Consider the following 56,687-nt stretch of genomic DNA (forward strand, 5'->3'; position numbering starts at 1 on the left):
GGATACACCCAACCACCCAAGATGGCCACTGCGATGGTGTTGTTGTCGAATTGCATTTCGGGGAAATGGGCCCCCGCGGCGAGTGAGGCAGCGATGCCCGCAGGGTTGTACACATAAATGGTGAAAGCCGTGGCGACGACCCAGCCAGCGAGGATTGCGCTCATGACCTTGAGTGGCAAGCGCTTGGGCCAGGGAAAGAGAACAGCCGAGCCCGCCACGATGCACGGCAGTGCATCGCGGCCGATAGCGACGATGTCGAACAGGTTCTGAGGGGTCATCGGCAAGAAGCTAGCGCGAACGCCGAATGTCCGCTATGGGTCGAAAGCGGTCATGGTCGAATGTCCGCTATCGGCCAGAAGCGGACATGGGACGGGGGTGCCAACTGCCGACAACATTGATGTTGAGGTCGTAGTTGGGCATGTCGAGTTCGTGGCAATTCGCCACGGCTCGCCAATCCAGTCGACTTAGAAAAATATGCCTACGGTTCCCTCCCAAGGCATCACTTCCCATGCGGGGTGCACTGCGTGAACCGCCTGTTGCGTGGCGCCGTTGGATGATTTCCAGATCACGTTTTCGCCCGTACCAGGGCCGTTGGCGTTACCAAGATTGCGCCAGAGCACATCGGTCTTGCCGTCGCCGTCGAAATCACCGCTGCCGACCACCTGCCAGTGGTGGTCTGGCACAGGTTGCCTGGCTAGCCGCATGGATCGCATTGCCGACGGCCAAACCACATTGGCGCCCGTGCCCCAGTGGTGCCAGAAGATGTCGGCCTTGCCGTCTCCGTCGAAATCACCCGCCGCCACGGGCAGCCAGAGGGGGTCGCGGACAGGGGCCACGGCTTGTGGGGTCAGGTGATTGGCCGATTTCCAGATCACGTTCGCTCCGGTGCTGAACTTGCGCCAGAACACATCCGACCGGCCATCGCCATCGAAGTCACCTGTTCTGACGAGCCACCAGCCTACATTGACCGACACCACCCCCAGTCGCGTCGAATAATTGGCGGACCTCCAGATCGTATTGTCGCCTGTACGTTCATTGCGCCAGAAAACATCGTCTCTGCCGTCTCCGTCGAAATCGCCTATCGCGGCGACTTTCCAGTTCCAGTCGGGGACGCGCACTACCGCCTGCTGAGTCGCAGCATTGCCAGCGTTCCAAATCACGTTGTCCCCTGTTTGGGCATTCCGCCAGAACACATCCGCGCGCCGGTCGCCGTCGAAATCGCCATATCCGGCGATAATCCAATTCAGGTCAGTGACACTCGCCGTGGCTTGCCGAGTCGTGATGTCGGCGGATGTCCAAATCACGTTCGCTCCGTTGCTGTACTTGCGCCAGAACACATCCGACCGGCCGTCGCCATTGAAGTCACCGGCAGGGCCCGCCGCCTGAGCGGGAATCGCCGCCACGGTCAATGCAAGAGCCAACATGCTCAGTACCGTTTTCATCGTGAGCCTCCGGTGCGGGCAAGCGATCAGAGCTCAGCCGCCAATGGCCGCTTCTTCGCTTGCGTTTCCACCTAACGCCCGGCTGGCATTCGAACGGCCATTCACCTAATTCCCGCCAATGATCTGGGCAGTGCGAAGCTTGCTTCGCACCCAATGCGGTTGAAGCCCGCTCTCCCGCGATCAATCCCGCTTCGCGCGAGCAAACGCAGCAGCAAGCGCGTTATTGGCCGGCGCCTGCACGGCCCCCGGAACACGCGCCCCACGCCCATCGTCCCGCTTGCCCCTGTCCGGCGCATCACGCTTCGGCTCGCGCACGGCCGGCGGCGTGTCGTCGAGCCGCCGCGTGAGCGCGATGCGCTTGCGCTGCACATCGACCTCCAACACACGCACCTTGACGATGTCCCCCGACTTGACCACCTCACGCGGATCCTTGACGAACTTGTCCGCCAACGCCGAGATGTGGATCAACCCATCCTGGTGCACGCCGATGTCGACGAACGCACCGAAAGCCGCGACATTGCTGATGACACCCTCGAGGATCATGCCGACCTTGAGATCCTTGATGTCCTCCACCCCGTCGGCGAAACGCGCCGCCTTGAACTCGGGGCGCGGATCGCGGCCCGGCTTCTCCAGCTCCTTGAGAATGTCGCGCACGGTAGGCTCGCCGAATTGCGCGTCGGTGAACTGCGCCGCCTTGAGACCACGCAACAACGCGGCGTCGCCGATCAGCTGCTTCACTTCGCACCCGCACTTTTCGAGGATGCGCGCGACCACCGGGTACGCTTCCGGATGGACGGACGAAGCGTCGAGCGGCTGGTCGCCATCGGCGATGCGCAGGAAGCCCGCGCACTGCTCGAAGGTTTTCTCGCCCAGGCGCGGCACCTTCAGCAGGGCCTTGCGGTTCTGGAAGGCGCCATTCGCGTCGCGATACTCGACGATGTTCTCGGCCACCGTCGACGACAAACCCGACACACGCGTCAGCAGTGCGGCGGACGCCGTATTGACGTCCACGCCCACGGCGTTCACGCAATCCTCCACGCGCGCATCCAGCGCACGCGCGAGGCGATATTGATCGACATCGTGCTGATACTGGCCGACGCCGATCGCCTTGGGTTCGATCTTCACCAGCTCGGCAAGCGGATCCTGCAGGCGCCGCGCGATCGAGACCGCGCCGCGCAGCGTGACGTCGAGGTTCGGAAATTCCCTGGCCGCGAGTTCGGAGGCCGAATACACCGAAGCGCCGGCTTCGCTGACCACGAGCTTCTGCAGTCCGGCCATCGGCGCGCGCTGGATCAGCTCACCGGCGAGTTTGTCGGTCTCGCGCGATGCGGTGCCGTTGCCGATGGCGATCAGCTCGACCCCGTGCCGCGCGCACAGTGCATGCAGCACCGCGAGCGACTGATCCCATTGGCGCCTGGGTTCGTGCGGATAGATCGTCGCCGTCTCGACGACCTTGCCGGTGCGATCCACCACGGCGACTTTCACGCCCGTGCGCAGGCCCGGATCGAGACCGAGCACGGCCTTCGGACCGGCGGGCGCGGAGAGCAACAAATCCTTGAGGTTGTCGCCGAAGACCTGGATCGCCTCGGCTTCGGCCTTCTCGCGTGCCTGCGAGAACAGATCGAGCAGCAAGTGCAAGTGCAGTTTCGCTTTCCATGTCAGCCGGCAGGTGTCCTGCAGCCACTTGTCCGCGGGCCGGCCCTGCGCCTTGACGCCGACATGATGCGCGACACGTCCTTCGGCCAGCAGATGTCCGGCATCCGCATCGGTGCCGGGATCGAGGTCGATGAACAGGATCTCTTCGCGGCGCGCGCGGAACAGCGCAAGCAAACGGTGCGACGGAATGCGGGCGAGCGATTCGCGATGATCGAAGTAATCGCGGTACTTCGCGCCCTCGGTTTCTTTCCCTTCGGCCACGCGCGAGCGGATCACGCCCACCTCGTGCAGCCATGCGCGCAGCTCGCCCACGAGCGCAGCGTCCTCGCCCCAGCGTTCCATCAGGATCCAGCGCGCACCGTCCAGCGCGGCCTTCGCGTCGGCGACGCCCTTGTCGGCATCGACGAAGCGCGCGGCACAGTCCTCCGGCACCTGCGTCGGATCACCGAGGAGCGCATCGGCCAACGGCTCCAGCCCGGCCTCGCGCGCAATCTGTGCCTTGGTCCGCCGCTTGGGCTTGTAGGGCAGGTACAGATCTTCCAGGCGCGACTTGGAGTCCGCGGCCTCGATGTCCGCCCGCAGGGCATCGGTGAGCTGGCCCTGCTCGGCGATGCTGGCGAGCACCGCGGCGCGGCGATCCTCGAGTTCGCGCAGATAGCCCAAGCGAGTTTCGAGATTGCGCAGTTGCGTGTCGTCCAGCCCCCCGGTCACTTCCTTGCGATAGCGCGCGATGAAGGGCACCGTCGCGCCCTCGTCGAGCAGGGCGATGGCGGCCTGCGCCTGGGCGCCCTGGGCACCGATCTCGGCGGCGATGGTGGACGCGATCTGGCGGGCGAGCTGCGGGGACATCTGAGGCATTGCGGCGGTCTGCGTGCGACGGGAGTGCTGGGCCGATTGTGGCAATGCCTTGGGCGTCGCGTAAGGATTGACAGCGCCGCGTATCGCGAGTCCGCTTTCGGCCAGGAGCGGACACTCACGAGTTCGTATTTTTTCTCTCCCCACGAGTGATTGACCATCGCAGCAAGAAATATCCCGTAAAGGCCCCGATCGTGACAAAGGCCGAGATCAAGGCGGCCCACAACAACACGCTCGCAATGGAAAACTGGGGGGCGTGATCTATCAAAAACCGCAGCAAGAAACACACCCATAGGGCGAGAAACACCGCGACTGGTATCAAGCGCCTTTTCCAATGCATCGAGATTTTCAAGGCTGACACTCTGTTCCACAGGCTTGAACCGCGATTGTGCCGCCACTTGTTGCAACTGTCCGCTTTGGGTCGAAAGCGGTCACCACCCTACGTTCTCTCTCAGTCATCGGCATCACTGGATGTCGCGAGTATCGTCTGAAGCATTCACCATTCCAGCGAACGCAATTCACCACGGCTACTGCTAGCGGGAACGCACGTTATGCCAGCGTGCGGATGCATCAGGTCGATCCGCAAATCCGGCAACGTGCATCCAGCGCGGGCGCATGTGCTGTCCGCTGGCACGCAACGGCTGCGTAAGCGATAGGGGCGCAAACCACACGGAGTACGTCATGCATCGTCCCCTTGCCATTGTCACCGGCCTGATCCTGTTGGCCGCCAGCGCCACGTGCGCCGCACAGGTCAGCCGGATCAGTTTCACGCGCTCGACCTACAACGACGATTTCAGCCTGCGCGCCTCGACGATCTATCGCATCAACGCCGACGGTTCGGGATTCATGAACCTGGGGGCCTTGACCACGGGCATCTATCGCTTCTCCCCGATGTGGTCGCCCAACGGTGCGTCGATCGCGTACGTCTACGGCACGAGCGCATCGCCGGCCCTGAATATCTACGTCATGACCAGCACCGGCGGCAGCCGCCACCGCGTCACCCTCGGGTCGGCACGGCACACGCAGCCGGTGTGGAGTCCAGGCGGCACGCGCATCGCTTTCATCGCCGAAGGCACGACCGGTGCGTGCCTGGGCATCGTGGCGCCGGACGGAAGCGGGCAGCGCAATCTGTTTTGCCCGCCGGGCCCGGCCTACATCGACAACACGCCGCAGTGGTCGACCGACGGCACGCGCATCTTCATCTCGACCGGTTTCTACGGCCCGGGCCTGGAGCCGCCGTATCACTCGCGCGCGTGGAGCGTGAACGTGACCACCGGTGCGGCCAGCCTGCTCACCGAGCAAACGCTGGATGACCCGCGTTCGGTGTATTTCAATCCCAATGGCACCTCGGGGTTGTATGCGAGCACGTACCAGAACCGGCCGATCGATGCGGTCAACTTCGCGACCGATGTACTGGTTCCGCGCACGACCGGCTACGGGCCGAAGTGGAACCGCACCGGCACGCGCTTCGCCTATACCAAGTCGGGTTCGACAGGCGCGCCGGATTTCGATTCCTACGACCACGTCTGGGTCATGTCCGCCGACGGCAGCACCGACACCGAAGTCACGATGCCCATCGTGGACAACATCGAGTACGACGCAGTCAAGTGGTCGCGCGACGGCACGCGCATCCTGACGAACCGCACGGTGTTCGCGCCGAGCTCGCCGGGCAGCGGGACGTACACGGGCACGCCGGCGATGCGCATCTTCAACGTCGCAACCAGCGCGTTCACCTCGCTGCCGAACGGGGCGGCATCGGATTGGTATCAGTCGCCCTGATCCGACGCGCTGCCACGTAGCTTCGCCTCGAGGGCGAGCAGGGCCCTGGAACGCTCCTTCAATCGCTTGGCCGGTGAGCCAGCGTAGATCCCCCACGGGTCGAGGGACTTGGTTACGAGCGCCTGGCTCCCGACCGCAGACCCTTCCCCGATCACCGCGCCGGGGAGGATCACGGTGTTTGCGCCGACGATGGCGTGCTTGCCCAGGCGCACCTCGCCTCTCGCCCCGCCGAGGTATTCCGCCGGCACGGTGGGGTTGGTGAGGTGTTCGCCGGAATAGTCGTCGGAGGCGGAGTAGATCCGGACACCCGACGACAACCCCGAGAAGTCCTCCATCACGATCCCGTGGCCGCCATAGAGCCCGCAGTAACCGGCGATGTGGACGTAGGACCCGATGCGGACATGACCCTCGCCCGTGGCCACGATGGTGCAATAGCCGTCGATCCGCACGTTGTCGCCGAAGGAAATGTTCTTCGCGCCGATGATCGTGCAGCTGCCCTCGATGCGGACATTCTCGCCGACCGAGCGGAAGCCCATCTCGCGCAGGTCGGAGGACACGAAGTGCCCGTGGTCGAAGGCGCGACGGGCGATGGCCGGGGCGCTGGGGTTCGGTTCGCTCATGGTGTCCATCCGGGAGTGCCGAGTGGATGCGAGCCTAACTGATCAGGCACGCGCTTTCCGTGTCCTGGTGCGCGGCGCAGTTCTTGAAACGATGGTGCCGGAAGTGGGACTCGAACCCACACGCTTTTAAGGGCGGCGGATTTTGAGTCCGCTGCGTCTACCGATTCCGCCATTCCGGCGCGGGCGGGAAGTATAGCCCGGCTGTTCGCGCTTCAGAACCCGCCGTAGCGCGCCATCGCGGCGGCCAGGACGAAGATCGCGGCCACCAGGGCCAGTTCCATGCGCAGCACGGTGCGCATCTTCGCCAGTTCGCCTGCGTCGGGGACGTAGGCCGGCTGCGTGCGCTGCGCTTTCTTCCAGCGCATGAACTTCACGGTGGGAATGATCGACAGCAGGCCGACCAGCACGAAGGCGCCGATCTTGGCGTGGAAGTAGGGGTTGTGCAGGTAGAAGTCCGGGCCTTTCACGCCGAGGAAGACGCGGCACAGGCCGACGGCGAGCAGCAGGCCGGCGCACATCCCGTAGCCGCCGTCGAGTTTCGCAAGGCGCGGGATGGTATCGGCGGTGAGCGGGCCGCGGAGCAGCACGGCTTCGGCGACGAGCATCGCCACGAGGCCGAAGACGAGGAGATGGTGGAGGGCGGCCAGGCCGAGGTCGGTCGCCATTGCCTCAGGCGGCTTCGTCGGTTTCGAGGATCGCGCTTTCGCGCACGAACCATTCGTCCTTCACGTTCGCGAACTTCGAGCAGCATTCCATCGGCGCCTTGTAGATGTGCAGCGAGATGGCGATGCGGTCGGGGCTGGCGTTGCGGATGGTGTGGTACTCGTGCGGCGGGATCAGGCTGCCGGCGCTGCCGGGGCCGGCGTGCATGCCGCCGGCGGCGCGGAAGCGGAAGCGTTCGCCTTCGCGGCCCAGCAACTCGTACTGCACGATTTCCAGTTGGCCATCCCACACGCCTTCGACGCACCACAGGCCGGAGTGGTCGTGCAGCGGCGTGCCCTGGCCGGGGCCCCAGGTCATGCAGACGATGCTGTAACCGTGCTCGGGGCTGCGATAGAGCTCACGGCGGGCGTAGTGGTCGGTGATCGGTTCGTGCACGCAATCGGGCAGGCGCACGTCGCGGTCGCGGATCAGGCGGCACAGGGCGTCGCGCAACGACGCGGTGACCTTGTGCTCGTCGTCCTGCGCCACCGCTTCGTCGATCGCGGCGATCAGCTTGTCGCGGCCGGGGAAATCGACGTCCGGGCAACAGGCGGTGTCGGTGGCGGCGGGCGACGCGTTCATGGGCTTGTACCGGAAAGGGCGACGAGGGTCGGCAACAGGGCGCAATTGTACTTAGACGCTTGCAAGGAAATCGCTAACCGCGGGCCCAAAACGGGCAATGTCCACGAGGAAGGCGTCGTGGCCCTGCGGGGACGGCAGGGGCAGGAACGCCGACTCGGCACCCGCGGCCCGCAGCCCTTCGGCCACCTGCTGCTGTTGCTGGAGGGGGAAGAGGATGTCGGTTTCCACGCCGATGGCCAACGCGCGATCCACCGTGATCCGGCCCAGCCCGGCGTCGACGTCGCCGTCTCCGTATTCGGCGAGATCGAACCAATCCATCGAACGGCTGAGGTAGAGGTAGCAGTTGGGGTCGAAGCTGCGCACGAAGCGGCGTGCGTGGCCTTCGAGGTAGCTCTCCACCTGGAACTCCAGGCCGAAGGGTTCGTCGTCGTCGCGGCTGTCCGAATCCAGCCGCACGCGGCCGAAGCGCCCGTCCCATTCCAGCGCCGAGCGATAGGTGATCACGCCGAGCTTGCGCGCCATGCGCATGCCGGCTTCGGGGTAAACGTCTTCGGAGTAGTCGCCGTGGTTCCATTTCGGATCCAGGCGAATCGCTTCGCGCTGCAGCGAGCGGATGGCGATCGAGAACGGAAGCGCGCGTGCGCTGCCGGAAATGTTGATGTGCGTGCGCGCGGAATTCGGATGGAGCAGGAGGTAGGCGAGGGCGACCATGCCGCCCATCGAGTTGCCGATCACGCACGCGAGTGCATCGATGCCGAGGCCTTTCACGACTTCATGCGCTGCGTTCGCGCCGTCCTCGATCGAGAGTTCGGGGAATGCGAGTCCATACCGCTCGTTGGTCTCGGGGTTCACCGACGCGGGCCCGGTGGAGCCTTTGCAACTGCCGAGGGAGTTGGTGCAGATGACGAACCATCGGTCGGTGTCGATGGGTTTGCCGGGCCCGACCATGTCCTCCCACCAGCCGGCTTCGGGGTTGGCTGCATTCTTCGCCGCGTGCGCATTCGGGGACAGGCCGGTGAGAATCAGGACGGCGTTGTCGCGTGCAGTGTTGAGCGTGCCCCAGGTTTCGAAGGCCATGCGGGCGTTGCGGAGTTCGCCGCCGCGTTTCATCGGAAAGGGCGAGGGCAGGGGGTGGAAGCGCGTGCCATGCGGGATGAATTCGGTCATGGGGCGCAGTTTACTTTGGAGCGTTCATCTTCGGAGGGACGGCGCGCCGCGCGCCTTTCATGAGAACGATCGGCTTCCTGCAAAGCTTGCTTTGCAGCCCCCAATGAAAGCTCGGGCGAAAGCCCCCTGATCGAAGCGACCCGCAAGGTGATGCCCCAGCGTTGGGAGTTTCAAATTTTTTTCCCAAAAAAATTTGGAACTTCCAACGTTCGGGCGACGCGCCAATGCTGGAGGAACGCCCTTCACATCCGGTCCCGGGGCCAACCAAGCCGCCGAAGTCCCACAACCCACCGCCCATCCGAAAGCCCCTGATATCCGGCGCGCCCCCCGGATAAGGTCCATAGTGCTGATTGCGTTTCCCGATCGATATTTCCCAGGGGGTGGTCCGTGCTTCTGCAACCCAACACCGCGCTGGACCTGGAGATCAAGTCCTTCACCGGCACACTGCGCCGCTGCTTCCGAGGCGCAGGCTGGGAAGCCGTGAGCTACTACGCCGCAGACGCCTGGTCGGCCGCCAACCGCGCCGACGCCAGCTGGCCCGAAGTCGAAGCACGCGTCCGCGCCGAGTGGGACGCGACGGTGGCGGTGACGCGCTTGCGCCAAGTCGAAACATCCCACCTGGTGAAGTCCCCTTCGGCGGGCCCACTCGCCTCGTAACACAGCATCACCCCGCATTCGCACCACGCGTGGCGAGCTAGTCGCTTCGCCGATACGCGTTGCCCGACATGCCGCTGTTGTTACTTCTCCCGATCGCCGTCCTCGCGCTGTTCGCACTCTGGGTCGTGCTGCTCCCGATCTCGCTGTGGGCACGCTACAACGCCGGCAGTGCTCGCCGCCGCGCGCAAAACTGGATCATCCGCGGCAACGCGTGGTTGCTCGCAATCTCCCTTCCCGTATTCCTGCTCACAGCCTGGCTCGCCTCGCACTGGATGCACGCGGCCCTGCGCGACGGCTTGCTGGGCCTGCTACTAGGCGTCCTAGTCGGCATCGTGGCGCTGTGGCTGACAAAGTTCGAACGCGACGCCAAGGGCCTCGTCTATACGCCCAATCGCTGGATCATCGTGGCGCTGACTGCACTCGTCGCACTGCGCATCGCCGCGGGCTTGTGGATGACATGGCGACACGCGACGGGCGACACCATCGACACACTCACCGACTGGATCGATGCAGGCGCATGGAGCGGCGTGGCCGGCGTCTTTCTGGGTTACGCACTGGCCTACACCTGGGGCCTGCGAGCGCGATTGCCGCAACCGAAGTAGCGCACAACGAAAACGATCAGCTCCCTGCAAAGCGCGCTTTGCAGCCCCCAACGAACGCTCGAGCGAAAGCCCCCTGATCGAAGCGACCTGAAAGGTGATGCCCCAGCGTGGGGAGTTTCAAATTTTTTTCCCAAAAAAATTTGGAACTTCACACGTTCGGGCGGCGCGCCAATGATGGAGGAACGCTTCTAACGCGCAGAACCCTCAGGCACCAACATCGAAGGCGCCAACCCAAACACCCGCCGACAAGTCCGCGTCAAATGCGCCGCATCCGAAAACCCCGCCTCATGCGCCGCCTCAGTCAACGAACGCCCCGAAAACGCAGCCTGCACCGCGCGATCCACCCGCGCCCACAACAACCACGCCCGCAACGACGTCCCCGTCTGCTGCACGAACAAATGCCGGAACCGCCCCGGCGACAAATGCACCGCAGCGGCCACGTCTTCCAGCCGAATCCGCGACCCCAGGCGCGCACGCATCCACGCAAGCGCCGCCGTGATCCGCGGATCCTCGCTGGCCGCCAACACCGGATCGCCCGCGATGCGGCAGATCGCGCCCTTCGCGTATTGCGACAACAAGGGATCGTCCGCGCCGCCGATGTACTGCGCCTGCAAGTGCTTCACCGCCGCGTTGGCTTCGGCATCCGACAACAACGCAACATCGAAGCCCGCGAAGCGTTCCCGCAACGCCGCACCGCTGCGTGAATTGGGTTCGACGAACAAAGTGGCGATCGAGGCCCCGCGTCCGTCGAAGCTGTGCGGCCGATCGGGCATGACGACCATGCCGCGCGTCTCACGTGGCGCGGGCCAATCGCCGGCGCGAACCTCGAAGTCGCCATCCATCGCCAACGAGATCTGGATCGCGTGATGCGCATGCGTCTGCACCGCGGAGAGGTGAACGCCGATCCAGAGCGAACCCCCGGGCCAGCCGAGGATCCTGCCGATTCCCGCGACCGGCCGTTTGCTTGAAACCAGCGCGTCGGTACCCATCGTTGCGAACAGCCCCTTCGTTCAAGAGCCCACGGGGGGAGGGGCCCAAGATTACCTCCAGGCCAATCACGGCCTGACCTCGACCCCCGGAGATGACGATCATGAACAACGAAGCCAACAAGGCCGCCTGCACCTGTACCGATTGCATCGGCGCCGCCTGCACCTGTGGTTGCCAGAGCCCCGCCGCCGCCAAGGGCGCCTGCAAGTGCGGTTGCCAGGAAGCGAAGCCCTGCCAGTGCGGGCCGAGCACCTGAGGTTTACTTCGGCAGGTAGTCGTTCGCCTCGACCAGCTCGACGCCCGGCGCCTCGATGACGCACTGACGCAACAGATACGCGTGTCCTTCACCGAAGAACACGACGGCGCGGCCGCCTGCCGGCAGGGCTTGCAGCAACTTGGCGCAGATCGTCAGGTTGCGCGTGTACCAGGCGCCGACAAGTTTGGCGCCTGGCTGCGTGTCGGCGTCGCCGTAGCGCAGCATGTCCATGTAGAAGCCATGGTTTTTCAACGCGCGCGCCGGCTGGTTCATGTAGCGGAGGACCGAGCCGATGCTGCCGGTCGCGACGCGTTGGCTGAGGGTCTGGACTTCTTTTCCGGCATCGGCCAGCGCGGCGTCCAGGCGCGGTTGCATGCCGTGGCCTTTTGCATAGTCCTTGACGGGGTCGAAGGGAAATTCGCCTTGGGCGTCGATGCCGCTGACGTGCTCCAAGTCGCGCAGCGCGGCCAGCCGGAATCCCAGTTGCACGACTTCGTTGCGGGAAGGCGCGAGTTTCCCGGCGCGGTAGCTGGCGTATTGCTCGTTCGTCGTTGCCGCCGGCCATTCGACCATGACTTGCGTCGGGGCGAATTTCGCGAGGGATTTGGCGATGTCTTCGATTTCCGCCTGGCGTTTCTTGGCGAGGACGTCGTCGACCTGGACGTTGAAGATGTCCTTGCCTGGGTTGTCCAGGTGGAAGGTGCCGATGATCATGACTTGCGTCGGCGCGGGTGTTTCCTGGGCCACCGCATCGCCTGCGACGAGCAGCGCGAGAACAAGGGCAAGCAGCCTTGCGAACATGGGAGATCTCCGTCGCCGATGCGCTCCGGATGTTAGCAGAGCGATGAACAGCGTCGCTTCGGGAGGACGGCGCGCCACGTGACGTGGTGTGGTTCCCCTGCCGCTCCTGGAACGCCATCCATGGCCACCAAGTCGCGGGCGCAAGGCCATCCATGGCCTTGCTCTGGTGAACCACACCACACCACGCCACGCGTCACGCCTCATCTGAGGGGTGGTGGCTGCCTCTTCGGTTGGAAAGGCCAAAGCACTCGGCCCGCTTATAGCGAGTCGTCACCCGCTCAGAGTCTCGGCGAGCACCCTCTCGCGGAACTGATCCAAATACTTCCCACCGAGCAAGGGTGCCAAGCGGTCCAACGAATCGAGCGCTGCCAGAACATCGATCGACTCGCCGGCAAGAACGGACAGCGCCTGATTGTGAAGTGCGTATGCGAACTGCGCAGCCGCGCCCGCAGGCGTGTTCTCTCCACCGAGGTGTGGCCAAAGAAGTATCCGCAGTTCATACACGGCCGCGGCAAGCAGCCGCTTCTCCAAATCCTGTCCTGTAGGCATGAGCAATCTCCTGAAGTCCCGTGCTTCCGCGTCACGAAAACGATCAGCTACCTGCAAAGCTCGCTTTGCAGCCCCGAACAAACGCTCGAGCGAAAGCCCCCTGATCGAAGCGACCCGCAAGGTGATGCCCCAGCGTGGGGAGTTTCAAATTTTTTTTCCAAAAAAATTTGGAACTTCACACGTTCGGGCGGCGCGCCAATCGGTTTCGAGCGAGCTTTCCCAACGCCCCACCCAAAAAGAAACCCGCCATTCGGCGGGCTTCTTTTTGACCTCCCCAAGGGGAGGTGGAATCGGCTACTTAACCGACCCGATCGTCAGATCCACCGGCCCACTCGCAGGCAAGGTCACACGCGAAGGCGTTGACTCCAGGTCGCCAGACTGCGGAATCGCATCTCCACTGGCCGACACACGCGCCAACACTTCGATGTCCCGCATCGCCGAAAGCTTCTGCGTCGGCATCGGGCTATCGCCATCGTCGAGCGTGATATCGAGCGGCAACTCCTGCAGCGTGTGCCGCTCGACCGCCACCGGCATCGGCGGCCCGCCCGCGGCGCGCGCAATGACGAACACCGTCGCATCCCCACGCAAACGCACACGCGCAGCCAACTCCGGATCCAGCGCGACGCGAACCCGCAAGCCACCTTGCGACGCAACTGGCGCGGCAGCCGGCAACGGCTTCATCCCCGCCGCCTTGCGCGCCTCGTCGATCTGCACCCGCAACGACGGCGCCGTACTCGCATCGACCATCGCGAGCAACGGCTCCCACGTCTTCGCGGCTTCAGCGTTCTCGCCCGCCTGCCGCTGCGCAATCCCGAGGAACCAACGCGCACGCTGATGCTGCGGCTGCACCTCCATCGCCTGCCGCAGCAGCGTGACGGCGACGGTGTCGAAACGATGCTCCGGATCCGCAAGCGCACGCGACTGCGCGGCTTCGGTCAGCACATCGGCATCGCGGGGCGCGAGTTTTGCGGCGTGCGCCATGGCATCGCGCGATTCGGTGAAACGTTGACTGTTGCCGAGCGCCTGCCCGAGCAAACGCCAGCCTTCGGCCTCGTCCGGATGCTTGGCCAACTCCGCCTGCAATTCCTTGATCGCATCGTCCATCGTCTGCGGCATCGCCACGGCGGGCTGTGCTTCCAGCGCGGCCGGTGTGCCGACGATGCGATACAGCGCCGTGCTGCCCAGGCCGATGAACAGCGCGATGCCGATCACCAGGGCCCGCGAATCGCGCCACAGGGGCCGCAACAACAACGCGGCGACGAACATGACGAGCAAGCCGCCCGCGATGGCGAACGTCAACGTGGGCGACATCACCACTCCTGGTTGGGGTCGTCGGCGAGGGGAGTGGTCGACGCGCGCTTGCGCACGATGCGTGCGATCACGAGGCCGCCGGCGAACAGCAGCAGCGCCGGGCCGAGCCACAGCAGCCACGTCGTGCGTTCCATGCGCGGGCGATACAGCACGAATTCGCCGTAACGCGCGACGAGGAAATCCTTGATCTGCGCATCGGTGCGGCCTTCGCGCATCAGATCGAGCACTTCCTTGCGCAGGTCGAAGGCGATCTGTGCGTTGGAATCGGCCAGCGACTGGTTCTGGCACATCACGCAGCGCAGTTCGGAGACCAGCGCGTGGAAGCGCTTTTCTTCGGCGGCGTCCTGGAAGTGCAGGGGCGCGACGTCGGTGCCGACTTGCGCGGACGCGTGTGGCGCCGCGAACAAGGCCGAGAGTGCGAGCAGCAGCGCGAGGACGAATTTCATCGGAGGACCTTGCCCTGCGGGTCGATGCTGTCGAGCGCGGGGATCAGTTCGCCCTGGATCAGCGCATCGGTGAGCGGGCCGACGTGTTTCCAGCGAATGGTGCCGTCCGCGTCGACGAGAAAGGTTTCCGGCGCGCCGTAGATGCCCCAGTCGATCGCCGACTTGCCTTCGACGTCGGTGATCACGAGCCAGTACGGATTGCCGAATTGGTCGAGCCAGCGCAACGCGTCGTCGCGGTCGTCCTTCCAGTTGAAGCCGACGATGCGCACGCGCTTGGTTTCGGCGAAGCGCGTCAGCACCGGGTGTTCGTCGCGGCAGGACGGGCACCAGCTGCCCCACACGTTGAGCAGGAAGGGCGGGCCTTTGAGATCGGCGAGCGTGACCGTGCGGTCGGGTTCGTGCAGCACGGGCAGGGTGAATTGCGGCGCGGGCTTGTCGATCAGCGGCGAGGGCAGGGCTTCGCGATCGGGATTGCGGCTCAACCAGACACCGGCGGCCAGCAGCAAGGCGAGTGCGGCGAAGACGGCCAGCGGAATGAAGCGCGATGCACGGCCGGTCATGCGCTGGCCTCCGCGCGACGGAAGCGTTTGTCGGTCGCGGCGATGAAGCCACCGATGGCCATCAGCAATGCGCCGAACCAGATCCACCGCACGAAGGGCTTGGCGTGCACGCGCACGGCCCAGGCGTCGCCGCCGAGGGGTTCGCCGAGTGCGACGTACAGATCGCCGCGCACGCCGGGGGCGATCGCCGCTTCGGTCATGACCTGGCCGCCGCTGGCGTATTTGCGCTTTTCCGGATGCAGCGTCGTCAGTTCGCGGTCGCCGTCGTACACGCGCACGGTGCCGCGGTCGGCGACGTAGTTGGGGCCTTCGCGGTGTTCGACGCCTTCGAAGAGGAACTGGCGACCGTCGATGTTCACCGCCTGGCCCGGCGACAGCGCGAGCTCACGTTGCTGCGCGAGGCCTTCGACAAGCAGGGCGCCGACGAGGAACACCGCGATGCCCGCGTGCGCGAAGGTCATGCCGAGCATTTCGGCCGTCATGCGGCGGCCCGAGGCGTTGAAGCGCGTCCACAGGAAACGCAACGTGCCCGTCGCGACCCACGTCGCGCCCGCCAAACCCGCGGCGACTTTCCACGGCCCTTGCCTGGCGAGGAAGAACGACGCGATGCCGATGCCGAGCGCGAGCCCGGCCCAGGGCACGAGCATCGCGATCGGGCGCGAGGCCTGTTCGCGCTGCCACTTCGTCAGCGGGCCGAACGGCAGCAACAGGACGAGCGGCGCCATCAGCAGCGTGAACAGCAACGCGAAGTAGGGCGGGCCGACGGAGATCTTGCCGAGGTCGAGCGCATCGGCGAGCAACGGATACAGCGTGCCGATGAGCACCATCGCGCACGCGGTGGACAACAGCAGGTTGTTGGCGAGCAGCAGGGTTTCGCGCGAGGACGCGGCGAAGGGCGCGCCGTCGTTTTCGCTCGGCGCCTTCATCGCGTAGAGCAGCAGCGAGCCGCCGACGACGGTGCCGAGGAACATCAGGATGAACAGCCCGCGCGTGGGATCGGCCGCGAAGGCATGCACACTGGTCAACACGCCCGAACGCACGAGGAAGGTGCCGAGCAGCGAGAGCGAGAAGGTCGCAATCGCAAGCAGCAAGGTCCAGCCGCGGAAGCTGCCGCGCTTTTCGGTGACCGCTTGCGAATGCAGCAGCGCCGCGCCGGCGAGCCACGGCATGAAGCTCGCGTTCTCCACCGGATCCCAGAACCACCAGCCGCCCCAGCCCAGTTCGTAATACGCCCACCACGAACCCAGCGCGATGCCGCAGGTGAGGAAGCCCCACGCCACGTTCGTCCACGGGCGCGTCCAGCGCAGCCAGCGTGCGTCGACTTCACCGCCGAGCAGCGCGGCGATGGCGAAGGCGAAGGGCACGGAGAAGCCGACGTAGCCCAGGTACAACATCGGCGGATGGATGATCATCCCCGGGTCTTGCAACAACGGATTGAGGTCGCGGCCTTCGACGGCGGCGGGCAGCAGGCGTTCGAAGGGATTGCTGGTGAAGATCAGGAAGGCGAGGAAGCCGACGGCGACCAGGCCCATCACGCCCAGCACGCGCGCGATCACCTCGCTCGGCAAGCGTTGCGAGAAGCGCGCGACCGCGGCCGTCCACAGCGCGAGGATCAGCGCCCAGAGCAGCAGCGAGCCTTCGTGCGCGCCCCACACGGCGGTGTAGCGATAGATCATCGGCAGCAGCGTGTTGCTGTTCTGCGCAACGTAGCGCAGCGAGAAATCCTGCGCGACGAACGCATGCGACAGCAGCCCGAAGGCGAAGAGCACGAGCGCGAACTGCAGGTACGCAGCGGGGCGCGCGACGGCCATCCACGAGGCGCGGCCGTTGTGCGCGCCGGCCAGCGGCAACACCGCCTGCAGCGCGGCGACGAGCAGGGCGAGGACGAGCGCGAGTTGTCCGAGTTCGGGCAGCACTAGTTGCTGCCTTCCGTCGGCATGGCGGTGTCGGACGGATTGGTGTCGACGTCGTGCTTCTTGTGCGCCTTGCCCATCTTGTCGGCGACTTCCTTCGGCATGTAGGCCTCGTCGTGCTTGGCCAGCACTTCCTCGGCGACGAAGGTGCCGTTGCGCATGCGCCCGGTGGCGACCACCGCCTGCTTCTCGCGGAACAGGTCGGGCAGGATGCCGGTGTAGACCACGGGCATCATCGCGTCGCCGTCGTCGACGGAGAAATGCGCTTCCATCGAACCGGGCGCACGCTTGAAGGAATTCGCGGCGACCATGCCGCCGAGGCGGATGCGCGCTTGTCCCGAGGACACCGCATCGCCCGCGCGGCCATCGAGGATTTCCGCCGGCGTGTAGAGGTAGGTGACGTTGCGGCCGAGGGCGGTCACGACGAGGCCGACGGCGATCGCCGCGGCGACCAGCAGCGCGATCACGTACCAGAGGCGGCGCTGGCGGGTGGGGTTCATTGTGTTTCGGTCCTGCTCAAAGTGTCGATGTCGGGGCGCGGCGCCTTGCGCGATGCACGCAGGCGCGCGGCACGCAGCTGGCGCGCGATGTCGATGCGCGGGGCGATGAAATCCCACAGCAGCACGACGAAGAACACGGCGTAGGCGCCGATGACGTAGTTCAGGTAACTCATCGCGCACGCTCCGCGGTGCCGGAGGCCATGCGCACGACCCAATCCTTGCCCGCCTCGCGGCGCAGGTTGTCGGCGCGCGCACGCGACAGCAGCGAGCCGACGAACCACAACTTGGTGGCGATGATCATCGCGAACAACGGCGGCAGCATGCTCGGATCCATCTTCGAACCGCCGAGCAGGCTGATCGTCTGGCCCTGGTGGAGCGAGTTCCACCAGTACACCGAATAGCGGATCACCGGCAGCAGCGCGACGCCGACGATCGCGAGCAAACCCGCGGCGCGCGCGGCCTGGCGACGATCGTCGATCGCGTGGTACAGGCCCATGATTCCCAGATAGAGGAACAGCAACACGAGTTCACTCGTCAGGCGCGGATCCCAATCCCACCACGTGCCCCACATCGGCTTGCCCCAGATCGAACCGGTGGCCAGCGTGATCAAGGTGAATGCAGCGCCCGTCGGCGCGCAGGCCATCGCGAGGATTTCGCACAGCTTGATGCGCCAGATCTGCGCGATCGCGGCGTAGAAGGCCATCAGCCCGAAGACAAACAGACTCATCCACGCGGCGGGCACGTGGATGTAGAGGATGCGGAAGCTGTCGCCCTGCTGGTAATCGGCGGGCACCTGGAACAGCGCGCCCCACAGCCCGTAGGCCATCACGAGCACGGCGAGCACGTACGACACCGGCGACCAGCGCGCGGCGAAGCGATCGAAGTAGGGCGGCGAGCCGAGTTGGTGGAACCAGCGGACGAGCGGATGCATGGGGGTCAGCTCAATGAAATGCGGATCGCGGCCGCCGCGGCGAGCGGCACCAGGACCAGCGCGAGCACCAGGCCCGCGCCGAGGTAAAGCAGTGGCGCGGCGGCATCCAGGCCTTGGCCGGCAAGCGCGACCGCACCGGCGCCGAACACCAGCACCGGCACGTACAGCGGCAGCGCAAGCAGCGCGACAAGGATACCGGAGCGGCGCATGCCGACGGTCAATGCGGCCACCACGGCGCCGATCAGGCTTAACAGCGGCGTGCCCAGCGCGAGCGAGGCCATGAGGACGGGCAATTCGGCGCGGGGCAGGTGGAGCAACTCGCCGAGGATCGGGGTGGCGAGCAGCAGCGGCAGCGCGGTGGAGGCCCAGTGCATGAAGGTGCGCACGAGCACGAGCCACGACAGCGGCACCGGCGCCAACATCCATTGTTCGAGCGAGCCGTCTTCGGCATCGCCGCGGAACAGGGTATCGAGGGCGAGCAGGCCGGCGAGCAACACCGCCAGCCACAGCACCGGCGCGGCCACCCGTGCGAGCGTCTTGCCTTCGGCGCCGAGCGCGAGCGCGAACAACACGACGACCAGCAGCGCGAACAAGGCCGGCTGCAGCGCATCGCCGCGACGGCGCCACAACATCCGCGCATCGCGGGTTAACAAGGCGAAGGCCGCCGAACGCATCATGCGGCGCGCTCCAGGGCGAGCATGCGCGTGCGCACCGGCGGCGCGGCGTAGGCGCCGTGCGTGGTCAGCAGGGACGCGCCGCCTTCGCGCAGATGCGCCTGCACCATCTTGTTGACCAGGTTGATGCCTTCCAGATCCAGGTTGGCGTAGGGCTCGTCCAGCAACCACAGCGGCGCCGGCGAGAGCCACAGGCGCGCGAGCGAAAGGCGCTTCTTCTGCCCGGCGGAAAGTTGCCGCGCGAGCGTGTCTTCATAACCGGACAGACCGACGATGCCCATCGCCGTTTCCGGCACCTGGCCGCGCCGGCGACCATGCAGGCCGCAGAGGAAGCGCAGGTTTTCCATCGCGGTGAGGTCGGCCTTCAAAGCAGGGAGATGGCCGAGATAGGCGATGGCGCGTGCGCGGAGCATTGGGGACGCGGTGCGACCGTCGATGTCGATCTCGCCCTCGTCGGGGCGCAACAGGCCCGCGAGCACGCGCAGCAGCGTGGTCTTGCCCGCGCCGTTGTCGCCCTGCACGAGCAGGGCCTCGCCTGCGTCGACGGAAAACGCGAGGGGACCGAACACCGGTTGTTCATTGCGCGCGAAGCGCAGGCCGCGTGCGGCGAGCAGCGGCGGGACGTCGCTCATTCGGGGTCGGTCGGATGCGGAGCCGGCATTTTAGCGGTTCACTCGCGCGGAAGGGTCCTTAACAGGTCGTCTACAATGCGCCCCTTCCTTCCCGGGTGTGGCCCGATGCAGCGTTGGCGAACCCTGGATGCCTGGATTCTCGCCACGCTCGTGGGCGCCGCCGTGGTCCTGGCGGGGCTGTCGGTCGCGCGGTTCCGATCGCTCACCACGGTGGTGCCCTTCGCCGGGCAGGTCGTGGCGGGGGTGCCGGCCACGGCGCTACTGGGGCGGGTCGAGCGTTGCGCGGTGTCTCCGCGGCGCTTCGAAGTCTCCGGCTGGATGGCGCGACCGGGCGTGGCGCGGGGCCCGCATGTCACGCGCGTGCTCCTGCGCGACGACCGCGACGGCCGCCTCTGGCAGTTGCCGACCGAGTTGCCGCCCCGCAGCGACGTGAACGTGCAGCTGAACCGCGCCGGCTTCGCGGGCGCCGACTACACGACCTCGGGCTACGCCGCCTCGCTGGACCTGCGCCGCGCGAAACCGCGCATCGCCGCGGGCCAGGTGTTCATCGCCTACGACCAGGGCACGGCCGGCCGGCAATACCAACTCGTGCGCGTGGCGTGCCGGATGGACCCGGCATGAGGAATCTGAAAGTTTGGCGGACGCCCGGCGCCGGGCTGCTCCTGGGGATGCTCGCGATCCTCGCGTATCTGCATTTCGCCGTCTTCGACCGCCGCGGCGAATCCGACGACCTGATCTTCTCGCTCGTGCTCGAAAAGGGCTCGCTCTGGTCCTTCATGCGCGAGCGCTATCTGACGTGGACGGGCCGGTGGCCCATGGAGATCGTCGGCTCGCTGTTGGTGCCGAACATCTGGGCATGGCGATTGGCGAACATCGCTGTCGTGTTCGCGTTCTGCGTCAACGTTGCGCGCCTGGGCTTCGGCGAACGCGGTCGCGCGCCGGCGGCGATCGCGGGCGTGTTCGCGCTGTTGTGGTTGTTGCCGGCCACCTTGTTGCAGGACGCGGCGTGGTGGGTCACCGGCTCGTTCTATTACCTGTGGCCGGTGACCTTCGGTTTGTATGCGATGCGCGCGTTGTTCGAACGGCGCGAGCGCAGCGTGTGGGAGTGGGCGTTGATCGTTGCCGCGGGCAGTTACGCCGCCTACAACGAACAGATCGGTCTCGTGCTGCTGGGCGTCGGCCTGCCGCGGTGGATCCAGTTGTATCGCGAAGGTCGGTACACGCGCGGCGATGCCGTGCTCGGTGCCGCGCTGGTGATCAATTCGATCATCAACGCCGCCGCGCCGGGCCCGCGCGCGCGCTTCGCGCAGGAGATCGCGAACTGGTATGCCGATTACGGCACGGTGGGGTTGCTGGACAAGTTGAACATCGGCTTGGGTTCGATCGGTACCACGCTCGCGCGCGCCGACAATCTGCTCGCGATCGCGGCGGAGTTGCTCGCGATGATGCTGGTGTGGACGGCGCCGGCGGCGCGGCGCGTTCGCATTCCGGTGGTTGCGGGGCTTGGCTTCCTGTTGCTGGCATCGATCGCGCCGATGGTCCTGTCGCCGGGCGATGGGCTCGCGCGCCGATTGTCGGTGTGGATGATGACGGCCGCGAATGTGACCTCGTCGCGCATGGTCACGCTCGCGTTGTCGATGTTCGGCGCCACCTGCTTGGTCGTCGCGACATTCATCGCCCTGCGCGATCGCTCGCTGCGCGCCGCGGGCTGGATGGCGTGGACGTTGATGCTCGGATATGCGTCGCTCGCGGCGCTCGCGTTCTCGCCAACGGTCTACGCCTCGGGCGAACGCACGCGCCTGGCGATGTGCGCGGTTCTGATGATCGTGGTGTGTCGCCTGATCGCCGAAGCCCGCGAACGATTCGGCGATGCATGGCTACGCTTCGCCGCGTGGCCCGTCGGCGCCGTCGTGTTGCTGCGGATCCTGCAGACCGCCTAGGGCGTCGGCGTGCGCGGGGTCGAACGGCGCTCGCGCGGCTTCACGTGCAAGGGCGCCCACTCCACGTGCGCGCGGTCTTTCGCCATCAGTGGCTGCGATGCGTACATGCGCAGGCCCACCGGTTCGCCGCGATTCCACACCAGCGTGCCGAGTTGCCCGTAGCGCAGGGCCAGACGGTCGAACTCCTGGTCGGGCATGTCCATCACCACCCAACTCGGCTCGCGCCAGCTGCGGTTGGGCGCGGAGGAAAAGCCGGGGCGGAAGGGCAGTTCACTCGTGAGCAACGCCGCGTGCAGTTCTTCGTCGGCGCGGCGGTTGACGGCCTCGGCGCGCGGGATCGACTGCGGATCCCAGGCCGACAGCAGCCCGAAGCGCCGGCTGTGCGGGAAGAACGCCTCGAGCTCGGGCGCCTTCTGGCCGATGCGGATCTGGCGCCATTCCCCGTCGAGCTCCCAGCGGTATTCGGCCGCGTAGTAGGCGTCGAGGAGGGTGGCGATGCGGAGGTCGGTCTGGAGCGACATTGGACGATCAGATTTAACGCAGGGGCGGGCTTCCGTAAACTCGAATCCCCGCCGCCGGCCTGCCGTTCGTCGGATTCCTCACATTTTCGTCACACGGAAGGCCCATGCAACCCAAGACCAAGCTGCCGAAGGTCGGCACCACCATCTTCACGGTGATGTCCCAGCTCGCCATGGAACACAAGGCGGTGAACCTGGGGCAGGGCTTCCCCGATTTCCCGGTGCCCGATCGGCTGGTCGAAAGCCTGGATCGTGCGATGCGCGCCGGGCACAACCAGTACGCGCCGATGACGGGCATCCCCGCGCTGCGCCAGGCCATCGCGAACAAGACCGAGCGCGTGTACGGCTGGCGCCCGGATGCCGACACCGAAGTCGCCGTCACCTCGGGTGCGACCGAGGCGATCTTCGATGCGATCCATGCGCTCGTGCATGCGGGCGAAGAAGTCGTCGTCCTCGACCCGTGCTACGACTGCTACGAACCGGCCATCGATCTGGCCGAAGCCAAGGCGGTGCACGTCGCGCTCGATCCGCAGACCTTCGCGCCGGACTGGACGAAGGTGCGCGCCGCGATCACCCCGCGCACGCGCATGCTGATGATCAACAGCCCGCACAATCCCTCGGGCGCGATGCTGTCGAAGGCCGACATGGAAGCGGTGGCGGCCATCCTGCGCGACAACCCCGACCTGTATCTGTTGTCGGACGAGGTGTACGAACACATCGTCTTCGACGGCGCGCGCCATGAATCCGCACTGCGTTATCCCGAACTGCGCGCGCGTGCGTTCATCATCTCGAGCTTCGGCAAGACCTATCACTGCACGGGCTGGAAGGTCGGCTACTGCATCGCGCCGCCGGCACTGACGGCCGAATTCCGCAAGGTGCATCAATACAACACCTTCTGCACGTTCGCCCCGGCGCAGCATGCGTTCGCGGAGATGATCGAACAGGATCCTGCGCACTATTTGGAACTGGGTGCGTTCTACCAGGCCAAGCGCGATCGTTTCGCCGCGCAATTGCGGGAGACGCGATTGAAGCCGCTGCCGGTGCCGGGCGGGTATTTCCAATTGGTCGATTACTCGGCCGTCAGCGATCTCGACGACCTCGCGTTCTGCCGCTGGCTCACGACCGAACACGGCGTCGCCGCGATCCCGTTGTCGCCGTTCTACGAAACGCCGCCCGCCGGGCAACGCCTGGCGCGCTTGTGTTTCGCCAAGAACGACGCGACGCTGGATGCGGCGCTCGAACGTCTTCGCAAGCTTTAACGCAAGGGGCTTGTAACGTGACCTCCATGCAAGATCTCCGCGTTTCCCTCGTCCAGGGCGATACCCGCTGGCACGACCCGGCGGCCAATCGCGCGTATTACGGCCACCTGGTCGCGCCGCTGCACGGCACGACCGACCTGGTGTTGCTGCCGGAAACTTTCACCAGTGGTTTCAGCAACGACGCAATCACCCAGGCCGAAACGATGGACGGGCTGACGATCGATTGGCTGCGCGAGCAGGCGGCCAAGATCGGCGCGGCGATCTGCGGCAGCGTCCAGATCCGCGACGGCGACGGCGTCTACAACCGCCTGTGCTTCGTCACGCCCGATGGCGCGTTGTCGACCTACGACAAGCGCCACCTGTTCCGCTATGCGAAGGAGCACGAGCGTTACGCCGCCGGCCACGATCGCATGACGATCGAATTCAAGGGCTGGCGCATCTGTCCGCTGGTTTGTTACGACCTGCGCTTCCCGGTGTTTTCGCGCAATCGCTTCGATGTCGAACGGCCCCAGGGCCTGGATTACGACTTGCTGGTGTACGTGGCGAATTGGCCTGCGGCGCGCAGCTATGCGTGGCGGACCTTGCTGCGGGCACGGGCGATCGAGAATCTGTGCTTCGTCGCGGGCCTCAATCGCGTCGGCGTGGACGGCAACGGGTTGAAGTACGACGGCGAAAGCGCGGTCCTGGATTTCCTCGGGCAGCCCTTGAGTGAAGCGGCGGACGAAGAAGTGGTGGTGACGACGCGTCTGCCTGCGCGTGAATTGCTGGCGCATCGGGAGCGGTTCCCGGCGATGCTGGATGCGGATGCGTTCGCGCTGAAGTAAGGGCATTCGACACATCAGGCAGCGGCAGCGCTGGCCTTCGCGAATCGCGGGAACAACGCTTCGGCGTTGCCGCGTTCGATTGCATGGCTCGTCGCGGCATCGAGGATCGGGCTGGCGTCGAGCAGTTTGTTCTCCGCGATCACCGCCGTCTCCGGCACCATCGGCCAGTCGCTGCCGTACAACACGTGGCCGGGGCCCGCCACGCGCGTGAGCGCCGACAGCGTCGCCGGGTGCGTGGACAGTGCGGTGTCGTAGTACAGCGCACCGAGGTAATGCTCGATCGGCTGCGTGGCGCGCGCGGAAAGACCCGGGAGTTCGACGCGGCTCATCTCCAGGCGGAAGGGCAGGTAGGGGATCGTGCCGCCCGCGTGCGAGAGGATGTACTTGATGTTCGGGTAGCGATCCATCGTGCCGCTGAAGATCAGGTTGGCGACCGCACGCGAAGTGTCGAGCAGGAATTCGACGATGCCCCAGGGCATCGTGAGTTTCGGCACGATCGCGCCGGGCACCACGGTATTCGGGTGGATATGCACGGTGGCCTTGCGTCTGTCGAGTTCCTGGAAGAACTCCTCGAACTCGGGGTTGCCCGGGTACTGGTTGCCGAAGCTGCTGAAGAGCTGCACGCCGTCGAGTTTGAGCACGTCCATCGCGTACTCCAGTTCCTGCAGCGCGGCGTGCGTGTCGGGCAGCGGCATGGTTGCGAAGGCGCCGAACATCCGCGGGTCGTCCTGCACGATGCGCGCCATGAATTCGCTGCAATGGCGCGCCCAATGCACGGCGGCCGCGGCGTCGTAGAGCGATACGCTCGGCACGACGGAGCCGACCGCTTGCGCGATGCCGTTGCGCGCCATCGTGTCCTTCGCGATCTGCACGCTCCAGTCGGGGATCGGCGGACCGCCCGTCCAGTGCGCGCCCTGCTTGGCCAGCCACGCGAGGAACTCCGGCGGCATGAAGTGATGGTGGACGTCGATGCGTTGCTTGTTCATGTGCGTTGCTCCCGTAGTTACCAATCGAATGCGACGCCGAGCGTCGGCCCTTCGAAATCCAGATCGGCGATATGCCGGTCGTTTCCGAAGTCGTAGTCCAGGCGGCGATAGGTCACGAACACCTCGCCCCAGTGCGCGGCGTAACCGATGCCCGCGCTCGCATTCCAGGTCAGGTCGCTCGCGCCGGTGCCGGCGTCGACGTACCAGGGCACGAACCATTGCTTGCGTTCGCCGAAATACATGCGGCCTTTCGCGCCGACGATGCCGTCCCAACTCGAATGGCCGACCTCGCTCGATCCGGTGCGCAGCGTGCCGACGACATCGCTGTTGAAATCCCAGTCGAGCTTCACGGTCGCATCAAGCAGGCGGCCGCCGGCGAGTAGATCGATGTTCGCGTTGTCGCGCTCGAGTACGCGGTAGGTGCCGGCGACGGTAAAGGCGACGGCTTCGATGTCGAGCGACGCATACGCGTACGTGCCCGGCGGCAGCGGCATGCGGCCGGCGAGGAGGCTGCGCGTGCCGTTGGTGTGTTGCCCGAGGTCCATCGCGACGACATCGCCGAATGCACCCCAACGGCCCTTGCGGACTTCGAAGGTCGCCATGCCGGCGGCGTCGGTATGCGAAATCAGGTCATCGGCGCTGAGGTACAACGCGCGTTCGCCGCCGCTGGGCAGGCGCGCATCGCCGCCGACCCTGGGCACGAAGGCGTACAGGCTGGTGCGGAATTGCCAATCATCGGAGGTGTCGTCGAAGCGGTCCTGCGCGAACGCTACGGACGGCAGCAACAACGCAGCGGCCAGGAGGGCGAGGGAATGGGGGCGGGGCACGTCGGCACTCCGTGGGGGAATGCCTGTGTCGACGCACGCGGCGTGCCAACGCGCAAGTCATTGATGTCGCAGGATTCTTGTTTCCGACGTGGCGCGCGATGGTGGCTGCCGATCGCCAATTGGCGATTTCGCGCCAGCGCTCAAGCCAGTCCGTGCTTCTCGATGCGCGAGCGCAGTTGCGCGCGCGTGATGCCGAGCAGGCGCGCGGCCTCCGACTTGTTGCGCCCCGCGCGTTCGAGCGCTTCTTCGATCATCAGGCGCTCGGTATCGCCCAGCGATTGCGACGAGGAGATGCGCACGATGGGCACGACGGGTTTCGCGGCGGCGATGCCGATCGGCAGGTGCTCGGCGGTGATCATCCCGCCTTCGCTGAGAATCACCGCGCGTTCGATCGCGTTGCGCAACTCGCGCACGTTGCCGGGCCAGCCGTAGCCGGTCAGCGCGGCGACGGCTTCATCGCTTACACCCGCCGCGGGGCGACCGATGCTCTGGCCCACTTCGTGCAGGAAGGCTTCGACGAGCAGCGGGATGTCTTCGCGGCGTTCGCGCAAGGGCGGCAGCGCGATGTCGAACACTGCCAGGCGATAGAACAGGTCTTCGCGGAACGTGCCGTTGGCGATCGCCGATTGCAGGTCGCGATGGGTGGCGGCGAGCACGCGCACGTCGGCGCGCATCGTGCGCGTTCCACCGAGGCGTTGATATTCGCGTTCCTGCAAGACGCGCAGGAACTTGGCCTGCACGGTCGGGCTCATCTCGGCCACTTCATCGAGGAACAGCACGCCGCCGGCCGCCTGTTCGAGCTTGCCCGGATGCGCGGACTGCGCGCCGGTGAACGCGCCGCGGTCGTGGCCGAAGAGTTCGGATTCCAGCAGTTGTTCCGGCAGCGCCGCGCAATTGAGCGCGATGAACGGGCCTTTGCGACGTGCCGATCCGCGATGGATGAAACGCGCGATGACTTCCTTGCCCGTGCCCGATTCGCCGGAGAGCAGCACGGTCGTTTCGGTAGGCGCGACTTTCGTGGCGAGTTCGAGCACTTCGCGCCAACGCCGCGAACGCCCCAGCGTGCGATGCGCGCTGCGTGCATCGAGTTCTTCGGCCAGGGCTTGCACGCGACGTTCGAGTTGCGACGCGTGCTCGCGCGCGGCGGCGCTGCGGCGCGTTTCCTCGGCGAGCGTGCGTGCGAGGCCTTCATGCGCGAGGGCGAGCGACGCGAGTTCGGCGATCACCAGCAGTGCTTCACCGTGCGACTGCGTGAATCGCCCGGGCGTGCGCGACACCAGCAGTACCGAGCCGAGGCGCCGATCGCGATGTTGCAGGGGCGCGCGCAGGATCGCGCGATAGCCGCGCTCCAGCGTGAGCCGATCGAGCGGATACGCGAGGTCCAGTTCGGATTGCGCGTCGTGGATGACGACGAGGAAGCGGTCGGCATCGGGCCACAGGGCAGGCGAAAACCCGGCGCGCGGGAACACGGCGCCTTCGAGTTGCTTGACGTCGTCCTCGCCGGCGGCTGCGACGGCGCGCACCGTGCCGCCCGGTTCGAGTTTCACGATGCCCATCGCGTCGAAGGGCACGACCGCGCGGCAGGCATCGGCGACGGCGTCCCACACCGCGCGCACTTCCAGCGAATCGGCGATCGCGCGTGCGATCGCGGCGAGTGCCGAATGCAACTCCGATGGCGCCTGTGCGGCCATGGGCCGGATCATACGCCCGCGATTTTTCAGCGCATCAGCCGAAATACACGCGTTCGGCGGCCCATCGGACGGGCGGCGCGGAGAGCAGCAGGTCGAAGGGCCAGTCGAACGGCAGGCGGTCGTAGGCCCAACGCAAGGCGCGCTTGGTGCGGAAGCGTGGTGCGGCGTCGATCGCGACGGTTTCCGGCGCGGGCCCGCCTTGCCGCAAATGCGCGGCGATCGCGCGGCCGACGGTCCATGCATGTTCCCAGGAGGCGCGGATGCCGCCGGCGGTCACGGGCGACACGATGCCGGCGGCATCGCCGGTCAGGATCGCGCCGTCGCGCGCGAGCGGCCACACCGGACCACTGCACGGAATCAGGCCCGCGCGCGTGGGGCCGGGCGTCAATCGCAAGGGCAGGCCGCCGGCCTGGCCGACGCGCAGCAGGAACGTATCGAGGTCGGGCACGCGCACGTTCGCCGGATCGTGTCGCAAGGCCAGGCCCGCTTGCACGCCGCCGGGGTTCTGCGCGATCCAACCGATGTAACCGGGCGCGTGGCGCTTGCTGATGAAGCAATGCAGCGCATCGGGATCGGCCAGGCGCGCGTGGGGGAATTCGTATTCGATGCCGTAAAGGAAACCGCGCACGCGCCCGAGCCCGCAATGCTCGGCGACGCGCGAACGCGCACCGTCGGCGCCGACGAGGAAGCGCGCACGGCCCGCGCCTTCGACGTGCCATCGATCGCCGACGCGCGTGGCGTCGCGGAACGATGTCGACAGGCGAAGGTCGACGCCGTTGGCGCGCAGTTGGTCGGCGAGCCAGCGCATGACGCCGGGCGTATCGGTGGTAAGGAAGTAACTGCCGGGCGCGGCGAGCGCGACTTGTTTGAGGTTCGGCGCGTACAACTGCACGCGTTCGACGCGTCGCGTGAGATGCGCTGGCAACTCGCCGAGCAGCGTGCGCTCGGCGGCCTCCTTCACGATGATGCCGGTGGTGCGCAGCTTGTCGCCGGGGTCGGCCTTGCGTTCGAGTACGCAGACGCGCAAACCCGATTGCGCGGCCGCGAGCGCGCAGGCCGCGCCGGCGAAACTCGCGCCGACGACGATGAGGTCATGGTCCATGCGCGCAGTGTTGGCGCGCTGCGCGAAGCGACGACGAATCGAATGTGAAGCCAAAACGAAGAAGGGCGCCTGGGCGCCCTTCTTTTTCATTCAACGCGTGGCATCAACCGCCGCTGTGACGACCGCCGCCGGGGCGACCACCACCGCGCGGACCGCCGGGGCGCGGACCGCCGGGACGCGGGCCACCGGGGCGTTGACCGCCGGGACGCGCGCCACCGGGACGCGGACCACCGGGGCCAGCCGGACGCGGGCCACCGGGACGGGGACCGCCCGGACGCGGCGCGCGCGGCTTGTCGCCGTACGGGTTGAAGCTGCCGGGATTGGCGTGATCCGACGGGAACGAGGGCGCATTGCCCGGATGCCCGTAAGGACGCGCACCACCGCCAGCGCCGCGATTCGGACGATTGCCATCGCGCTCGCCGAAGGGACGCGCCGGACCGGCGCGATTGCCGTCGCGATCGCCGAAGGGACGCGGCTGACCACCGCCGCGATTCGCATTCGGACCACCGAACTTGTTGCCGCCACCACCGCCGGGCCTGCCACCGCCACCGGGCTTGCCTGCGCCGCCCGGCTTCGGGCCATACGGCTTGCGCGGACCGCGCGCGCCGTCGGGATTCTTGTGACCGGTCGGACCGGTGTCGACGCCTTCGGGCACGTACCAGGTGCGGAACGCGGCGGGGTTGCCCGCATCGCGCTGTTCGCCCGGACGCATGCGCTGGCCCTGCTGGCGCGGACCCTTCGGCTTGAACGCCTTGTTGCCGGCATTGGCCGCGGCTTCGCCGCTGACCGTCAATCCGCCGTGCGGCTTCTTGCCGCCGCGGCCACCGCGGCGATCTTCGCGCACGTGGTCGAAACGACGCAGTTCGCGACCTTCATCGGCGGTGTTGTGCCCGCTGACGTAACCGGCGGTGCGCGCACCGCCGAAATGCAGCGTCGACTTCGCCGCCTTGCGCTGGCCGATGACCGGCATCAGCGTCAGCGACGAGGGCGTGCCGTCTTCCAGTCCGAGCTTGCCGCGCAGCGTGGCGACCTTGTCGGGCGCCAGTTCCTGCGACTGCCCGCGCAGCAGCGGCTGCGGCAGGGAGACATCGCCGTAGCGGATGCGCTTCAGGCGCGACACCTGGCAGCCCTGCGATTCCCACAGGCGACGCACTTCGCGATTGCGGCCTTCCTTCAGCAGCACGCGGTACCAATCGTGCGACTGGTCTTCGCCGCCGCTGACCTTGGTGATTTCGTCGAACTTCGCCGGGCCGTCTTCCAGCGCGACGCCGCGACGCAGGCGGTCGACCAACTTCTCCGACACTTCCTCTTCGCCTTCCGGCGGACGCACGCGGCAGACGTACTCGCGTTCGATCTCGTAGGAGGGATGCATCATCGCGTTGGCGAGTTCGCCATCGGTGGTGAGCAGCAGCAGGCCGGTGGTGTTGATGTCCAGGCGGCCGATCGCGATCCAGCGCGCGCCCTTGAGCGAGGGCAGCGATTCGAAGATCGTCGGGCGGCCTTCGGGGTCTTCGCGCGTGGTGACTTCGCCTTCGGGCTTGTTGTAGATCAGCACGCGCGCAGGTTCCGTGAGCGCGGTGGCGACGAACGTGCGTCCGTCGATTTCGATCTTGTCGCCGCCGGTGATGCTCATGCCCACCTGGGCGATGGCGCCGTTGACCTTCACCAGGCCGTCGGCGATGCGCTGTTCGAGCGCGCGGCGCGAACCGAGGCCAGCTTGCGCGAGGACCTTGTGCAGGCGTTCCTCGATGCGCGGGGCGTCGGTGGGTTGCTCGGGGGAGGCGCCGCGCTTGAGGGAAAGCTTGCGGCGTTCTTGATCACTCATTGTGTCTGCTCCGACGAGGCCATCTGGGCGTCGTCATCTTCGGTGACGTGTGCGGTGTCTTCTTCAGTTTCCGCTTCGTCGTGGGGGACAGGGGCATCCGGATCGGAAGCAACCTGTTCGGGGGGGAGTGCGGCCTGCGGGCCGGCTTCGGGTTCGAACTGGAATTGCGGTTCGAGCTCGCCGAGGTCCTTGAGTTCGGACAGCGGCGGGAGTTCGTCGAGGCGCTTGAGGCCGAAGTAGTCGAGGAAGCCCTTCGTGGTGCCGAACAAGGCCGGCTTGCCCGGGACGTCGCGATGGCCGACGACGCGGATCCATTCGCGTTCCTCGAGCGCCTTGATGATGTTGCTGTTCACGGCCACGCCGCGGACTTGTTCGATTTCGCCGCGCGTGATCGGCTGGCGATAGGCGATCAGCGCGAGGGTTTCGAGCGTGGCGCGCGTATAGCGGGTCTGGCGTTCGGTCCACAGGCGCGCGACCCACGGATGCACGTCGGCCTTGACCTGGAAGCGGAAGCCGGAGGCGAGTTCGACCAGTTCGACGCCGCGGTCGGCGCAAGCGTCGCGCAAGGTTTCCAGCGCCAGTTCGACCGCGCCGTCGGGTGCGGGATCGTCCAGCGAGAACAGCGCGTGCAACTGCGCGAGCGTCAGCGGCTGGTTGGCTGCCATGAGCGCGGCTTCGACGATGCGGGTGATGAAGCTCTGGTCCATTTGGTTCATGCGCGGGAGTCGTTCGCGGCGGCGGGTTCTTCGTCGAACTCGCTCGTCAGTTGGAGGGCATCGGGCGTGCCTTCGCCCACGGCGAGGGACTTGACGTAGATCGGGGCGAGGGCGCGCGCCGGCGTGTCGGCGTGTGCGTCGCTCGGACGGCTGTTGTCGGTGTATTCCTGGATGATCTCGACCAGTTGTTCCTTCGCAAGCGTGAGCAGCGCGAGGAAGGTGACGACCACCCCGAGCTTGCCTTCCTGCACCGTGAACAGCGATTCGAATCGGTGGAACTGGCCATCGTGCATGCGCTCGAGCAACTCGCCCATGCGTTGGCGCACGCTGAGCGCGTCGCGCTTGATCGCATGTTGCGTGAACAGCTCGGCGCGCTTGAGCACGTCGCCCAGCGCCAGCAGCATTTCGCGCAGGTCCACCGGCGGCGGCAACTTCACCGACGCGCGGTCCGGCACGAAGGCCGCCACCGGCACGGTGTCGCGGTCCTGGCGGGGCAGGGCGTCGAGGTCTTCGGCGGCCTGCTTGAAGCGTTCGTATTCCTGCAGGCGGCGCACGAGGTCGGCGCGCGGGTCGTCTTCCAGGCCTTCTTCGGTCGGCGGCCGCGGGAGCAGCATGCGCGACTTGATCTCGGCCAGGATCGCGGCCATCACCAGGTATTCGGCGGCGAGCTCGAAGCGCATCTCGTGCATCGCCTGGATGTAGTCGACGTACTGGCGCGTGATCGAGGCGACCGGGATGTCGAGGATGTCCAGGTTCTGGCGGCGGATCAGGTACAGCAACAGGTCCAGCGGCCCTTCGAAGGCGTCGAGGATGACCTCGAGCGCATCCGGCGGGATGTACAGGTCCTGCGGGATCTGCAGCACCGGCTGGCCGAGCACCATCGCCAGCGGCATTTCCTGCTGCTGCGGGTGCGTCGGATTGTGTGTTTGCGGGTGAGCGCCGTTGGCGGGTTGGTCGCCTTCGGGCGCGGGCACGCTCGGTTCGTCGGACATGCGTTATGCGGCCCCCTCGAGGCCACCGGGTGGAGCAATGCAGCGCGGACGGCGGGGCCGTGCGCAGCCGCGGAACTCAAAGTCTTGCTGGGGGGACCCCGTCGATTGTCGGTCGATGGCCGGGATCGCGCGGGCCGCGTCACGCGCGGCACCGAATCATTGACCCCAAGGTTACGGGGGCAGGCGAGGGCTGTCCACCACTTACAATCGCCTTTTCACCAAACGCACCAACGGCAGGAGCATCGGGATGTGGTACGCGATCGAAGGACATGACGGCCCCGGCGTGCTGGAACGCCGCCTGAAGGCCCGCCCCGCACATGTGGCGCGGCTGCTGGCGCTGCGGGACGAGGGGCGCCTGCTGCTCGCCGGCCCGTGCCCGGCGATCGACGCCGAAGACCCGGGCCCGGCCGGTTACAGCGGCAGCATCATCGTGGCCGAGTTCGATGCATTGGAAGCCGCCCGGGCCTGGGCCGATGCCGATCCTTATGTGGAAGCCGGCGTCTACCACCGCGTCGACGTGCGCCCCTTCAAGCCCACCTTGCCGTGAGCCGGGTCGAACGCATCCGGGGTTTGCTCGATGCCGCGCTGTCGCCGCAGTCGCTCGAGGTCGTCGACGACAGCGCCCGCCACGCGGGCCATGCCGGCGCGCGCGACGGGCGCGGGCATTTCAATGTCGACATCGTGAGCGAGGCCTTCGCGGGCCTGCTTCCGCTGGCACGCCATAGAAAGGTGTATGCGGCGCTGGGCAACATGATGGAGACCGATATCCACGCGCTGTCGATTCGCGCACGCACGCCGGGCGAAGCGAACGGCTGAGCTTGCTGCAGTGCAGCAAGTCATCGCCTCTTTACACGACGTTTACAGTCCCTTGTGAAAACGTTTACATTCCAGCCACGGACGAATGTGTGGGGCGGCGATGGGAGACGTTGTCACGATTCGCGACGTAGCACGGCTGGCCCAGGTCTCGGTGGCCACCGTCTCGCGCGCGCTCAACGGCCAGCAGAACGTGGCCAGCACCGTGCGCGAGCGCGTCCTGGACGCGGCGAAGGAACTCAAGTACGTCCCGCACCACGCCGCGCGCAGCCTCAGTAGCCGCCGCACGCGCACCATCGGTGTCGTCCTTCCCGACCTGCACGGCGAATTCTTTTCCGAATTGATGCGCGGCATCGACGTCGTCGCGCGCGAGCACGATCTGCATCTGCTCGTTTCCAGTTACCACGGCCATCCCGATGAACAAGGCACCGCATTGCGTGCGATGCGCGGGCGCGTGGATGGATTGCTCGTGCTTTCGCCGTTCCTCGACAGCCAGGCGCTGGCGAGCGAACTGGGCCAGTCGCAGCCCGCGGTGCTGATCAACTCGCATCTCACCGGCGTGGGCCTGGGCACCTTGCGCATCGACAACTACGGCGGCGCGCGCGAGATGGTCGCGCACCTGGTCGACAACGGGTATCGCCGCATCGCCTTCGTCACCGGGCCGAAGGACAACTTCGACGCCGACGAACGCCTGCGCGGCTACACCGATGCATTGGCCGAGCTGCTGCCCGACGCGCAACCGATCGTGTTGCAGGGCGCATTCGACGAATCCTCGGGCCATGCAGCGGGCCATGAAGTCCTCAAGATGGAGCCGCGCCCCGACGCCGTATTCGCAGCCAACGACATGACCGCGCTCGGTGTGTTGTTCGCTTTCCACCAGGCGGGTTTGACCGTGCCGGACGACATCGCCGTCGCCGGCTTCGACGACATCCCGCTCGCGCGCTACGTGCATCCATCGCTGACGACGATCTCGGTCGACATCGCGCAACTCGGCGGCCGCGCGCTGCGCACGCTGCTCGCGGGCCGCGAAATTCCCGCGCAGCCGACCGACGAAGCCACGCTCATTGCCCCGCACCTGACCGCGCGGCAATCCACCCAACGTCGCGGCGCCGCGCATCGCCGCGACAGTTCCTGAGATTGCGCTCCCCCAACGCGTCGCCCCGTTTTCGAATTTCGAACCAACGCATTCCGCAGGGAGAGAATCCAATGAAGCCTCGCATCCAACATCGCCCCACGCCGCGACTGCTCGCATGCGCGCTCGCCGCGGCGCTCGCCGTCGGCGCGCCCGCGGTTTATGCGCAGAGCACCGCGTCCACCGTCCGCGGCATCGCCACGGCATCGCAGCAAGTCACCGCGACCAACGTCGCGACGGGCCTGACGCGCACCGCCACCGCCGATGCCAGCGGCAACTACATTCTCGCCGGCCTCCCGCCGGGCACCTATCGCGTGCAATCGGCCGGTGGTCCGATGCGGACGGTCACGCTGGGCGTCGCGCAGACGGCCTATCTCAACGTCGCTGCCGCGACCACCGAGCTGACTGCGGTCGAAGTCGTCGGCACGGCCCAGGAAGTGCGCACGTCCGAAGTCGCCACCAACGTCTCGCCGAAGAAGATCGAAGCGCTGCCGCAGACCAACCGCAACTTCCTGTCCTTCGCCGACACCGTGCCCGGCGTGATCTTCGAACAGACCGCCGACGATTCCACCAAGCTGCGCAGCGGCGCGCAGAACTCCAACGGCATCAACGTCTTCATCGACGGCGTGGGCCAGAAGAACTACGTGCTCAAGGGCGGCATCAGCGGCCAGGATTCCTCGCGCGGCAATCCCTTCCCGCAGATGGCGATCGGCGAGTACAAGGTCATCACGTCCAACTACAAGGCCGAGTACGACCAGATCAGCAGCGCGGCGGTCACCGCGGTCACCAAGTCGGGTACGAACGAAATGGAAGGCTCGGTGTTCTATGACCGCACCTCCGACCATTGGCGCGCGCGTACGCCGTCGGAAGAGGATGCCGACCGCGAGTCCAACACCGCGACCTCGCAGTACGGCATGTCGCTCGGCGGGCCGATCCTCAAGGACCGCCTGTTCTACTTCGTTTCCTACGAAGGCAAGGACATCACTTCGCCGCGCTCGGTGACCCTCGGTGGCAACTACACCGGGCCGCTGCCCGAAGATATTCTCGAACAAACCGGCCCCGTCGCTTCGCCGTTCTCCGAAGACCTCTGGTTCGGCAAGCTGACCTGGCAGCCCACGGGCGACCACCTGATCGAGTTGTCTTTGAAGGACCGCACCGAATCGGAAATCACCGGCATCGCCGATCGCGACACACCCTCCCACGGCACGACGAAGGACAACGACAGCACGCGCGCCGACTTGCGCTGGCAGTTCAACCGCGAGAACTGGTTGAACGATGCGCACCTGACGTTCGAAGACGAAAGCTTCGGCCCGCGTCCGCTCACCTTCGGCCCCGGCATCAACATCACGCGGCCCAACCGCGACGCGGTCATCAACATCGGCGGCGGCCGCGACTTCCAGGACAAGGGCCAGAAGGGTTGGGCGCTGCAGGACGACTTCACCTGGTTCGGCGTCCAGGACCACACGATGAAGGCGGGCTTCAAGTACAAGGCCGTCGAAATCAACGCCTTCGAACAGCAGCCCTACAACCCGCAGTACCTGGTCGACATCGATGAGCAAAACGCGCTCGGCAACACGACCGTTGCGTCGTTCACGCCCTACGAAGTGACCTTCGGCGCGCAGGTGCCGGGTTCGCCGTCGCGCGACATCACCACCAAGGCCAAGCAGTTCGGCATCTACTTCCAGGACGATTGGCAAGTCACCGACCACCTGCTGCTGAACCTCGGCCTGCGTTACGACGTCGAGCGCAACCCGGGCTACGAGAACTACGTGACGCCGCTGGGCGTCGCCGCCGCGCTGCGCAACTGGTCGAACATCCACGGCCCCAACGTGGACTACAACATCGAGGACTACATCAGCAGCGGCAACAACCGCGACACCGACGACAACAACTGGGCGCCGCGCCTGGGCTTCTCCTACGATCTGTTCGCCGACGAGCGCCACGTCATCTTCGGCGGCGCGGGCCGCACCTACGACCGCAACCTGTGGGATTACCTCGCGCTGGAGCAGTCCAAGAGCACGTTCCCGCAGTACACCTTCCGTTTCAACTCGGCAGCGCATCCCTGCGACCCGGCCACCGACGCGCGTTGCTTCACGTGGGATCCGAGCTTCCTGGATCCGAATCAGCTCACCGCGCTCGTCGCTTCGAACCCGTTCCTCGGCGCCGAAGTGAACATGATGAACAACAGTCTGGAGACGCCGTATTCGGATCAGTTCTCCCTGGGCATGCGCAACACCTTCGGCATCTGGGGCCACGACTGGACCTTGTCGACGACGGCGGTGCACATCCGCAGCAAGGAAGGTATCTACTTCCGCCTGGGCAATCGCTTCCCGGACGGCAGCTTCTATGATCCGGGTCGCCCCGATCCGCGCATCCAGTTCGGCTACCAGCCTTGGGGCTTCCCGATTCCTGGCTACGGCACGCTGATCCTGGCCGACAACGGCATCGAGACGCGCCTCAACCAGTTCCTGCTCGGCATGGAGAAGGGCTGGACGAGCGATTCGCCGTGGAATCTGTCGATCGCCTACACGTGGAGCCAGGCCGAGGAAAATCGTCCGAACGCATCGAACGACGAGCATTACCTGTTCGACCTGGCCAACCTCGACAACCAGGAATTCATCCCGTCGATCGGCGTGCCCAAGAATCGACTTGTCGTCAGCGGCTTCACCGATCTGCCGTGGGACTTCCAGTTCTCCGGCAAGCTGACCCTGTCGAGCCCGACGCCGAAGGACGCGACGAACTGCTACGAAGTGGTCACGCCGGGCGCGTGCTATTTCGATCCGCTCATCCCGTCGGGGAACATCGGGTACAAGTCGCTCGACATGGCGCTGCGCAAGACCTTCAACACGGGTACTTCGTTGCAGCCGTGGGTGCGCGTGGACGTGATCAATCTGCTTAACTGGGACAACTGGCAGGACTACAACACCTTCCGCGGCGATCCCTCCTTCGGCCCGAATCCGGACTTCGGCGAAGTCAGCAGCCTGGCCATCGTCGGCGCCACGCGCACGTGGAAGCTGTCGGTGGGTTTCGATTTCTGATTTGATGGTGAAGTAATGCAGCACGCGCTTTCGAAAATCGTCCTCACCGCGCTCGCAACCGTCGCGCTGGCTTCGTGCCAGCGCGACGCCGCGAAACCCGAAGCCACGCACACCGCGAAGCCGCCGGCGGCCGTGCCGCATGCGCACGTGGAGCGCGCTGTTCCGCCGCTCGTCGACGATCTCGAAAAGCGAACCTTCGATTATTTCTGGGAAACCACCAACCCGAAGAACGGGTTGGTGCCCGATCGTTGGCCCACGCCGTCGTTCTCCTCGATCGCGGCGGTGGGTTTCGGCCTCACCACGTACGGCGTCGGCGTCGAACGCGGTTGGATCACGCGCGACCAGGCGATCGAACGCACGCTGGCGACGCTGCGCTTCCTCAAGAACGCGAAGCAGGGGCCCGAGGCGACAGGCACGTCCGGTTACAAGGGCTTCTACTACCACTTCCTCGACATGCAGTCGGGGCATCGCTTCCAGACCAACGAACTCTCGACGGTCGACACGACGCTACTGATGGGCGGTGTGCTGTTCGCGCAGACCTATTACGACCACGACGATCCGCGCGAAGCCGAAATCCGCGCCACTGCCGATGCGCTGTATCGCGCGGTGGAATGGCCCTTCGCGCAGGTGCGCAAGCCGCTGATCTCGATGGGATGGAAGCCCGAAGACGGCTTCATCGCCTACGACTGGAACGGTTACAACGAAGCGATCCTGGTCTACATCCTCGCGCTCGCATCCCCGACCCATCCGGTCGGGCGCGATGCGTACGACGCGTGGACCTCGACTTACGATCGTTCGTGGGGTTCGTTCAACGGCGGCCAGGAACACCTGACCTTCCCGCCGCTGTTCGGCCACCAGTATTCGCACGTGTGGGTCGATTTCCGCGGTATCACCGACGATTACATGAAGCGTCGAGGTATCGATTATTTCGAGAACAGCCGCCGCGCGGCGTTGTCGCAGCAGGCCTACGGCAAACAGAACACGCCGGGCTGGAAGGGCTACGACGAAAACGTGTGGGGCTGGACCGCGTCGGATGGCCCGATCGACGCGACGATCGCCTTCAACGGCAAGCCGCGCAAATTCCAGACCTACACCGCGCGCGGAGTCGGCACGCAGTACACGGTCGACGACGGCACGATCGTGCCGACGGCCGCGGCCGCGTCGATCGCGTTTACGCCGGAGGCCTCGATCGCCGCGATCCAGGCGATGCACGACCGCTACGGCAAGGCGATCTACCAGCAGTACGGGTTCCTCGATGCGTTCAACCCGAGCTTCACCTTCAAGCACGAGAAGCTGCACCACGGGCAACTGGTCGAAGGCGTGGGTTGGGTCGACAAGGACTATCTCGGCATCGACCAGGGTCCCATCGTGCTGATGATCGAAAACCATCGCAGCGATTTCGTCTGGTCGGTGATGCGTCGCAATCCCTATATCCGGAAAGGCCTGGAACGCGCGGGCTTCACCGGTGGGTGGCTCGACGAGGCGAAATGACACGCACACCGCGCACGTGGCTGTGGGCCTGTGTCGCGTGCGTGGCGATGCTCGCGGGATGTTCACGCGCTAGTGAAGACACCAAGGTCACCACCATTCGCTTCTGGGTGATGGGCTACGAGGGCGACATGGTCGCCCAGATGTTGCCCGACTTCGAACGCACGCACCCGGGCATCAAGGTGCAACTGCAGCAACTTCCCGTCACGGCCGCGCACGAGAAGCTGCTCACCGCCTTCGCCGGTGACTCGCTGCCCGACGTCTCTCCGCTGGGCAATACTTGGATTTCCGAGTTCGCGACGCTGGGTGCGATCGAACCGCTGGATCCATGGATCGCGCGCACGCCGGGCATCGTGGTCTCCGATTATTTCCCGGGCGCGTGGGATACCGGCGTCATCGATGGAAAGACGCTGGCGATTCCGTGGTACGTCGAAACGCGCCTGCCGTTCTATCGCAAGGACATCGTCGCCGCCGCGGGCGTGAAGACGATGCCGCGCAGTTGGGCCGAATGGCGCGTGGCGATGCGCGCGGTGAAGAAGCACGTGGGCCCCGATCGCTACGCGATCCTGTTGCCGCTCAACGAATACGAACCGCTGCTCAACCTCGCGGTGCAACAGCCCGATCCGCTGCTGCGCGATGGCGGGCGCCACGGGAATTTCCGCAGCGCAGGTTTCAAGCGCACGCTGCAGTTCTACAAGGACACCTTCGACGAAGGCCTCGCGCCGCGCGTGGACAACACGCGCATCTCGAACGTGTGGCAGGAACTGGGCCGCGGCTACTTCAGCTATTACGTCAACGGGCCCTGGAACATCGCCGAGTTCCGAAAGCGCTTGCCGCAGGAGCAAGCGGGCACCTGGGGCACGATGCCGTTGCCCGGGCCGAACGGGCCGGGTGCATCGGTGGCCGGCGGCACGAGCTTCGTGTTGTTCAAGAAGTCCAGGCACAAAGAGGCGGCCTGGCAGTTGATCGCGTGGTTGGCCGAACCGGAACAACAGATTCGGTTGCACGCGATCACCGGCAACCCGCCGCCACGCCGCGCGCCGTGGTCGGCACCCGCGTTGGCGAACGATCCTTACATCCAGGCCTTCCGCGACCAACTCGAGCGCGCAGTCTCCGCGCCCAAGGTGCCGGAGTGGGAGCGCATCGCGCAGGAGATGCGCTTCGTGGGTGAGCTGGTCGCCAACGACAAGTTGAGCGTCGACGAGGCCGCCGCTGAAATGGATCGCCGCGCCGACCGCATCCTCGAAAAGCGCCGCTGGATGCTCGACCACCACACCTTGCCCGGCGGTGCGCAATGAAGGCTTCGCTCGCGGGTTGGGCGTTCACCGCGCCGGCGCTGTCGGTGATCCTCCTGTTCTTCATCCTGCCGGTGTTGGCGGCCTTCGCGCTGTCGGTCACCGACTTCGACATCTACGCGCTGTCCGACCTGCGCAACCTGCGTTTCGTCGGGCTCGACAACTACATCGGGCTGCTCACCAATCCGCTGTTCTGGAAGGCGCTGGGCAACACGCTGTACTTCGTGCTGGTCGGCGTGCCGCTGTCGATCGTGGCCTCGCTGGCGGCAGCCTTGCTGCTGCATTCGAAGCTCGCGCGCTTCAAGCCCCTGTTCCGCACCTCGCTGTTCGCGCCGGTGGTGACCACCGTTGTCGCGGTCGCGGTGATTTGGCGGTACTTCTTCCACACGCGCTACGGCATGGTGAACTGGGCGCTCGGGCTGATGGGCATCGACGCGATCGACTGGCTGGGCGATCCGCATTGGTCGATGCCGACGATCATCCTGTTCGCCGTGTGGAAGAACTTCGGCTACAACATGATCATCTTCCTGGCCGGGCTGCAGGCGATCCCGGAAGATCTGTATGAGGCCGCGCGCATCGACGGCGCGACCTGGTGGCGGCAGTTGTTGCACGTGACCTTGCCGATGCTCGGGCCGGTCTTGCTGCTCGTGTCGATCCTCACGATGGCCGGCTACTTCCAATTGTTCGCCGAGCCTTACGTGATCACACAGGGCGGGCCGTTGCAGAGCACCGTGAGCGTGCTGTACCTGATGTACGAAGAAGGCTTCAAGTGGTGGAACCTCGGCAACGCGTCGGCCGTGGCCTTTCTGTTGTTTGTCTTGATGACGACGGTGACGAGCGGGCTGTTGTGGTTCGCGCGCAGGAAGGGAGCGGAATGAGCGGCGTTGCACGCCAACGCTTGTGGGCGTCCGTGGCGGTGAACGGGGCGCTGGTCGTGTTCGCCGCGGCCGCACTCGCGCCGCTGGTGTGGATGCTGCTGGTGTCGTTCATGCGGCCGGGCGAGGCGAGCCATTTCCCGCCGCCGTGGTGGCCGTCGCAGCCGACCCTGCACAACTATCGCGAATTGTTCGTGCGCGCCGGCATGGGCCGCTACCTGTTGAACAGCTTCCTCATTTCGACCGGCGTGATGCTGATCTCCGTGTTGCTCAACACGCTGGCTGGTTATGCGTTCGCGAAGCTCCGGTTCAAGGGGCGCGAGCGCACCTTCCGCGCGTTGCTGGCTGCGCTGGTGATTCCCGCGCAGGTGGCGATGATGCCGCTGTTCCTGCTGCTCAAGCAGATGGGCCTGGTGAACACCTACTTCGGCGCGATGGTGACGGGGCTGGCAAGCGTGTTCGGCATCTTCCTCGTGCGCCAGTACGCACGGTCCCTGCCGGACGAATTGCTGGAAGCCGCGCGCATCGACGGCGCGGGCGAGGCACGCATCTTCTTCCAGATCGTGCTGCCGGCCTTGCGTCCGATCCTGGTCACGCTGGCGATCTTCGCCTTCCTCGGCGCATGGAACGACTTCATGTGGCCCTTGATCGTGTTGAGCGACCAGACGATGCAGACCCTGCCGGTCGCCCTGGCGAATCTTTCGCGCGAACACGTGCAGGACAACGAATTGATGATGGCCGGCGCGGTGGTCACGGTGATCCCGGTGCTGGTGTTGTTCCTGGCACTGCAGCGGTACTACCTGCAGGGCCTGCTGGTCGGGAGCGTGAAGGGATGACGAAGTGGATCGCGTGCGTGCTGTGCTTGCTGGCGCTCGATGTGCAGGCCCGCGTGCTCGATGACTTCGATTCGAAGGACGGTTGGAAAGTCATTCAATCCGACCAGGTCACCGGCGCCTTGCGCAACGCCGACGGCGGCTTGTGCCTCGACTACGACTTCCACGAGGTCTCCGGCTACGTCGGCCTGCAACGCGATGTCGCGATCGACTATCCCGACAACTACGCATTCGCATTCAAGCTCCGCGGCACGGGGCCGACGAACGACTTCCAGTTCAAGCTCGTCGATGCCAGCGGCGACAACGTCTGGTGGGCGACGAAGCCGAAGTTCGAGTTGCCGTCCGCCTGGACGCCGATGCGCTTCAAGAAGCGCCATATCGCGAAGGCGTGGGGCCCGTCGGAAGAGAAAGACCTCAGGCACAGCGCGAAGCTCGAGTTCACGCTGGCGAGCGGCGAGGGCGGGAAGGGCAGTGCGTGTTTCGATGCGTTGACGTTCGAGGCCTTGCCGGCGCCGGATGATTCGCCGCTCACCGGCACGTTGTCGCGCAAGGACAACGTGTTCACCTACGACCTGGGAAAGGCGCGCGAGATCGGCGGTGCGATCCTGCGATGGAAGCCCGATGCCGGCGGCGATTGGTACACGCTGTCCCTGTCGAATGATGGGCAAGCGTGGCGGCAGGTCTACGAAGTCCGATCCAACGACGGCGGCGAAGACTTCATCGCCTTGCCCGAGGAAGAAGCGCGCTACCTGCGGATCGACGTCAAGTCCGTTCAATTCTTCGGACCCCCGGTCGCCGAACTCGAATCGGTCGAAGTGCAACCGCTCGCGTTCGCCGCCACGAAGAACGATTTCCTGAAGGCCATCGCCGCGCACATGCCGAAGGGCGACTTTCCGCGCGGCTTCGTCGGCGAGCAATCGTACTGGACCATCGTCGGCATCGATGGCGGCACGCAGCAAGGTCTGCTCGGCGAAGACGGCGCGGTGGAGTTCACGCCCGGCAGTTTCAGCATCTGGCCGGTCGGCACGACGCCGACAGGGCGCATCGATTGGGCGACGACCCCGGCGACGCAATCGCTGCAGGACGGCTACCTGCCGATTCCGTCCGTGCATTTCGTGCGCGACGACGCGCGGCTCGATGTCACGGCCTTCGCCGTCGGCAAACCGAACGACGCGCGCCTGATCGTGCGCTATCGCCTGACGAACACGCGCGCGAAGCCCGGCGATTTCGGCCTTACGCTGGAACTGCGTCCCTGGCAGGTCAATCCATCGACGCAGTTCCTCAACACCAGCGGCGGCTTCAGTGCCGTGCGCGATGTGCGCCTCGAAGCGAGGCAGGTGTTCGTCAACGGTTGGCCGCGCGTGGCCCTGTCGGACGCGAGCGAGCCGATGTTCACCAACACCTATCCGTTCGCGTCGCGACACTGGGTGGGACGACATCCGCCGCGCAGCCGCGAAGCGCACGATCCCGACGGCATGGTGTTCGCCGACCTGCCGTATATGCGGACCCTGGCCCCGGGGGAGTCGTTCGAGCTCGCATTGAGTTCGCCGCTGGGCCACCTGGAATCCACGCCGATCACGAACGATGAAGCCGCTCGCCTGCAGGCGCAGGCCGCGGAGGAATGGCACGACAAACTGGATCGCGTGAAATTCAAACTGCCCGAGCAGGGCGAGCACATCGCGAACACCATCCGCACTGCGCTCGCGCACATGGCCATCAGCCGCGTGGGCCCGCGCCTGCAACCGGGCACGCGTTCGTATGCGCGCGCGTGGATCCGCGACGGCGCGATGATCGGTGAAGGTCTGTTGCGACTGGGCCGCGAAGACATCGCGAAAGACTTCCTGCGCTGGTATGCGCAGTATCAATTCGACAGCGGCAAGGTGCCGTGTTGCGTCGACGATCGCGGTGCCGATCCGGTGCCGGAGAACGACAGCCACGGCGAGTTGATCTATTTGATCGCCGAGGTCTATCGCCATACGCGCGACCGGGAGCTGCTGGAAAAGATGTGGCCGCACGTCGTCGGCGCCGTGAAGTACATGGACGCACTGCGCGCGAGCGAACGCACCGACGCCAATCGCGCGAAGAACGCCGCGTTCTACGGACTGATGCCCGCGTCGATCAGCCACGAAGGGTATTCGGCCAAACCGATGCACTCTTACTGGGACGATTTCTGGGCGTTGCGTGGGTACAAAGATGCAGTGCAGATCGCGCAGTGGCTCGGGAAGGACGCAGACGCGCAACGTTTCGCGGCATCGCGCGATCAATTCTCCGGCGATCTCCAGGCTTCGCTGCGCACCGCGATGGCGCAGCAGAAGATCGACTTCATCCCGGGCTCCGCGGAACTGGGCGACTTCGATGCGACGTCGACGACGATCGCGCTCGCGCCGGGCGCGGCCGATGCGGTCCTTCCGCCGGGCGCGCTGGAAAAGACCTTCCAGCGTTACTGGCGCGAGTTCGAGCAGCGTCGCAAGGGCGAGCGCGCGTGGAAGGACTACACGCCCTACGAGTTGCGGACCGTCGGCACCTTCGTTCGCCTGGGCTGGCGCGATCGCGCGCAATCGGCACTGGATTTCTTCTTCGCCGACCAGCAACCACGCGCGTGGAATCAATGGGCGGAAGTCGTCTCGCACACGCCGCGCAAGCCGTTCTTCCTCGGCGACCTGCCGCACGCGTGGGTCGCGAGCGATTACGTGCGCTCGGCGCTGGATCTGTTCGCTTACGAGCGGCCGCAGGACGAGGCCATCGTCATCGCCGCGGGGATTCCCGCCGATTGGTTGAAAGGCGAGGGCATCGCGATCGAAGGATTGCGTACGCCGGGTGGGGCGTTGTCGTATTCGTTGCGGGAGGTTGGCGACAAGGTGGTGCTTGAGGTCGCCGGCGGGATCGAGTTGCCGAAGGGCGGGCTCGTTCTACCTTGGAATGGCAAGGAAACGCGCGTGACGCGCGTGCCGGCGAAGGTCGAGATTGCGCGCTGACGCGCGCTATCCCTCCCCAACCCTCCCGTGCAAGCAGGGGAGGGAGCGGGGCGATCAGTAGGGGAGCGGGTCGTCGATCGACGCGCCGTGACTCGCGATGGCCTTCGAATACCACCGCGCACTGTCCTTCGGCGTGCGTTCCTGCGTGCCGTAGTTCACGTGCACGATGCCGAAGCGCTTGGAGAAGCCCAGCGACCATTCGAGGTTGTCGAGCAGCGACCACACCATGTAACCGCGGATGTCGCAGCCCTGGTCGATCGCGTCGCGGATCGCCGTCAGGTGCTTCTTCAGATAGCCCATGCGCAGCGGATCGCGCACGCGGCCTTCTTCGGCGACCGCCGGATCGAAGAACGCCGCGCCGTTCTCGGTGATGTAGGTCGGCAGGTTGCCGTAGCGGTCCTTCGCCCAAACCAGCAGATCGGTCAGGCCTTGCGGGAAGACTTCCCAACCGGTTTCCGTATACGTGCCCAGCGGTTGGCGCACGGCGCCGGCCTTCAGCGGATAGCTGTCGGTGGCCTGCGTGACGCTGCGGGTGTAGTAGTTGATGCCGATGAAGTCGAGCTTCTGCTTGATCAGCGCGTAATCTTCGTCCGCCCATTCGGGCCACGCGTCGCCGAAGATTTCGTTCTTCAGTTCCGGCGGATATTTGCCGAGCAGCGCGGCGTCGAGGTACTGCTCGTTCATGTACGCGTGTGCGCGCTTGGTCGCCGCGAGGTCTTCGGGCGACTGCGTGTTCGGGTACTTCGGCTCGATGTTCACCACCAGGCCGATCTCGTGCTTGCCGATCTCGCGATAGGCCTTCACCGCCGCGCCGTGTGCGCGCATCAGGTTGTGCGTGGCGATCGGGGTTTCGTATTTGCTGCGATGGCCCGGTGCGAGTGCGCCATGGAGATAGCCACCGTCGGTGACGACCCACGGCTCGTTGAGCGTCACCCACTTCTTCACGCGGCCATCGAGCGCGCGGTACAGCACGCTGCCGTATTCGGCGAACCAGTCGGCGATGTCGCGGTTGAGCCAGCCGCCGCGGTCGTCGAGCGCCGCAGGCAGGTCCCAGTGATAGAGGGTGAGCAGGGGTTCGATGCCCTTGGACAACAACTCATCGACCAGGCGCGAGTAGAAGTCCAGGCCCTTCTGGTTCACGCGGCCGGTGCCGTCGGGGAGGATGCGCGACCACGAGACGCTGAAGCGGTACGCCTTCAGGCCCAGCGAGGCCATCAGCGCGACATCGTCCTTCATGCGGTTGTAGTGGTCGCAGGCCACGTCGCCCGTGTCGCCGTTCACGGTCATGCCGGGCGTATGGGCGAAGCGCGTCCAGATGCTCGGGCCTGCGCCGTCGGCCAGGGGGGAGCCTTCGATCTGGTGCGCGGCGGTGGCGGCGCCCCAGAGGAAACCTTCGGGGAAGCGGCGGGCGTTTGGGTTGGCGGCCATTGTTTGTTCGTGTAAACGGTTACATGGCAGGATACCGCCAACACGCCGCGCATTGCACCGTCCCTTCGTCGAATCGGGAACCGATGGCCCAGGTCAGCCTCGAGCAGGTCCGCAAGGTCTACGCACCCATCAAGGGCGGCAACGGCTTCGTCGCGGTCGATGGCGCGACCTTCGATGTGGCCGATGGCGAGCTGCTCGTCCTCGTCGGGCCCTCGGGCTGCGGCAAATCCACCCTGTTGCGGATGATCGCGGGCCTGGAGGACATCTCCTCGGGCACGCTGCGCATCGGGGAGCGCGTGGTGAACGACGTCGCCCCGAAAGACCGCGACATCGCGATGGTCTTCCAGAGCTACGCGCTGTATCCGCACATGAGCGTGGCCGAGAACCTCGGCTTCGGGCTGAAGCTTCGCGGTGCGTCGAAGTCGGACATCGCCACACGCGTCGACGAAGCCGCCCGCGTGCTCGAACTCGGCAAATTGCTCGACCGCAAACCCGCCGCGCTCTCCGGCGGACAGCGGCAGCGCGTCGCGCTCGGGCGCGCGCTGGTGCGGCATCCGCAGGTCTTCCTGCTCGACGAGCCGCTCTCCAACCTCGACGCCAAGCTGCGCGCCGGCATGCGCGTGGAAATCGCGCGACTGCACCGGCAAGTGGGCGCGACGATGATCTATGTCACGCACGACCAGGTCGAAGCGATGACGCTCGGCCAGCGCATCGTGGTGCTGAAAGATGGCCACGTGCAGCAGATCGACACGCCGATGGCCTTGTACGAGCGGCCGGCGAATTTGTTCGTCGCGACCTTCCTCGGCAGCCCGGCGATGAACGTGTTGCGCGGGCGCTTGGTCCGCCACGATGGCCTCGCACTCGAGATCGGCGATGGCCTCCGTATTCCGATGGGCGAGGGGGCCGACGTCCCGGAAGCCTGGCTCCAACGCGAGATCGCGATCGGCGTGCGTCCCGAAAGCCTGCTGCCCGCCGATGGGGCCGGCGCGTTCGACGCCACGATCGAAATGATCGAAGCCCTGGGCAACGAAACCCTCGTCAATGCGCGCGTCGGCACGCAGTCGCTGGTCTCGCGCATGGCCCCGCGCACTTTGCCGCCCCCGGGCCAGGGCCTGTCGCTTGCGATCGCCCCGGGCCGCTGGCACGCCTTCGATGCGGCCACCGGCGAGCGCCTTGCCCCACCGGGCTGAGCGATTCGCACGGTCGAGGCGCCCACGGCTTCCAAGGCCTCGCTATACTCGCGCGTAATCACGATGACGCCGTCGTGCGCCGCCTGCCGGATCAATGGTTTAGGCGACGTTTCGAAGCGAATCTCTCACATACGGCGGCACGGGCCTGCAAGGCTGCGTGCTGCAGGGGCCGAACGACCGCCGCATGCGCCTGTCCACGATCAAGCTCTCCGGTTTCAAATCCTTCGTCGATCCGACCACGCTGCACCTGCCGACCAACATGACCGGCGTGGTGGGGCCGAACGGTTGCGGCAAGTCCAACATCATCGACGCCGTGCGCTGGGTCATGGGCGAAAGCTCGGCCAGTCGGTTGCGCGGCGATTCGCTCACCGACGTCATCTTCTCCGGCAGCACCGCGCGCAAGCCGGTGTCGCAGGCGACGGTCGAGCTGATCTTCGACAACAGCGACCACACGATCACCGGCGAATACGCCGCGTTCAACGAGATCTCGGTCAAGCGCACCGTGAGCCGCGACGGGCAGAGCACCTACGCGCTCAACGGCACCAAGTGCCGCCGCCGCGACATCACCGATCTGTTCCTCGGCACCGGCCTGGGCCCGCGCAGCTACTCGATCATCGAGCAGGGGATGATCAGCCAGATCATCGAGGCGCGCCCGGAAGAACTGCGCGTGTACCTCGAGGAAGCCGCCGGCATCTCCAAGTACAAGGAACGCCGCAAGGAAACCGAAACGCGCATCCGCCACACGCGCGAAAACCTCGACCGCCTCAACGACCTGCGCGAAGAAGTCGGCAAGCAGCTCGAACACCTGCGCCGCCAGGCGCGCCAGGCCGAGCAGTACCAGTCGATCCAGGCCGAGCGCCGCATCAAGGACGCCGAGTGGAAGGCGCTGGAATATCGCGGCCTCGACGCACGCGTGCAGGCGCTGAAGGAAAAGCTGGACAACGAAGAGACCCGCCTGCAGCAGCTGATCGCCGAACAGCGCGCAGCCGAGGCCAAGATCGAAACCGATCGCGTTCGCCGCGAAGAAGCGAGCGACGCGCTGAACAAGGCGCAGGCCAACGTCTACCAGGTCGGCGGCACGCTGGCCCGCATCGAACAGCAGATCGCGCACCAGCGCGAAATGGCGCAGCGCCTGCAACGCGCACGCGATGAGGCGCAAAGCCAGCTCAGCGAACTGGGCTCGCACATCAGCGGCGACGAAGCGCGCCTCAACGGCCTGCGCGAGGCGATCGCACAAGCCGAACCCGAACTCGAACGCCTGCGCGCCGACGACACCGCGCGCCAGGAAGCGCTGCGCGACGCCGAAACCGCGCTCGCCGACTGGCAGCAACGCTGGGATGCGCACACCAAGGCGCAGTCCGAAGCCGCGCGCGCGGGCGATGTCGAACGCACGCGCATCGAACACCTGGATCGCCAGACGCTCGACGCCGATCGCCGCCGCGAGCAGCTCAACGCAGAACGCGCGAGCCTCGATCTGTCGTCCCTGTCCGAAGCCTTCGCCGGCACGCAGCAGCAACACGACACGCAGAAGGCTTCGCTCGAAGGCCTCACCGCGCAGGTCGAAGAACGCAAGGCGGCCGTCACCGCCATGCAGGACCAGCAGCGCAGCGCGCAGAGCGAAATCGCGGACGTGCGCAAGAACGCGCAGGCTTCGCGCGGTCGCCTCTCCTCTCTGGAAGCCTTGCAACACGCCGCGCTTGGCCAGGAACAGGGCGCCGCGACCGCTTGGCTCAAGGCGCGTGGCCTCGACAGCGCCGCGCGCGTCGGCGAAAAACTCCAGGTCGAATCGGGTTGGGAAAACGCCGTCGAAGGCGCGCTCGGCCAGTTGATCGAAGGCGTGCTCGTCGAAGCGCCCGAAGCACTCGTCGAAGCGCTCGGCGACCTCGGCGAAGGCCGCCTGACGCTGGTCGATCCGGCGGGCGCCGAGTTCCCGGTCGCCTCGACCTCGCTCGCCGCGAAGGTGAAGGGCCCGGCCGCGATCCGTCGCCTGCTTTCGAAACTCCATGGCGCCGAAACCCTGGCCGAAGCGCGCGCACTCGTGCCGCAGCTGGGCGATGGCGAATCGGTGATCACGCGCGCGGGCGAACGCCTCGGCGCCGGCTGGGTGCGCGTGGTGCGCTCCGGCGCAGCCAAGCAGGGTGCGTTGCTGCGCGAGAAGGAAATCCAGTCGCTGCGCGCGGAGATCGAAGATCTCCAGAAGCGCGAAGCGGTCCTCAACGAAACGCTGACGCGCCTGCGCGACCAGGCGCTCGCCGCCGAGCAGCAGCGCGAAGACGCACAGCGCGCGTTGTATCTCGCGCATCGCGGTGTGTCGGAACTCGCCGGCCAGTTGCAGAGCCAGCAGGGCAAGCTGGATTCGGCGCGCAATCGCATCGAACGCATCGACACCGAGCTGTCGCAGTTGATCGCCACGCTCGACGCGAACCGCGACCAGGCTCGCGAAGCGCGTTCGAAGCAGGAAGACGCGGTCGGCCGCATGGGCGAACTCGAACAGGTCCGCCAGGCCCTGGACGCCGAACGCCGCCGCTTCGCCGAAGCCCGCGACAACGCCCGCGTTTCCGCGCGCGAATCGCGCGACACCGCGCACGCGCTCGCGCTGACGGTCGAATCGCAACGCGCGCAGATCGTGGCGCTCGCGCAGTCGCTCGAACGCATGGGTAGCCAGCGCGGCCAGCTCGACTCGCGCCTGGGTGAACTCGCCTCGCAGCTCACCGACGGCGACGCCCCGGTCACCGCGCTGGAAAGCGAGCGCCAGAACGCGCTGGAAGAACGCGTCCGCGCCGAAAAGGCCCTGGGCGAAGCGCGCTCCATGCTCGAAGGCATCGACGCCGAACTGCGCGGCAACGAACAGACGCGCCACCAGCGCGACGAACAGGCCATCGCCCAGCGCGAGAAGATCGGCCAGCGCAAGCTCGACCAGCAGGCGCTCGTCATCAACGCCGATCAGTTGTCGGCCGCGGTGGTGGAAGCCGGTTTCGTGTTGCAGGAAGTGATCGACACCCTCGCGCCGGATGCCGACGTCGGCGCGTGGGAAAAGACGGTCACCGATTTCGACGCCAAGCTGCGCCGCCTGGAGCCGGTGAACCTGGCCGCGATCCAGGAACACGCCGAAGCCGCGCAGCGCAAGGAATACCTCGACGCGCAGGACACCGACCTGACCACCGCGCTGGAAACGCTGGAAGAGGCGATCCGCAAGATCGACCGCGAAACCCGCGGCCGTTTCAAGGACACCTTCGATCGCGTGAATTCGGGCGTGCAGGAACTGTATCCGCGCCTGTTCGGCGGCGGCCACGCTTACCTCGAACTCACGGGCGAGGACCTGCTCGACACCGGCGTTGCGATCATGGCGCGCCCGCCGGGCAAGCGCGTGTCGAATATCTCGCTGCTGTCGGGCGGTGAAAAGGCGATGACCGCGGTCGCGCTGGTGTTCGCGATCTTCCGCCTCAACCCCGCGCCGTTCTGCCTGCTCGACGAGGTGGACGCGCCGCTCGACGAAGCCAACGTCGGCCGTTTCACGGCGATGGTCAGCGAGATGAGCGAAGCGGTACAGTTCCTGTTCGTCACCCACAACAAGGCGACGATGGAAGCCGCGCAACAGTTGTCCGGCGTCACGATGCGCGAGCCGGGCGTCAGCCGCCTGGTGTCCGTCGACCTCGCCGAAGCCGCGCGCCTGGCCGGCGCCGCCTGACCTCACGCAGTCTCATCACAGGGAGCACGCGATGGATTCGACGGTACTGCGCATAGGCATCGCGATCGCGGGCGTGCTGTTGATCGCCGCGATCTACATCTTCGGCCGCCCGCGCAAGCCGGGGCAGGGGCGTCGTGTCGGCGGCGGGTTTGCCGACGCCGCCAACCGCGGCGATGCAGAACGCATCGAGCCCACGCTGGGCGAACAGATTTCCGACGAATTCGCCGCCGGCGAGCAGTCGCAATCCGAACTCGAGCTGGGCGCCCGCAACGAGAACAGCGAGCTGGGCAAGCGCGGCGACGCCTCGTTCGAAAAGATCGTTACCTTGTATGTCGCCGCACGCGAAGGCGCGAAGCTGCGCGGCAGCGACATCGTCGTCGCGGCCGAAAAGGCCGGCCTGACCTACGGCCACATGCAGATCTTCCACCGCCTGGTCGAAGGCCACCCCGAGCGCGGCCCGATCTTCTCCGTCGCGAACATCATGAAGCCCGGCAGTTTCGAGATGGCCACGATCCAGGAACTCGAAACCCCCGCGATCGCCTTCTTCCTCACGCTGCCGGCGCCGATGACCGCGCTGGATGCATGGGAAAAGATGCTGCCGACCGCGCAGCGCATGGCCGAGTTGCTCGACGGCGTGGTGCTCGACGAATCGCGCAATGCGCTGGGCCGCCAACGCATCGCGCACATCCGCGATGAACTGCGCGGCTACGACCGCCAACACGAAGCGCCGCCGCTGACGAAGCCGGCGCGCTGGTAATGGGGAAGGCCGCTGCAACCGCGGCGCGGGTCGAAGAACTGCGCCGCCTTCTCGACGACGCCAATTACCGCTACTACGTCCTGGACGACCCCACGCTCGCCGACGCCGAGTACGACAAGCTCCTGCGCGAACTCGAAGCGCTCGAACGCGAGCACCCCGAACTCGCCGACCCCAATTCGCCGACCATGCGCGTGGGCACCGCGCCTTCGGGCAAGTTCGCCGAGGTCAAGCACGCGGTGCCGATGCTGTCGCTGGCGAACGCGTTCGAAGACGACGAAGTCGCCGAGTTCGTCGCGCGCATCGCGAAGGAAACCGGCGACGCGACGCCCGATTTCTCGGTCGAACCCAAGCTCGACGGCCTGGCGATCAGCCTGCGCTACGAAGACGGCGTGTTCGTGCGCGGCGCGACGCGCGGCGATGGCGCGACGGGCGAAGACGTCACGGCCAACCTGCGCACCGTGCGCAGTGTGCCCCTGCGATTGCGCGGCAAGGCGCCGAAGGTGCTGGAAGTGCGCGGCGAGGTGTACATGCCCAAGGCCGCGTTCGAAAAGTACAACGCGTGGGCGCGGGAACACGGCGAGAAGACGCTCGCCAATCCCCGCAACGGCGCGGCCGGTTCACTGCGCCAGCTCGATCCGCGCATGACGGCGCAGCGCCCGCTGGCGTTCTATGCGTATGCGCTGGGCGAAGTGGAGGGCGCGACGCTCCCCGCGACGCACTCGCGCACCCTGCAATGGCTGCGCGAACTCGGCCTGCCGGTGAGCGCGGAAGTCGACGTCGCCACGGGCGCCGACGGCCTGCTCGCGTATTACAAGCACATCGGCGACAAGCGCAACGCGCTGCCGTACGACATCGACGGCGTGGTCTACAAGCTCGACCGCTACGACCAGCAGCGCGCGATGGGCTTCGTTTCGCGCGCGCCGCGCTGGGCCATCGCGCACAAGTATCCGGCGCAGGAAGTGCCGACCGTCGTCGAGTCGATCGAGGTCAATGTCGGCCGCACCGGTGCGGTTACGCCGTGGGTGTTGATGACGCCGGTGCAGGTCGGCGGCGTGACGGTTACGCGCGCGACGCTGCACAACGCCGACCAGATCGCGCGCCTGGACGTGCGCGTCGGCGACACGGTGATCGTGCGTCGCGCGGGCGATGTCATTCCCGAGGTCGTGCGCGTGGTCGAGGAAAAGCGTCCGGTCGATGCGAAGGGCAAGCCGAAATTCCCCGCATATCAGTTGCCGACGGAATGCCCGGTCTGCGGCTCGGCGATCGAACGCGAAGAAAACGAAGTCGTCGCACGCTGCACCGGCGGTCTGTTCTGCCCGGCGCAACGCGTGCAGGCGCTGTTCCACTTTGCCTCGCGCCGCGCGATGGACATCGAAGGCCTGGGCGAACGCTTCATCACCGCGCTGGTCGAGTTCGACATGGTGCGCAGCGTGGCCGACCTGTACAAGCTGACGGTCGAGGATTTCGTCGCGATGAAGCAACGCGCGGACGAACTCGCCGATGCGGTGCCCGAGACCGTGAAATCCGGCAAGGTCGCCACGAAGTGGGCCGAAAACCTGGTCGCCGCGATCGATGCCAGCCGCACGACGACACTCGAACGCGTGCTCTACGCCCTCGGCGTTCGCGATGTCGGTGAAAGCACCGCGCGCACGTTGGCGCGGCATTTCGGCGCGCTCGATCCGATCCTCGCGGCCGACGAAGAAACGCTGCGCCAGGTGCCCGACATCGGCCCCGTGGTCGCCGCGCGTATCGCGCACTTCTTCGCCGAATCGCACAACCGCGAGGTCATCGCTGCCTTGCGCGCGAACGGCGTGCACTGGCCGGAAGGCGCGCCGCAACGCGCGGCCGACGGCCCGCTCGCGGGACAGACGGTGGTGCTGACCGGCGGTCTGTCTTCGATGTCGCGCGACGAAGCCGGCGCGAAGCTCGAAGCCCTGGGCGCGAAAGTGTCCGGCAGCGTCTCCAAGAAGACGAGTTTCGTCGTCGCCGGCGAGGCAGCCGGCAGCAAGCTGGCCAAGGCGCAGGAGCTCGGCGTCGAAGTCTGGGACGAAGCGCGCTTGATCGCATTCCTCGCGGATCAGGTTTGAAGCCCATCGCGATGACCCACGACGCGCTCCGTCTCCGTGCCCGCCTGTACGCCACCTTGCGCGCGTTTTTCGCGGAGCGTGGCGTGCTCGAAGTCGAAACGCCGGTGCTCTCGCGCGCGGGCAACACCGATCCGAACATCGCCTCGTTCTCGCTCGAATTCTCCGGCCGCACCGACGGCGCACCGCGCACGCGCTGGTTGCGCACGTCCCCCGAATTCCCGCTCAAACGCCTGCTGGCCGATGGCATCGGCGATTGCTACGAACTCGGGCGCGTGTTCCGCGATGGAGAAGCCGGCGGGCGCCACAATCCCGAATTCACGATGCTCGAGTGGTATCGCGTCGGGCGCGATCATCGTTGGCTCGCGAACGAAACGGTCGAAGTGATCCGTGCGGCGCTCGCATTGGTCGGGCGTGACGTGCGCGTGGTCGACATCGCGTATCGCGATCTGTTCCGCGATCGCCTGGGCATCGATCCTTTCGCCGCCGACGATGCGCAATTGCGCAACGCGTTGGGCGATGTCGTCATCGATCCCGAGGGCTTGGTGCACGACGACTGGCTCGACTTGCTGATCACGCATCGGCTGCAGCCGGCCTTCGACGCCGACACCGTCCACATCGTGCGCGACTACCCGGCATCGCAATGCGCGCTGGCGAAGATCCGCCCCGGCGATCCGCCCCTCGCCGAGCGCTTCGAAGTGTTCCTGGGTCCGCTGGAACTTGCCAACGGGTATCACGAACTGCTGGACGCGGGCGAGCAACGCGCGCGTTTCGAACGCGACCAGGCCGTGCGCAGGGCGCGCGGGCAGGCCGCGCCGCCCATCGACGAAGCGCTGCTGGCCGCGCTGGAGCGCGGTTTGCCGCCCTGCGCGGGCGTAGCCCTGGGCGTCGACCGGCTGATGATGGCCCTGGCGGGCACCGACCGGATCGCCGACGTGCTGGCTTTCGATTTCGCGCGGGCGTGACGCGCCTGAGTTCAACGTGGTCTTGACCCCGCATTCAGCGATCCGGGACAGTGCGCGAAGGAAATCGAGGACTTCGTCGATGCCAACCAGCGCCTCCCCCGTTTTGCTCGCCGGCCTGATGGTCGTCGCGCCTGCGTGGGCGCAACAATTCCGCACGGCCGAACCGTATCCGGGCAACCGGCCCGACATCGTGCGTTGCGAATCGGCGAAGGGCCGGTCCACCTCCTGCAAGGCCGACGTGCGCGGTGGCGCGCGCCTGGTGCGGCAGTTGTCGCGCAGTCCGTGCATCGAGGGCGAGAACTGGGGCGTGCGCGAAGGCGAGATCTGGGTGCGCGCGGGATGTCGCGCGGACTTCGGCCTCGGCGATACGAAGGCGATCGCGCCGGGCCCGCAATTCCTCAAATGCGAGGCGTCCAACACGGTGTCGCGCCGGCATTGTCCGGCCCTGACGATCGGTGGCGTGCAATTGATCCGGCAGTTGTCGAAGTCGCAGTGCATCCAGCACAGCACCTGGGGCTACGACCGCAACAGCGTGTGGGTGTCGCAGGGCTGTCGCGCGGAGTTCCAGATCGGCGAGGGGCATGCGGCGGTGGAAAAACTGGGCCCGCAGCAGGTGCGATGCGAATCCGACCGCGGGCGCGAGCGTCGTTGCGAAGTCGGTGTGTGGCAGGGCGCGCGCTTGACCCGGCAGTTGTCGAAGTCGCCGTGCGTGCAGAACCACAGTTGGGGCTGGGACCAGCGCGGCGTGTGGGTGAGCCGCGGCTGCAGGGCGGAATTCACCGTCTGGTAGTGCCTTAAACTACCGGAATGGACGATTTCGACTACGCCCGCTACGACCGCATCCGCCCCATCCGCTGGACCGGCGACGCGCTGGAACTGCTCGACCAACGCAAGCTCCCCTTCGACACCGAATACCTGACCTGCCGCACCAGCGACGACGTCGCCGCCGCGATCCACGCACTCGCCGTGCGCGGCGCGCCCGCGATCGGCATCGCGGCCGCATGGGGCGTGGTGTTGGCCGAACGCGCCGTCGAAGCGACCGACGCGCGCGATGCCGCCGCCCAGCTCGAACCGGCATTGCAACGCCTCAACGCCGCACGCCCGACCGCGGTGAATCTCGCCTGGGCGCTGGCCCGCATGCGCGCCGCGCTCGCTCGCGCCGACCACGACTGGCGCGGTGCCCTCGAACGCGAAGCGCAGGCCATCGACACCGAAGACCTCGCCGCAAACCGTCGCATGGGCGCGCTCGGTGCTTCGCTCATCGAACCGGGCAGCGGCGTGCTCACGCATTGCAATACCGGTTCGCTCGCAACCGCCGGTTTCGGCACCGCGCTCGGCGTGATCCGCGCCGGCGTCGCGCAGGGCCGCATCGACCAGGTCTTCGCCGGCGAAACGCGCCCGTGGTTGCAGGGCGCGCGCCTGACTGTGTGGGAATTGCAGCAGGACGGGATCGACGCCACGCTCATCGCCGATTCGGCCGCCTCGCACCTGATGAAGACCGGCAAGGTGCAGTGGGTGGTCGTCGGCGCCGACCGCATCTGCGCCAACGGCGATACCGCCAACAAGATCGGCACCTACCAGCTCGCCATCGCCGCCCGCCATCATGGGGTCGGGTTCATGGTGGTGGCGCCGTCCTCGACCGTCGACATGGCCACGCCCAGCGGCGAGATGATCGAAATCGAGGAGCGCGACGCCGCCGAATTGCACGTCGTCGGCGGCAGCCGCACCGTGGCCGAGGGCATCGGTGCCTGGAATCCGGTGTTCGATGTCACGCCCCACGATCTGATCGATGCGATCGTCACGGAGCGGGGGGTGATCCGCCAT

General features: G+C 66.3%; 51 protein-coding genes, 1 tRNA gene and 1 pseudogene (1 of these 53 running past the window's edge). 24 read left to right on the forward strand and 29 right to left on the reverse strand.

Going from position 1 to position 56,687, the window contains the following annotated elements; translation table 11 throughout:
• The 3 genes from AC1DOM_RS14515 to AC1DOM_RS14525 form a co-directional block, all read right to left on the reverse strand.
• Nucleotides 1–278, reverse strand: a 278-nt coding sequence (locus tag AC1DOM_RS14515; RefSeq protein WP_498964521.1) for a hypothetical protein, incomplete at its 3' end; no start/stop codon positions are given.
• A gap of 186 nt (nt 279–464) precedes the next feature.
• Nucleotides 465–1,442 (reverse strand): FG-GAP repeat domain-containing protein, encoded by a 978-nt coding sequence (locus tag AC1DOM_RS14520; RefSeq protein ID WP_498964523.1) that lies wholly within the window; start codon nt 1,440–1,442, stop codon nt 465–467.
• A 180-nt stretch (nt 1,443–1,622) separates the two neighbouring features.
• Nucleotides 1,623–3,947, reverse strand: coding sequence for a Tex family protein (locus AC1DOM_RS14525; protein WP_498964525.1), 2,325 nt, complete (start codon nt 3,945–3,947; stop codon nt 1,623–1,625).
• 687 nt (nt 3,948–4,634) lie between these two features.
• Between AC1DOM_RS14525 and AC1DOM_RS14530 the strand changes: the two genes are divergently transcribed.
• A complete protein-coding gene (locus AC1DOM_RS14530; RefSeq protein WP_498964527.1) occupies nt 4,635–5,732 on the forward strand; it encodes a TolB family protein in 1,098 nt (365 codons plus the stop codon).
• Here the strand turns inward: AC1DOM_RS14530 and AC1DOM_RS14535 are convergent.
• The 5 genes from AC1DOM_RS14535 to metX form a co-directional block, all read right to left on the reverse strand.
• Nucleotides 5,720–6,352: an acyltransferase gene (locus tag AC1DOM_RS14535; protein ID WP_498964529.1), complete on the reverse strand. Its 633-nt coding sequence runs from the start codon at nt 6,350–6,352 to the stop codon at nt 5,720–5,722. The two genes, AC1DOM_RS14530 and AC1DOM_RS14535, sit on opposite strands and share 13 nt — an antisense overlap.
• Nucleotides 6,353–6,444: 92 nt before the next feature.
• A tRNA-Leu gene (locus AC1DOM_RS14540) sits at nt 6,445–6,531 on the reverse strand.
• 33 nt (nt 6,532–6,564) lie between these two features.
• Nucleotides 6,565–7,017, reverse strand: a complete 453-nt coding sequence (locus AC1DOM_RS14545) for a DUF2214 family protein (protein ID WP_498964531.1) — start codon at nt 7,015–7,017, stop codon at nt 6,565–6,567.
• Nucleotides 7,018–7,021: 4 nt separating this feature from the next.
• Nucleotides 7,022–7,636 carry a cysteine dioxygenase family protein gene (locus AC1DOM_RS14550; protein ID WP_498964533.1) on the reverse strand — a complete coding sequence of 205 codons (615 nt, stop codon included), beginning with the start codon at nt 7,634–7,636 and terminating at the stop codon, nt 7,022–7,024.
• A gap of 51 nt (nt 7,637–7,687) precedes the next feature.
• Nucleotides 7,688–8,803 carry a homoserine O-acetyltransferase MetX gene (metX, locus tag AC1DOM_RS14555; protein ID WP_498964535.1) on the reverse strand — a complete coding sequence of 372 codons (1,116 nt, stop codon included), beginning with the start codon at nt 8,801–8,803 and terminating at the stop codon, nt 7,688–7,690.
• Between the two features lie 387 nt (nt 8,804–9,190).
• On the opposite strand from metX, the gene AC1DOM_RS14560 reads away from it, so the two are divergent.
• Both AC1DOM_RS14560 and AC1DOM_RS14565 read left to right on the forward strand, forming a co-directional pair.
• Nucleotides 9,191–9,460, forward strand: a complete 270-nt coding sequence (locus AC1DOM_RS14560; RefSeq protein WP_498964537.1) for a hypothetical protein — start codon at nt 9,191–9,193, stop codon at nt 9,458–9,460.
• A 68-nt stretch (nt 9,461–9,528) separates the two neighbouring features.
• Nucleotides 9,529–10,062 (forward strand): CcdC protein domain-containing protein, encoded by a 534-nt coding sequence (locus tag AC1DOM_RS14565; protein ID WP_498964539.1) that lies wholly within the window; start codon nt 9,529–9,531, stop codon nt 10,060–10,062.
• A 188-nt stretch (nt 10,063–10,250) separates the two neighbouring features.
• Here AC1DOM_RS14565 and AC1DOM_RS14570 read toward each other — a convergent pair whose 3' ends face one another.
• Complete coding sequence (locus tag AC1DOM_RS14570) at nt 10,251–11,051, reverse strand: helix-turn-helix domain-containing protein (RefSeq protein WP_498964541.1); 801 nt, start codon at nt 11,049–11,051, stop codon at nt 10,251–10,253.
• 101 nt (nt 11,052–11,152) lie between these two features.
• Here AC1DOM_RS14570 and AC1DOM_RS14575 point away from each other — a divergent pair, with 101 nt between their 5' ends.
• The gene (locus AC1DOM_RS14575; protein WP_498964543.1) at nt 11,153–11,305 is read left to right on the forward strand and encodes a hypothetical protein; all 153 of its coding nucleotides are present in this window, start codon (nt 11,153–11,155) and stop codon (nt 11,303–11,305) included.
• Between the two features lie 3 nt (nt 11,306–11,308).
• Here the strand turns inward: AC1DOM_RS14575 and AC1DOM_RS14580 are convergent, their stop codons facing one another.
• The 11 genes from AC1DOM_RS14580 to ccmA form a co-directional block, all read right to left on the reverse strand.
• A complete protein-coding gene (locus AC1DOM_RS14580) occupies nt 11,309–12,256 on the reverse strand; it encodes a DUF5694 domain-containing protein (protein WP_498964545.1) in 948 nt (315 codons plus the stop codon).
• 120 nt (nt 12,257–12,376) lie between these two features.
• Nucleotides 12,377–12,655: a hypothetical protein gene (locus AC1DOM_RS14585; RefSeq protein WP_498964547.1), complete on the reverse strand. Its 279-nt coding sequence runs from the start codon at nt 12,653–12,655 to the stop codon at nt 12,377–12,379.
• Between the two features lie 294 nt (nt 12,656–12,949).
• Nucleotides 12,950–13,966: a tetratricopeptide repeat protein gene (locus tag AC1DOM_RS14590; protein ID WP_498964549.1), complete on the reverse strand. Its 1,017-nt coding sequence runs from the start codon at nt 13,964–13,966 to the stop codon at nt 12,950–12,952.
• Nucleotides 13,966–14,412, reverse strand: a complete 447-nt coding sequence (locus AC1DOM_RS14595) for a cytochrome c-type biogenesis protein (RefSeq protein WP_498964551.1) — start codon at nt 14,410–14,412, stop codon at nt 13,966–13,968. The genes AC1DOM_RS14590 and AC1DOM_RS14595 overlap by 1 nt, the downstream gene beginning before the upstream one ends.
• Nucleotides 14,409–14,972 carry a DsbE family thiol:disulfide interchange protein gene (locus AC1DOM_RS14600; RefSeq protein ID WP_498964553.1) on the reverse strand — a complete coding sequence of 188 codons (564 nt, stop codon included), beginning with the start codon at nt 14,970–14,972 and terminating at the stop codon, nt 14,409–14,411. The genes AC1DOM_RS14595 and AC1DOM_RS14600 overlap by 4 nt, the downstream gene beginning before the upstream one ends.
• On the reverse strand, nt 14,969–16,888 hold the full coding sequence (locus AC1DOM_RS14605) for a heme lyase CcmF/NrfE family subunit (protein ID WP_498964556.1): 1,920 nt from the start codon (nt 16,886–16,888) through the stop codon (nt 14,969–14,971). The genes AC1DOM_RS14600 and AC1DOM_RS14605 overlap by 4 nt, the downstream gene beginning before the upstream one ends.
• A complete protein-coding gene (ccmE, locus tag AC1DOM_RS14610; RefSeq protein ID WP_498964558.1) occupies nt 16,888–17,385 on the reverse strand; it encodes a cytochrome c maturation protein CcmE in 498 nt (165 codons plus the stop codon). The genes AC1DOM_RS14605 and ccmE overlap by 1 nt, the downstream gene beginning before the upstream one ends.
• Nucleotides 17,382–17,558, reverse strand: coding sequence for a heme exporter protein CcmD (locus AC1DOM_RS14615; RefSeq protein ID WP_498964560.1), 177 nt, complete (start codon nt 17,556–17,558; stop codon nt 17,382–17,384). The genes ccmE and AC1DOM_RS14615 overlap by 4 nt, the downstream gene beginning before the upstream one ends.
• On the reverse strand, nt 17,555–18,316 hold the full coding sequence (locus tag AC1DOM_RS14620; RefSeq protein ID WP_498964562.1) for a heme ABC transporter permease: 762 nt from the start codon (nt 18,314–18,316) through the stop codon (nt 17,555–17,557). The genes AC1DOM_RS14615 and AC1DOM_RS14620 overlap by 4 nt, the downstream gene beginning before the upstream one ends.
• Before the next feature lie 5 nt (nt 18,317–18,321).
• Nucleotides 18,322–18,993, reverse strand: coding sequence for a heme exporter protein CcmB (gene ccmB / locus AC1DOM_RS14625; RefSeq protein WP_498964564.1), 672 nt, complete (start codon nt 18,991–18,993; stop codon nt 18,322–18,324).
• Complete coding sequence (ccmA, locus tag AC1DOM_RS14630; RefSeq protein ID WP_498964566.1) at nt 18,990–19,622, reverse strand: heme ABC exporter ATP-binding protein CcmA; 633 nt, start codon at nt 19,620–19,622, stop codon at nt 18,990–18,992. The genes ccmB and ccmA overlap by 4 nt, the downstream gene beginning before the upstream one ends.
• A gap of 105 nt (nt 19,623–19,727) precedes the next feature.
• Between ccmA and AC1DOM_RS14635 the strand changes: the two genes are divergently transcribed.
• Entirely contained in the window at nt 19,728–20,243 is a 516-nt protein-coding gene (locus AC1DOM_RS14635; protein ID WP_498964568.1) for a hypothetical protein, read from the forward strand.
• On the forward strand, nt 20,240–21,562 hold the full coding sequence (locus AC1DOM_RS14640) for a DUF6056 family protein (protein ID WP_498964570.1): 1,323 nt from the start codon (nt 20,240–20,242) through the stop codon (nt 21,560–21,562). The genes AC1DOM_RS14635 and AC1DOM_RS14640 overlap by 4 nt, the downstream gene beginning before the upstream one ends.
• Here AC1DOM_RS14640 and AC1DOM_RS14645 read toward each other — a convergent pair.
• Entirely contained in the window at nt 21,559–22,083 is a 525-nt protein-coding gene (locus AC1DOM_RS14645) for a DUF3293 domain-containing protein (protein ID WP_498964572.1), read from the reverse strand. The genes AC1DOM_RS14640 and AC1DOM_RS14645 overlap by 4 nt on opposite strands.
• Nucleotides 22,084–22,187: 104 nt before the next feature.
• Here AC1DOM_RS14645 and AC1DOM_RS14650 point away from each other — a divergent pair, with 104 nt between their 5' ends.
• Together AC1DOM_RS14650 and AC1DOM_RS14655 are read left to right on the forward strand one after the other, a co-directional pair.
• Nucleotides 22,188–23,339: a pyridoxal phosphate-dependent aminotransferase gene (locus AC1DOM_RS14650; RefSeq protein WP_498964574.1), complete on the forward strand. Its 1,152-nt coding sequence runs from the start codon at nt 22,188–22,190 to the stop codon at nt 23,337–23,339.
• Nucleotides 23,340–23,365: 26 nt separating this feature from the next.
• Complete coding sequence (locus AC1DOM_RS14655) at nt 23,366–24,163, forward strand: amidohydrolase (RefSeq protein ID WP_498964576.1); 798 nt, start codon at nt 23,366–23,368, stop codon at nt 24,161–24,163.
• A gap of 14 nt (nt 24,164–24,177) precedes the next feature.
• Here AC1DOM_RS14655 and AC1DOM_RS14660 read toward each other — a convergent pair whose 3' ends face one another.
• The 7 genes and pseudogenes from AC1DOM_RS14660 to AC1DOM_RS14690 form a co-directional block, all read right to left on the reverse strand.
• Nucleotides 24,178–25,149 (reverse strand): amidohydrolase family protein, encoded by a 972-nt coding sequence (locus AC1DOM_RS14660; RefSeq protein ID WP_498964578.1) that lies wholly within the window; start codon nt 25,147–25,149, stop codon nt 24,178–24,180.
• A 17-nt stretch (nt 25,150–25,166) separates the two neighbouring features.
• A complete protein-coding gene (locus tag AC1DOM_RS14665) occupies nt 25,167–25,976 on the reverse strand; it encodes a hypothetical protein (RefSeq protein ID WP_498964580.1) in 810 nt (269 codons plus the stop codon).
• A 140-nt stretch (nt 25,977–26,116) separates the two neighbouring features.
• Nucleotides 26,117–27,667, reverse strand: a complete 1,551-nt coding sequence (locus tag AC1DOM_RS14670; RefSeq protein ID WP_498964582.1) for a sigma-54-dependent Fis family transcriptional regulator — start codon at nt 27,665–27,667, stop codon at nt 26,117–26,119.
• Between the two features lie 34 nt (nt 27,668–27,701).
• Nucleotides 27,702–28,769 (reverse strand): NAD(P)/FAD-dependent oxidoreductase, encoded by a 1,068-nt coding sequence (locus tag AC1DOM_RS14675; RefSeq protein WP_498964584.1) that lies wholly within the window; start codon nt 28,767–28,769, stop codon nt 27,702–27,704.
• Nucleotides 28,770–28,872: 103 nt separating this feature from the next.
• Complete coding sequence (locus AC1DOM_RS14680; RefSeq protein WP_498964586.1) at nt 28,873–30,594, reverse strand: pseudouridine synthase; 1,722 nt, start codon at nt 30,592–30,594, stop codon at nt 28,873–28,875.
• Between the two features lie 122 nt (nt 30,595–30,716).
• A pseudogene (gene scpB, locus AC1DOM_RS14685) lies at nt 30,717–31,301 on the reverse strand (SMC-Scp complex subunit ScpB); the annotation flags it as partial.
• A gap of 5 nt (nt 31,302–31,306) precedes the next feature.
• The gene (locus tag AC1DOM_RS14690; RefSeq protein ID WP_498964588.1) at nt 31,307–32,302 is read right to left on the reverse strand and encodes a segregation and condensation protein A; all 996 of its coding nucleotides are present in this window, start codon (nt 32,300–32,302) and stop codon (nt 31,307–31,309) included.
• A 247-nt stretch (nt 32,303–32,549) separates the two neighbouring features.
• Here AC1DOM_RS14690 and AC1DOM_RS14695 point away from each other — a divergent pair, with 247 nt between their 5' ends.
• From AC1DOM_RS14695 to AC1DOM_RS14735, 9 genes are all read left to right on the forward strand, one after another.
• Nucleotides 32,550–32,849 carry a YciI family protein gene (locus AC1DOM_RS14695; RefSeq protein ID WP_498964590.1) on the forward strand — a complete coding sequence of 100 codons (300 nt, stop codon included), beginning with the start codon at nt 32,550–32,552 and terminating at the stop codon, nt 32,847–32,849.
• The gene (locus AC1DOM_RS14700; protein ID WP_498964592.1) at nt 32,846–33,118 is read left to right on the forward strand and encodes a BolA family protein; all 273 of its coding nucleotides are present in this window, start codon (nt 32,846–32,848) and stop codon (nt 33,116–33,118) included. Before AC1DOM_RS14695 ends, AC1DOM_RS14700 begins: the two co-directional genes overlap by 4 nt.
• Before the next feature lie 100 nt (nt 33,119–33,218).
• Entirely contained in the window at nt 33,219–34,250 is a 1,032-nt protein-coding gene (locus AC1DOM_RS14705) for a LacI family DNA-binding transcriptional regulator (RefSeq protein WP_498964594.1), read from the forward strand.
• Nucleotides 34,251–34,321: 71 nt separating this feature from the next.
• Nucleotides 34,322–37,285, forward strand: a complete 2,964-nt coding sequence (locus AC1DOM_RS14710; protein WP_498964596.1) for a TonB-dependent receptor — start codon at nt 34,322–34,324, stop codon at nt 37,283–37,285.
• Between the two features lie 15 nt (nt 37,286–37,300).
• Complete coding sequence (locus AC1DOM_RS14715; RefSeq protein ID WP_498964599.1) at nt 37,301–38,776, forward strand: glucoamylase family protein; 1,476 nt, start codon at nt 37,301–37,303, stop codon at nt 38,774–38,776.
• Entirely contained in the window at nt 38,773–40,071 is a 1,299-nt protein-coding gene (locus tag AC1DOM_RS14720; protein WP_498964601.1) for a sugar ABC transporter substrate-binding protein, read from the forward strand. The genes AC1DOM_RS14715 and AC1DOM_RS14720 overlap by 4 nt, the downstream gene beginning before the upstream one ends.
• Nucleotides 40,068–40,946 (forward strand): carbohydrate ABC transporter permease, encoded by an 879-nt coding sequence (locus tag AC1DOM_RS14725; protein ID WP_498964603.1) that lies wholly within the window; start codon nt 40,068–40,070, stop codon nt 40,944–40,946. The genes AC1DOM_RS14720 and AC1DOM_RS14725 overlap by 4 nt, the downstream gene beginning before the upstream one ends.
• Nucleotides 40,943–41,779 (forward strand): carbohydrate ABC transporter permease, encoded by an 837-nt coding sequence (locus AC1DOM_RS14730; RefSeq protein WP_498964605.1) that lies wholly within the window; start codon nt 40,943–40,945, stop codon nt 41,777–41,779. Before AC1DOM_RS14725 ends, AC1DOM_RS14730 begins: the two co-directional genes overlap by 4 nt.
• On the forward strand, nt 41,776–44,751 hold the full coding sequence (locus tag AC1DOM_RS14735) for a galactose-binding domain-containing protein (RefSeq protein WP_498964607.1): 2,976 nt from the start codon (nt 41,776–41,778) through the stop codon (nt 44,749–44,751). The genes AC1DOM_RS14730 and AC1DOM_RS14735 overlap by 4 nt, the downstream gene beginning before the upstream one ends.
• Nucleotides 44,752–44,805: 54 nt before the next feature.
• Here AC1DOM_RS14735 and AC1DOM_RS14740 read toward each other — a convergent pair whose 3' ends face one another.
• Nucleotides 44,806–46,179, reverse strand: coding sequence for a GH1 family beta-glucosidase (locus tag AC1DOM_RS14740; RefSeq protein ID WP_498964609.1), 1,374 nt, complete (start codon nt 46,177–46,179; stop codon nt 44,806–44,808).
• Between the two features lie 83 nt (nt 46,180–46,262).
• Between AC1DOM_RS14740 and AC1DOM_RS14745 the strand changes: the two genes are divergently transcribed.
• From AC1DOM_RS14745 to mtnA, 7 genes are all read left to right on the forward strand, one after another.
• Nucleotides 46,263–47,369, forward strand: coding sequence for an ABC transporter ATP-binding protein (locus AC1DOM_RS14745; RefSeq protein WP_498964611.1), 1,107 nt, complete (start codon nt 46,263–46,265; stop codon nt 47,367–47,369).
• Nucleotides 47,370–47,553: 184 nt separating this feature from the next.
• On the forward strand, nt 47,554–51,057 hold the full coding sequence (gene smc, locus AC1DOM_RS14750; protein WP_498964662.1) for a chromosome segregation protein SMC: 3,504 nt from the start codon (nt 47,554–47,556) through the stop codon (nt 51,055–51,057).
• Between the two features lie 31 nt (nt 51,058–51,088).
• Nucleotides 51,089–51,814, forward strand: coding sequence for a cell division protein ZipA (zipA, locus tag AC1DOM_RS14755; protein WP_498964613.1), 726 nt, complete (start codon nt 51,089–51,091; stop codon nt 51,812–51,814).
• A complete protein-coding gene (gene ligA, locus AC1DOM_RS14760; protein ID WP_498964615.1) occupies nt 51,814–53,901 on the forward strand; it encodes an NAD-dependent DNA ligase LigA in 2,088 nt (695 codons plus the stop codon). Before zipA ends, ligA begins: the two co-directional genes overlap by 1 nt.
• 11 nt (nt 53,902–53,912) lie before the next feature.
• A complete protein-coding gene (gene epmA / locus AC1DOM_RS14765) occupies nt 53,913–54,863 on the forward strand; it encodes an EF-P lysine aminoacylase EpmA (RefSeq protein WP_498964617.1) in 951 nt (316 codons plus the stop codon).
• Nucleotides 54,864–54,942: 79 nt separating this feature from the next.
• The gene (locus AC1DOM_RS14770; protein WP_498964619.1) at nt 54,943–55,653 is read left to right on the forward strand and encodes a DUF3011 domain-containing protein; all 711 of its coding nucleotides are present in this window, start codon (nt 54,943–54,945) and stop codon (nt 55,651–55,653) included.
• 17 nt (nt 55,654–55,670) lie between these two features.
• Nucleotides 55,671–56,687, forward strand: the 5' portion of a protein-coding gene (mtnA, locus tag AC1DOM_RS14775; protein WP_498964621.1) for an S-methyl-5-thioribose-1-phosphate isomerase. 42 nt of this gene lie beyond the right edge of the window; the window shows 1,017 of its 1,059 coding nt (coding positions 1–1,017); its start codon is at nt 55,671–55,673; its stop codon lies off the right edge, out of view.

Source organism: Lysobacter sp. P5_B12 (assembly GCF_056400425.1).

Excerpts from the sequence above, each read along its gene's own strand:
- ligA (WP_498964615.1), top strand. The coding sequence starts at position 51,814 with ATGGGGAAGGCCGCTGCAACCGCGGCGCGGGTCGAAGAACTGCGCCGC.
- AC1DOM_RS14715 (WP_498964599.1), top strand. The coding sequence starts at position 37,301 with ATGCAGCACGCGCTTTCGAAAATCGTCCTCACCGCGCTCGCAACCGTC.
- AC1DOM_RS14695 (WP_498964590.1), top strand. The coding sequence starts at position 32,550 with ATGTGGTACGCGATCGAAGGACATGACGGCCCCGGCGTGCTGGAACGC.
- ccmB (WP_498964564.1), bottom strand. The coding sequence starts at position 18,993 with ATGATGCGTTCGGCGGCCTTCGCCTTGTTAACCCGCGATGCGCGGATG.
- AC1DOM_RS14550 (WP_498964533.1), bottom strand. The coding sequence starts at position 7,636 with ATGAACGCGTCGCCCGCCGCCACCGACACCGCCTGTTGCCCGGACGTC.
- AC1DOM_RS14675 (WP_498964584.1), bottom strand. The coding sequence starts at position 28,769 with ATGGACCATGACCTCATCGTCGTCGGCGCGAGTTTCGCCGGCGCGGCC.
- AC1DOM_RS14730 (WP_498964605.1), top strand. The coding sequence starts at position 40,943 with ATGAGCGGCGTTGCACGCCAACGCTTGTGGGCGTCCGTGGCGGTGAAC.
- AC1DOM_RS14705 (WP_498964594.1), top strand. The coding sequence starts at position 33,219 with ATGGGAGACGTTGTCACGATTCGCGACGTAGCACGGCTGGCCCAGGTC.
- AC1DOM_RS14725 (WP_498964603.1), top strand. The coding sequence starts at position 40,068 with ATGAAGGCTTCGCTCGCGGGTTGGGCGTTCACCGCGCCGGCGCTGTCG.
- AC1DOM_RS14670 (WP_498964582.1), bottom strand. The coding sequence starts at position 27,667 with ATGGCCGCACAGGCGCCATCGGAGTTGCATTCGGCACTCGCCGCGATC.
- ccmA (WP_498964566.1), bottom strand. The coding sequence starts at position 19,622 with ATGAGCGACGTCCCGCCGCTGCTCGCCGCACGCGGCCTGCGCTTCGCG.
- AC1DOM_RS14595 (WP_498964551.1), bottom strand. The coding sequence starts at position 14,412 with ATGAAATTCGTCCTCGCGCTGCTGCTCGCACTCTCGGCCTTGTTCGCG.
- AC1DOM_RS14620 (WP_498964562.1), bottom strand. The coding sequence starts at position 18,316 with ATGCATCCGCTCGTCCGCTGGTTCCACCAACTCGGCTCGCCGCCCTAC.
- AC1DOM_RS14770 (WP_498964619.1), top strand. The coding sequence starts at position 54,943 with ATGCCAACCAGCGCCTCCCCCGTTTTGCTCGCCGGCCTGATGGTCGTC.
- AC1DOM_RS14535 (WP_498964529.1), bottom strand. The coding sequence starts at position 6,352 with ATGAGCGAACCGAACCCCAGCGCCCCGGCCATCGCCCGTCGCGCCTTC.
- AC1DOM_RS14570 (WP_498964541.1), bottom strand. The coding sequence starts at position 11,051 with ATGGGTACCGACGCGCTGGTTTCAAGCAAACGGCCGGTCGCGGGAATC.
- AC1DOM_RS14580 (WP_498964545.1), bottom strand. The coding sequence starts at position 12,256 with ATGGCCTTGCGCCCGCGACTTGGTGGCCATGGATGGCGTTCCAGGAGC.
- AC1DOM_RS14640 (WP_498964570.1), top strand. The coding sequence starts at position 20,240 with ATGAGGAATCTGAAAGTTTGGCGGACGCCCGGCGCCGGGCTGCTCCTG.
- ccmE (WP_498964558.1), bottom strand. The coding sequence starts at position 17,385 with ATGAACCCCACCCGCCAGCGCCGCCTCTGGTACGTGATCGCGCTGCTG.
- AC1DOM_RS14600 (WP_498964553.1), bottom strand. The coding sequence starts at position 14,972 with ATGACCGGCCGTGCATCGCGCTTCATTCCGCTGGCCGTCTTCGCCGCA.
- epmA (WP_498964617.1), top strand. The coding sequence starts at position 53,913 with ATGACCCACGACGCGCTCCGTCTCCGTGCCCGCCTGTACGCCACCTTG.
- metX (WP_498964535.1), bottom strand. The coding sequence starts at position 8,803 with ATGACCGAATTCATCCCGCATGGCACGCGCTTCCACCCCCTGCCCTCG.
- AC1DOM_RS14660 (WP_498964578.1), bottom strand. The coding sequence starts at position 25,149 with ATGAACAAGCAACGCATCGACGTCCACCATCACTTCATGCCGCCGGAG.
- AC1DOM_RS14650 (WP_498964574.1), top strand. The coding sequence starts at position 22,188 with ATGCAACCCAAGACCAAGCTGCCGAAGGTCGGCACCACCATCTTCACG.
- AC1DOM_RS14735 (WP_498964607.1), top strand. The coding sequence starts at position 41,776 with ATGACGAAGTGGATCGCGTGCGTGCTGTGCTTGCTGGCGCTCGATGTG.
- AC1DOM_RS14635 (WP_498964568.1), top strand. The coding sequence starts at position 19,728 with ATGCAGCGTTGGCGAACCCTGGATGCCTGGATTCTCGCCACGCTCGTG.
- AC1DOM_RS14745 (WP_498964611.1), top strand. The coding sequence starts at position 46,263 with ATGGCCCAGGTCAGCCTCGAGCAGGTCCGCAAGGTCTACGCACCCATC.
- smc (WP_498964662.1), top strand. The coding sequence starts at position 47,554 with ATGCGCCTGTCCACGATCAAGCTCTCCGGTTTCAAATCCTTCGTCGAT.
- AC1DOM_RS14655 (WP_498964576.1), top strand. The coding sequence starts at position 23,366 with ATGCAAGATCTCCGCGTTTCCCTCGTCCAGGGCGATACCCGCTGGCAC.
- AC1DOM_RS14585 (WP_498964547.1), bottom strand. The coding sequence starts at position 12,655 with ATGCCTACAGGACAGGATTTGGAGAAGCGGCTGCTTGCCGCGGCCGTG.
- AC1DOM_RS14520 (WP_498964523.1), bottom strand. The coding sequence starts at position 1,442 with ATGAAAACGGTACTGAGCATGTTGGCTCTTGCATTGACCGTGGCGGCG.
- AC1DOM_RS14645 (WP_498964572.1), bottom strand. The coding sequence starts at position 22,083 with ATGTCGCTCCAGACCGACCTCCGCATCGCCACCCTCCTCGACGCCTAC.
- AC1DOM_RS14710 (WP_498964596.1), top strand. The coding sequence starts at position 34,322 with ATGAAGCCTCGCATCCAACATCGCCCCACGCCGCGACTGCTCGCATGC.
- AC1DOM_RS14530 (WP_498964527.1), top strand. The coding sequence starts at position 4,635 with ATGCATCGTCCCCTTGCCATTGTCACCGGCCTGATCCTGTTGGCCGCC.
- AC1DOM_RS14690 (WP_498964588.1), bottom strand. The coding sequence starts at position 32,302 with ATGTCCGACGAACCGAGCGTGCCCGCGCCCGAAGGCGACCAACCCGCC.
- zipA (WP_498964613.1), top strand. The coding sequence starts at position 51,089 with ATGGATTCGACGGTACTGCGCATAGGCATCGCGATCGCGGGCGTGCTG.
- AC1DOM_RS14740 (WP_498964609.1), bottom strand. The coding sequence starts at position 46,179 with ATGGCCGCCAACCCAAACGCCCGCCGCTTCCCCGAAGGTTTCCTCTGG.
- AC1DOM_RS14590 (WP_498964549.1), bottom strand. The coding sequence starts at position 13,966 with ATGTCGCCCACGTTGACGTTCGCCATCGCGGGCGGCTTGCTCGTCATG.
- AC1DOM_RS14575 (WP_498964543.1), top strand. The coding sequence starts at position 11,153 with ATGAACAACGAAGCCAACAAGGCCGCCTGCACCTGTACCGATTGCATC.
- AC1DOM_RS14615 (WP_498964560.1), bottom strand. The coding sequence starts at position 17,558 with ATGAGTTACCTGAACTACGTCATCGGCGCCTACGCCGTGTTCTTCGTC.
- AC1DOM_RS14720 (WP_498964601.1), top strand. The coding sequence starts at position 38,773 with ATGACACGCACACCGCGCACGTGGCTGTGGGCCTGTGTCGCGTGCGTG.
- AC1DOM_RS14545 (WP_498964531.1), bottom strand. The coding sequence starts at position 7,017 with ATGGCGACCGACCTCGGCCTGGCCGCCCTCCACCATCTCCTCGTCTTC.
- AC1DOM_RS14565 (WP_498964539.1), top strand. The coding sequence starts at position 9,529 with ATGCCGCTGTTGTTACTTCTCCCGATCGCCGTCCTCGCGCTGTTCGCA.
- AC1DOM_RS14525 (WP_498964525.1), bottom strand. The coding sequence starts at position 3,947 with ATGTCCCCGCAGCTCGCCCGCCAGATCGCGTCCACCATCGCCGCCGAG.
- AC1DOM_RS14680 (WP_498964586.1), bottom strand. The coding sequence starts at position 30,594 with ATGAGTGATCAAGAACGCCGCAAGCTTTCCCTCAAGCGCGGCGCCTCC.